Below are 57,671 nucleotides of genomic sequence, written 5' to 3'. Positions count from 1 at the left end.
ACACCCGAACGCCGGAACAAAGTCCAACTGGTCGATGGGTCCAAGTTGTTCCGGAAAATGCGCAAGGGCCTGGGCTCCAAACGCAACGAACTCGGCCCCCAGGACATCGAGACCATCGTGAAGCTCTACGGCAACTTCGAGGAAACCGACCAGTCAAAGATCTTCAACACCACGGACTTCTTCTACCGCACGATCACCATCGAACGCCCCCTGCAGCTGAACTTCAACACCACCAGCGATCGCATTGACGCAGCAGTGTCGGTGAAGGCCTTCAGCAAACTCACCACCGAGAACCTGGCCGGCTTGCGGGCTGCTCTGGAACCCATGAATACAAACATGGTGTGGAAGAACCGCGAAGAATTCACCAAGGCCCTAAAAAACCAGCTCAAGGCCAGCAGCGCAGAGTTGAGTCCACCACAGTTGAAGGCACTCATCGCGGGCCTGTCCGAACGCGATGAAACAGCCGAAGTGTGCACTGGGCCCAAGGGCAAGATCGAAGCAGACGCTGAGCTCCGCGATACCGAAAACGTTCCTTGGAACGAAGACATCCACGCCTACGTCGAACGCGAAGTAAAACCCTTCGTCCCTAATGCATGGATCGACGAAACCAAGACCAAAGACGGCTGCGAAATCCCTTTCACCCGCCACTTCTACCAATACATCCCACCTAGACCACTCGAAGACATCGACGCCGACCTCGACACCCTGCTCGGTCGCATCCGTGTACGCCTCGAACAGGTCAAATCATGAGCCTGAAGCCCTACCCTGAGTACATAAACAGCGGGACTGAGTGGCTGGGTGAAATTCCAGCAACTTGGTCGGTGTCTCCCGTAAAACACCTCGCCCACCTGCTAGCTGGCGGGACCCCCGAATCAGACAATCTGCGCTACTGGACGAACGACGGTGGCATTAATTGGGTGGCAATTGGAGACATGAGCTCCCGTGATCTGGTGCATTCGACCGCCCGCCAAATTACCCAGGAGGGTCAAAGAACCAAGTCGTTGCCTGTTGCCCCTCCAAGCACGGTTCTTTTTGCGATGTACGCCAGCGTGGGAGAAGTCTCTATTTTGGGTATCCATGCCGCTTGGAACCAAGCTCTCCTCGGATTTCGGGTCAATAGTTCTAGAGCCAATTCAAAATTCCTCTTTTATGCACTCAAGGCAGTCTCCAAATGGTTGCCCGTCTTCTACCGCAGGAATACACAAAACAACTTGAACGCAGAGCAGGTTGGCAACCTCAGGCTGCCTCTTCCGCCACTGCCGGAACAATCGATGATCATCGACTATCTTGATCGTGAGACGGCTGAGATTGATGCGTTCATCGCGGACCAGGAACAACTCATCTCTCTCTTGTCCGAGCGCCGTACAGCAACCATTACGCACGCAGTCACCAAAGGCCTCAACCCCAACACGCGGATGAAGGACAGTGGTGCCAGCTGGCTGGGAGAGCTGCCTAGCCACTGGTCGATTACGAAGATTAAATATCTTGGCGACATAAAATACGGGCTCGGTGAACCACCTGTCTACTGTGAGGAAGGTGTTCCTCTCATCCGTGCAACCAATGTTTCGGCCGGTACAATAACTCCGCAAAAACTGGTATATGTCAATCCTGAGGACATTCCTGCCAGCAAAATCTTTTGGCTTAGAAATGGGGACATCATCGTTGTCCGAAGCGGGGCCCTTACGGGTGATTCAGCGATCATTCCTCTGCAATACGAGGGGAGTATCGCCGGATTCGACATGGTGTTCCGCGCCAATAAGACCACGGACCCCAACTTTGTTCAGTACACCTTGTTGGCACCCTACGTAAAGTCAGCCCAAATTGATCAAATCCGGATCCGTGCCGCGCAGCCCCATCTTAATTCCGAAGAACTCGGCGATTGCTTGATCACGACACCCCCATATGCAGAACAGAATGCGATTTCCGACTATCTCGAGAGAGAGACTGGGGAAATCGATGCGGCCATGGCTGAAGCTCGTGAAGCGATTGCGTTGTCGAAGGAACGTCGCGCAGCGATGATCAGTGCCGCGGTGACAGGAAAGATTGATGTCCGCGGCATGGGACCCTCGGCGAATGTTGGGGAGGCTGTTTCTGTTGGCGTTGCATAACGAGATCGAATTCGAAAAAGACATCTGCGAGTACCTACAAGCCCACGGCTGGTACTACTCCCCCACCGATGAAGGCTACGACCGCGAACGTGCCCTATTCCCCGACGATGTTTTCGGTTGGCTGCAGGACACGGCCCCGGATGAGCTGGCGAAGATCGTCAAACCCGATCTGAATCCCACCATGCAGGCTAAGGCCGAGCTGCGTGTGCTGGACCGCCTGGCCAAGACCATGGGAACCGACCCGACCAATGCCGGCGGCACCCTGAACGCGATCAAGAAACCCATCGGTGTGGGTCCGGCGTCGTTGCGGATGTTTCAACCCAAACCAGCCGACGGCCTGAACCCCACCACCGTGGATCGCTACGGGTTGAACCGGTTGCGGGTGGTCCGCCAAGTCCACTACTCCAAGACCTCCAATAAGTCCCTGGATCTGGTCCTGTTCCTCAATGGCATCCCCGTGGCCACAGTGGAGTTGAAGACGGACCTGACCCAGGACGCCGAAGCCGCGCTGAAGCAATATAAGCAGGACCGCAACCCCAAGGGCGAGCCCCTGCTGTCCTTCGGCCGTGGGGCGTTGGTGCATTTCGTGGTGTCCAACCAACAAGTGCATATGACCACCAAACTCGAAGGCCCCTCCACCCGGTTCCTGCCCTTCAACGCAGGCAAAAACAACGGGGCCGGCAACGCACCCCGTGAAGGGACATCGCCCACCGCCTACTTCTGGGAAGACCTCCTGGAACCCGACGCCTGGCTGACCGTGCTGGGGAAGTTCGTCCACTACCGCTTCGAAGACGACACCCACCCCATCACCGGGAAGAAGACCCGCAAGGCCTCCCTGAGGTTCCCGCGCTACCACCAGTGGCGTGCCGTCAACGCCCTCACCGACGCCGCCCTGGCCGAAGGGCCGGGGCATAACTATCTGATCCAGCATTCGGCCGGGTCCGGGAAAACCGACTCCATCGCTTGGACCGCCTACCGGCTCTCATCCCTGCACCGGGGTGATGGGTCGAAGGTCTTCGACGGGGTCATCGTCATCAGCGACCGCACCGTGTTGGACGGACAACTACAAAAAGCCGTCGAACAACTCGAAACCGTGGCCGGAGTCTTCGCCCCCATCACCCGCGGCACGGAAGGCGCCAAATCCACCCAACTGGCCGAAGCGTTGCTCAAGGGCCGGCAGATCATTGGGGTGACCCTGCAGACCTTCCCCCACGCCATGGACCAGATCCGCAAGAACAAGGGCTTGGCAGGACGTAATTACGCGATCATTGCCGATGAGGCCCACTCTTCCCAGTCCGGGGATGCGGCCAAATCACTGAAGAACGTCCTCACCGTCGCCGGGCTGGAGGAAGGCGAGGACGTCAGCGCCGAAGACGTGCTGACCGCGGAAATGGCCGCCCGGGCCGGGGCCACCATGAACCTGTCCTTCTTCGCGTTCACCGCCACCCCGAAAGCCAAGACCATTGAACTCTTCGGCCGGCGGGATGAGAACGGGGACATGGAGGTCTTCGACCTCTACTCGATGAAGCAGGCCATCGAAGAGGGCTTTATCTTGGACGTGCTGCAGAACTACACCACGTACCAGATGGCCGCCAAGATCGCCCACGCCGACGAACAGGCCTCCGAGGTCGAGGTGGACCGCGATCAGGGCGCGAAGCAGCTGATGCAGTGGGTGCGATTGCACCCGCATAACATCGCCCAGAAGGTCGCGATCATCGTGGAGCACTTCCGCCAGAACGTCGCCCACCACCTGGCGAACCGGGCCAAGGCCATGGTCGTGACCTCCTCCCGCAAGGAAGCAGTCCGCTATAAGCTCGCGATCGATAAATACCTGCAGGAGAAGGGCTATCAAAGCCAGGTCGCTGCCCTGGTCGCGTTCTCCGGGGACGTCGACGACCCCGAATCCGGTGTTGGCCCGTTCAACGAATACACCATGAACCCGGGGTTGAAGGGCCGCGCGTTCACCAAGGCGTTCGGCAGCGAGGACTACCAGATCATGTTGGTGGCCAATAAGTTCCAGACCGGGTTCGACCAGCCACTGCTGGTGGGCATGTATGTGGATAAGAAGCTCTCCGGCATCGCCGCGGTCCAGACCCTCTCCCGGCTCAACCGGGTGATCCCGGGTAAGGACAAGACCTACGTCCTGGACTTCGTCAACGAACCAGCCACCATTCTGGAGGCCTTCGAGACGTATTACGAGGACGCGTCCATCGAGACGGAGTCGGATCCGGACATCATCCACGACATGATCATGAAGATGGATGCGATGAGCATCTACAACGACAAGGACGTGGACCTGGTCGCCCAGAAGTGGGTGGCCCAACGCAACCATAACGGTCTCTACTCCCACCTGCAGCCGGCCATCGATGAGTTCAAATACCGCCACAAACAAGCTACCCAGAACGCCGACACCCTAGACCTGGATCGGTTGGAGGAGTTCCGCAACACCGCCGGGGCATTCAATAAGTCCTACGACTTCTTCTCCCAGATCATCGACTACGAAAACACCCGTATCGAGAAGCTCGCGATCTACCTCAAGCTCCTGGCCAAGGCCCTGCACTCCACCACGACTAGTGATGCGTTAGACCTCAGCGACGTGGTGTTGACCCACTACGCGCTGAAGAAGCAGGAAGCAGCGGATCTGAAACTCGTTGACGGGGAAGGCAAGGGCCTGACGGGGCTCACTGCTGCCGGTTCCGGTGTGGCGCGGGAGAAGAAGTTGGGGACGTTCGATGATCTGATCGAGCAGATCAATAAGATTTTCGAAGGCACCGGCATCAGTGATGAGGACCAGATCAGCGCGGTCGAATCCGTGATGCGTCACGCCGAGGCCAACGAACAACTCCAGCGCGAAGCCATCGCCAATGGCCCCTTGGACTTCAGCTCCTCCCCCAGCCTGCCAGAGGCCATCGACGAAATCATCTACACCGCCGGGGAAGGTCACCAAAAGGCGATCAACGCTCTGCTGGAGATGCAGGGGCCCGGGAAGCTTGTCGATATTCTTCTGGCGGCGGGCTTACAGGAGCGAGCTAGGAACCGAGCTCAGCAGGATGCCCAGGTCTTCGAATAGGCGATTTGGAGAATACTAGGTTTAAGAACCTAGGCCGCACGACTGTTTACCACGTTCCAACAGCTCCAGAACCGAGGCACCACATGGACAGCAATAAGGCCGCTCGTTATCGGGCAGCTTCCAATAAGAAAACGGAAGCGTATCCCTTTCGGTATAACTCTGAGCAACGAGATCTCCTACACTTCGCGTCTCAAGTCTCCGGGCAATCCATGCAAAGCATCATCGAAGAATATCTTTGGGAGGCACTCGAAGAACGCTACGGTCACTCTGTTCCGGTGAAGTCGGCTACGAGGGACTAGAGGACGAGCGACAGCTGGGGCCTTCATACTCGTACCTGGCTCCGGATATCTCTTGAACCCGCACAAGGCTCGCCTTCCCGTTGGGGCACTAGTATCGGCACATGGGGTATATAGCAATTGGATCGGCCGCCGCGACTGTCGCAAGTGGCGCGATTGGCTTCAGAAAGGGCCGCTCGGCTGCCGATAAAATTCTAGATTGGGCGAACACTGTTCGCGCAGAGGACACTAGGCGATTGTTGAACGGGGAACTCATTCCCCCGCTTGCGATGCTGCCAGAACCGCGACCCCGCAAATTAAAGTCCATCTGGCTTTGCTACCTCGGGGGGATAGCCTTAGGCGGCTTCATCGGGTGGCTACTCACGTTCGTGGTGTGCCAGTTCGTAATCGCCCTGACAGGCCAAGAAGTCGGTCTCGCCGAGAGGTTGATCTCGTCACTCATCATTGCGGCCGGCGGAGGTCTAGTTGGGCTAGTCCCGGGCACAATCCTAGGGTCAGCATTCTGGCTATTGGAAGTCCGGAATCGCTTCCGCCAGTTTGACGCAGAGACTCGCCATGCCCTCGGTGTTGAACGCGAAAACCTTCGTCAGGGGCTGCAAGCGGGCACATTAACAGTGCCTGCCGCACTCGAACAGCTGGGGCCCATTATCTAGCGCCCGCCGGTAGCGCCTCCCATAGCATGAAACGTTGCCAGACTGTAGATACCTTCGAATTTTTGCCCAGCTCCGTGTTCTCATTTAGGGCTACTGCCTATGCTGCTTTCTGCCCGCTGGACGTCTCTGTCCGCGATGGCCATCCTAGTGGTTGGGTTCCTTCGGACCGTCGCACACGCGATAGTCGGGAATGGAATGAAGCCCTGAAAGTACCGGGCCAGCGAACGACGCCATCAGGAACCATCGATCTGGACTATCCGCGATCCTTCGTTCCTGAACCCCGTCGGCAACGAATCCACCGGCGGTGTTCGATGCCTCGCGCGACCAGACAGGATACCTGGAAACCAGCTCCTAGTTCCTCCAGCTTTCCGACCGGGGTGTCTTCCTTGATGAGGAGGCTCGAAAACCCAGGATTGGGTCACCAAGTCGACCCATGATTCCGAGACCGGAGTTGGACACCCACAGTTCGGCGGCTGCCATCTTGTCGGGAAGCCTGATCGAGTCGAGATCACTGCCTAGACGAGGGGCGATGAAGGTGTTGAAGTTGGCACGAGTGGATGCCGTTGAGAACTCCTTGCGGTCCTTCGGCTTGGTCTGGAGAATTCGTTATTCCATTGGTGGCGGTCCACTCATACGGTCATCATCGAATCTGCGGTTAATGTCCCTGAAATCTTCATGTCCGGAGGCCTTGTAGGACCGTGCGGTGGGAGCGACGAGTGGGGTGAGCTTCATCTGGGAAAGACGCTTCACCGTGGGGGAGGTCTTACGCTCCAGCTCTTGATCGAGAGTGACCTTTAGCCTAGCGGCGAGAATTTCTCGGCGAATGGTGTCAAATACCTCGTCGTTACGCGGTATTTTGGGCACAGCGCGTCCTTGAGTCCCTTTGCTTGCGCTAGATTCCAGCAGGCCCGCCAAGACGTCATACGTTAGTTTTTGCGACTGTTTCTTGAGCTTCTCAAGAGACTCAATTGTTGCTTGGTCATAGCTGAGTAGCGACTTTATCTCCTCTGTGGTGAGATCTTTCTGCCTACGAGCTCCCTCAATAAGTTGCTCAATGCCTTCGTCTTCCATTTCGGTGGAAGTTGCCTTGAAGACTGTATAAAGCAACTCTTTGTCGTGAGGACCCGCTAGCTCACTCCGAGCAAGAAGATCGAGCATCCCGGCCCCGTAACCGTACATTGCAGTATTTTCTGATGCAGCGGCTTCAAGGGCCCATTGAGTACGGCGCCACCATTCGGATCTGGAATCTGCTTCTGACTTTTGAGTTAGATTCGACTCATGCGACGAAATTTGGGCCTCTAGTGCCGCCCGCTGTTGCTTCAAGTTCCTATACCCGATCACTGCAGCCACAAAAGCCGCGGTCAGGGCAACGAGAGGTGTAATTGCCGCGAGTTCAGCCCATGCAGACGGTTCGGTGGGCGCCATGTTGTTTAGAGCCTCAATAACCCTGTCGGCTATGTCCTGTATCTGCTTTTCATTCACCGTTTTGACTCTACTCTTTCATACAGCCAGCAAAGCCTGGCTATGCGTACTAGATGTCTTCTGCATCTGGCCGTGCATCGTCGTAGCTGTGAACCCGAGCCGCCGACAATTGACGTAAACCTGCGCATTGGCGAGTAACCCGAGTAGGCCCGTATCGCCCCTTTGCGGTCGTCGAGTATTTTAGACAGTTTCATAGTGTTTTTTTTACGCGGCCAGGGGTTCCTGAACACGACTCTGATGGCTGGACAGGGCCTTGCTGGTGGGATACCTCCGGCCCGGCGATTCGGTCTTCTGCGGTTGTACCAGGGATCGATGTAGTCCACGATCGCGCGCCAGGCAGCGATGCGGGTGGCGAAGCGTTCGTGGTGGTCGAATGTTAATACGGCGCTTCGGATAGCGCATGTGTAACGAAGCGGTAGCAGGTGCGCGGGCATCGGGTAGTGCTGTGGCGAAGGTTTCCGGCATAGACGCCTCCACCCGGCAGTCACCCTTGGCCGTGGCCGAATGTCGAAGGACCCCGCTCATGAACTGCTACCGCCAGATGCTTGCCGTGCTTTCGCAAAGGCGCCCCCAACCGGCAGAATGAAACGATGGCCGCTTGTTCGCGCCGAGGTCGTCAAGGCCTGGCGCATGCTCTTCGACAAGCATCGGTGCACGCGGGAGCAGAGCGAATTGCTCACCGTGAGAGACCTCGACTTCCCTTTTATCGATGGCAAGAAAATGCTATCCGATACCCGTGCCGGCGCTACCGGACGTCTACACAAGCGCTATCTGAAGCGCCATCTTAACAGTAGAACTCGGTCTTCAAACGCGAGAAGAAGTTCTCTGTCACGAAATTATCCCAGCACACCCCCACGGCACCCAGGGACTGGGCGATTCCGTTACCCGAACACCATGTCTGAAACTTCTCGGACGTATATTGAGCCCCTCTGACGCTGGGAAAAATGGTCCCCAGGCCGGCGAACTGGCCGTTGTTCCGCGCCATCCTCAGCGCCGAGGTGCACAGGCTCGCCCGCATGTGATCGGCCATCGACCAGCCGATCGCCATGCCCGTGCAGAGATAGATCACAATAGCCAGGAGTAGCCATCCCTCACCAGTTCGCAGATAGATGATGTCCCCGACCAGCCGGGTGCCGGGGGGGCTCTACCGGGAAATCTTTGCCTCCGTTCTCATCGAGCATGAGGTTCCCGATGTGGGAGGTCTTGGCCTGCGGATCCTGCACGGTTGCGGCCTTCCAGGCCTCCGTACGCACCGCACGCAGGCCATTGGCCCGCATGTTCCGCCCCGACGGTCGGGGCCGAGACCTTGGTCCCGGCGGCGTTGAGCATCAAGGTCAGTTGATCTCGTCCGGCGCACTGTTTTTCCTTGCTGAACAGCGTGGTCACTGCCTCGGTAAGCTGCTCGGGACGGATAGCCCGCGTCGTCGGGCCCGCAGGGCGGCGCCAACGGTAGAACGATGCCCTGGAGACCTTCAGCGCCCGGCATAGCCAGTCGATGGAGTGGTTGGCCTTCTCTGCTTCGATGTACTCGTAGAAGTCCTCTACTTCTGCTTCGCGGCAAAGAAGGCGCTGACTTTTCCCAGGAACTTGACCTCGGCCTTCAGCTTCGCATTCTCTGCCAGTGCTTTCTCGTGTTCGCCCCAAAGCACCGGGCTTCTGGCTACTGGCTTCTGGCTTGGGCGGTGTAGGTCGTCCCGGGTTTGACAAGCTGTATCGGCGCACCCAGTTGCCCAGGGTGCTTGGCTTCACCCCGGTTTCGCTGGCAACTTGGTTCACCAAGCGATCCGATCCCAGGACGAGACGGACAGATTCTTCACGGAACGCTGGATCGTAATTCTTCTTGCTGCTGACGGGCATCTGAAACGAGGGATCCAATCAAGCTGCCTCACAAAACCATACGGCCGCACAATGCCTAAGAACGAGCAATTGGGCATGCCTTACGGCCGAGTCAGTGAGCCCAAACACAGTTAGGGTCCCGGAAAAGCGGTGCTGAAGACCAAATTCAAGGCTCATTGAGACGAAGGGTGCCTCAGTCGAAGTGAGCAACAGCCGGCAATATGTGCTTTAGTCGAGTGGGATGGACACGATCGCGTCTATGAGTGGCAGAGGTCGAGTCGACCTACTACTTCCACTTAAGGTCTATGAAGTCTGCGCTAAAATATGGGGTTCCCGGTTTGTGTCCAACTGGCCGTCCCCTTGGGGCTGTCAGAGCGCGCACCTCGAGAAGTAGGGCGACGACCGCGCGCTGCTTCTCCACATTGGCGTCAAGAAAACGTCGCGCCGGGTCCGAAGCAGTGGCGAACTCTTGCAACACGCTAGTTCGTCCCAAGCGTTCCAGTTCGAATTCGTCACCGGCGATGTCGTGCTCAAGTTTCATTGTCGCCAGTCGCGTCTGCTGTCCCGTCAACAGCCCTTCGGCATAGTCCGTACCCAGCTGCGCCGTCCGCGTCCGCAGCATCCGAAGATTGGCTTTGAGTACCTCGACGCGTTCGGCGTCGATTGCTGCGACCGGCAGAAGACCCCGGAGATCGGGCTTCGAGAGACGCAGGGCAATAACCTCCCGGACGAAGGCGTCCATACCCGCTTGGTCGCGGTGAATATGTTTGCCGGAGCTACACCGATAGACCGTGCGTCTAGGTCTGCCCACTCCCCCAGTGCTAGCGGGTCGCAGGACTCGCCCACAGACCCCGCAGCGGTACAGGTGTGATCCCAACCAGCGGACGGCCGATGAAGTCTGTGTGCGCCGCGATGGATCTTCGAGGATGCCACGCACGGTACGCCAGACGTCTTCCGTGAGAATCGGCGCCCATTCCGCTTCGACGGTCCCAGCCGGGTCCGCAAATCCCGCGTTCCGGGGGCGTATAAGAATACGCCGCAGGGCAATCTGGTGCATCAGTTGGGGCTTCTTCGCAGACGAGGTCGTAAATCCGGATTCTGCAAGCTCCCGGGCCAAGCTGTTCAGGCTCCGTCCCTCGATCACCTGACGTGCGGCCCAACGGATAGCCTCTGCCTCCCTCTCTTCGATGGTAAAACCATCCACTTTGTATCCGAACGGACGCGGGCCACCCAACCATTTGCCGGCGGCTCGTGCTTCCTTTTTGGCACGCTGAACTCGCTCGGCTATCCGCTCCGCTTCCGCCGCATCCCAAGCGGCGTAGGTCCTGGCGATTGCTCGACCATCAGCCGTCGTGAAGTTCGCATCGCCAGAATTGACTGTTCGAACCTGGACTGGGTGTTTGGATTCGGTTAGTCGAATAAGTTCCTCCCATTCCGCTGGACGACGAGTGAGACGACTGTTCGTGTAGGCCAGGATCGCCCCGAATTGACCGTTTCCCGCGGCATCAAGCATGGCACGGTACTGGGGTCTCTTTTTTCGGCTGTGCTTGCTGGCTCCAAAGTCGTTGTCCTTGTAAACAGCCACCACCTCGTAGCCGTATCGTTCTGCCAAGGCTCGACAGTCGGCTTCCTGACGCTCGACACCGGCTTCTTGGCCGGCTTTGTCTCTGGAAATCCTGACGTAGATCGCGGCTTGTTCTCCCATAAACGTCATACTATATGTAATGCCAGATCGAAGGAGGATCCCCGTTTGGGCAGCGAAGCCGGAGTGAGGTTCACGGTGATGCGTCGCGGACACAGCGGCACTCCCGAATTGCGGGCCGCAGAGCGGATCCGGTCACGGGCTTCGATCAAGGAGGCATCGGGCAGCCCCAACAGCACGAAGGCGGGCAGCCCTCCGCCCAGATCGGCCTCGACGTCGATGATGTGACCGTTCAAACCGACCAGGGACACCCCGGCGGCCCTGCCCAGGCTCATGGGGTGACTTCCTTGAAATAGGCGACCCGGTGGTGTTGCCCCGGGACCGCGATAATGGCGATGACATCGACTCGGCGCCGCCGTCGGGGTTGGCCCGCCGCACGACACCACGCGCTAGCCAATCGATGCAGCCGTCGCAGCTTCACCGCATCCACCGCCTCGGCCGGATGACCGAAGCCGAGCCCCGAACGGGTTTTCACTTCCACGGCCACCAGGGTGCCGGCGTCGTCCGCGACGATGTCTATTTCGCCGATCGGGCACCGCCAATTCATGGCCACCACGTGGATGCCTCGCCCCATCAGGTATTGAGCGGCCAACACTTCCCCGCGTTGACCCAGCTCCTGGTTATGTCCCATGACCCACCTCCGCCTCTACTCTGGGCGGCAGGTGTGTTGGGTCGACCTGACGGGTCGGCAGCTGTGGACGCGGGGTTCAGGGCAGTACCTGTGGAGGACTCACACGAAGCTGAGGGAACGGGCGAAAACAACGAACATGATTCCGCGGCGAGGCTTGTCAAGTCACCGGTGGGCCCGGGCGGGCGTTCCCCTCGGTTGCCGCCTGAAATGCCGGTTGTGGTCATAAACCTGCGACATCAAGTCATTTTACAAAGCCAATGGATTTGCCGCCAAAAATCTGTGTATTATCCGTTGGACGGGCATCGACGCCCGCGGCGTCCTGGGGGGAACAAAAATGCTGGTGACTTGTGGTTGGCGAGAGATCTCGCTTCCGGGGCACGCGCGCCGCATCGGTCCTCCCGGTGACGCGCCCAGTCTCGCACCCATCCCGCACGATACGTATCGCACGTCGGTCAGGTGTCCCCTGAAAGGACTCTCATGAGCCAAACTCCCAACTTCGCGCCCTATCCGCCAGCCAATGGTTATGGTTACGGCCAACCTCAGCAGAGCTCGAAATCCTTCCTTGCCACCTGGCTGCTCTCGCTTCTGCTGGGGATGTTCGGTGTGGATAGGTTCTATCTGGGCAAAGTCGGGACAGGGATTCTCAAGCTGATCACCTTTGGTGGTCTGGGTGTCTGGGCTCTGGTCGATCTCATCCTCGTACTGGCGAATAGAACCCGCGATAAGCGCGGTCTCCCGTTGGAAGGCTACGACCAGCACAAGAAGGTGGCACTGATCGTTACCCTCGCCCTCTTCGCTCTGAGTATCATCATCAACGTGGCCGGTGGCGGCACCGCTTCCGTGCCCGGCCCAGCCGATTCGGCGCCGAATGCTTCGGCACAAGCCGTAGCTCAGGCGGCCGACGATGAGGCGGCCCAGGAGAAGGCCGACGTTGAGGCATCCCAGAAGGCGAAGGACGAGGCAGCTCGGGAAAAGGCTGACGCCGAAGCGTCTGCGAAGGCGGAGGCTGATGCAGCGCAGGAGAAGGCAGCCGCGGAAAAGGCCGAGGCCACGGCTTCGAAGAAGGCCAAGGCTGAAGCTGCCGAAAAGAAGGCAGATGCCTCCAAGAAGGCCAAGGCAGAAGCAGCCGCGCAAAAGAAAGCCGAAGCTGCGGCTGGCACGACCAGCCAGCAGAACGCTCAGCGGGCCGCTGAAAGCTACCTCGATTACACGGCCTTCTCCCAACCAGGGCTGATCGAACAATTGGTCTTCGAAAAGTATTCGAAAGCCGATGCCACCTGGGCCGTGAACCGGCTGACCGTTGATTGGAACGAACAGGCTGCCCAAGCAGCAGAGAATTACCTCGATTACACGGCGTTCTCCCGTTCCGGGCTGATCGAGCAACTGGTCTTCGAGGGATACACCCCGGCGCAGGCCAAATATGGAGTCAGCAAGACCGGCCTCTAGCTCAGAGCTCCCGCCCGAGCCTGCCTCGAACCTCAGGTCGTGTCACTAGGCGGCAATGAGCCGCCAGAGGGACGTGATTTCGGCAGATCGTGCCTCATGGAACGGGTCCTCGCGGTCCAGGGCGCGGCGATGGCTGGGTTTCACGTCGCTGCGCCCGGCAACCTGCAGCCCGGCGGCGGCGATCCAGCCCAGGAGCTCGTCCCGGCTACGCAGCCCCAGATGCTCTGCAAGATCCGAGATCACCAACCAGCCTTCACCTCCGGGTTCCAGATGCTCCGGCAGTCCGGTCAGGAAGGCACGGAGCATCCGGGACTTGGGGTCGTAGACGGCCTGATCGAGCAGGGTGTTCGCACTACCGGGAAGCCACGGCGGATTACAGACCACCAGGCCGGCACGCCGGCCGGTGGGGAACAAATCGGTCTGCTCCAACTCGACGGTCTCGCCTACTCCCAGCCGGTCTAGGTTCTCCCGGGCGCAGGCAATGGCCCGGGCGGAAAGGTCGGTGGCAACGATCCGTTTCATGCCTCGTCGGGCGAGGATCGCTGCGATCACTCCGGTTCCCGTGCCGATGTCGAAGGCCGTGTCGGTCTCGGGCAAGGTTTCGCCGGCGACCAAGTCCAGGTATTCCCCGCGGATCGGGGCGAAGGTGCCGTAATGCGGGTGGATGGGAGCGTCCAGCGCGGGGACGTGGACTCCCCGCGCCCTCCACTGTTCGGCTCCCAGCACCCCCAGCAGGTCCTGCAGGGGGATGACGGAGGCTTCGGTGATGGGGCCGTGGGCGTGGGTCCAGGCCGTGGCGATCTCGGGGCCGCGGCGCAGGTCCACCGACGGTCCGGGGGCCAGCGGGACCAGGACCGAGGCCAACATCCGCGAACGTCGGGAGCGGGCCTGACGGTGCCGGTAGAACTCGGCTCCGACATCTGGCTCGCGTTCTGCCTGGGTGCCGGTCGCACGTTTTGCGGGGCGGGGGCCGGGGATCCGCCGTCCGAGGGCGCTGAGCAGTTGACGGGCGTTATGGTAATCCCCGGTCCAGAGCATCGCGGTGCCCCGGTGGGCCATCCGGTAGGCGTCTTCGGCCGTCAACGTATCGTCGACGACCCGGATCTGTAGGGGGGCGGGGCCGCTACCGAACCAACGGGCGGTGCCCTGTGTTCCGCCGTCGTCCCAGCTGAGCAGTGGTGGTTCCGGGAGAACGAGTTCGAGCGGGCCTGAGACGTCCCGGACGGGGGTGGGTTGGTCTTTCATGGCGGCGGCCTAGCTGCCCAGGCCGGCATCCTTGGTGGTCAGTTCCCCGGTTTCGGCGAGTTCTTCGACGTTGACGTCCTTGAAGGTAATGACCCTGACGTTTTTCACGAATCGGGCCGAACGGTAGACGTCCCAGACCCAAGCGTCCTTGAGGGTGACGTCGAAATAGACTTCGCCGTCGGCCGAGCGGATCTGGAGGTCGACCTCGTTGGCAAGGTAGAACCGTCGTTCGGTTTCCACGACATAGGTGAACAGGTTCACCACATCGCGGTATTCGCGGTAGAGCTGCAGCTCCATATCCGTCTCATAGTTCTCGAGATCGTCGGCGCTCATGGTTCCTCCCTGGGTCTAACGGGTTGCCGCCGGCGCCGTCAGCCGCCAGCTGCAGCGGTGGTAGTCGGTGGCACCGTGTTCGACGATGGCCTGGCGGTGGGCTGCCGTTCCGTAGCCCTTATTGATCGCCCACCCATAGTGGGGCTCCAGTTCATCATAGGTGGCCATGAGGGTGTCGCGTTCCACTTTGGCCAAGACCGAGGCTGCGGCCACCGAAAGGCAGAGCAGGTCCCCCTTGATCTGGGTGCTCACCCGGGCGTCGGAAGCGTCGAAGGGGTACGACGGCGCTGTGGCACCGGTGCCCTGGCCCAGCAGTGCAGGTTGTCCGGGGGCCGTCAACCAGTCGTGGCTGCCATCGAGCAACACGGCGTGGGGCCGCGCCGATTCGGCGAGGTTCGCCCAGGCCCGGTTTCCGGCGAGGCGCAGGGCGCCGACGATGCCCAGCTCGTCGATTTCGGTCGCTGCCGCATGGCCCACACCCCAGCCGGCGGCCCATTCCCGGATCACCGGGACGAGGGCTTCGCGAGTGGCGACCTTGAGAAGTTTGGAGTCCCTGACGTCCTCGAGCAGTCCGGCGGTCGCCGGGTCGATGACGACCATGCCCACGCTGACGGGACCTGCCAGGGCTCCGCGGCCGACCTCGTCGCAACCGCCGATGAGTTGGTTTCCTCCGCCGCCCAGGGCAGTAGCCAGGGCGAGTTCGGTGTCCAGGGTCGGGGCGGGGGTCCGGTGGGCCATGGGTTAGTGGCCTGATTCGTTGGGGACGTCGGCGAAGACTTCGTGGTGTCCGTCGATGGTTCCGAAGCGGTCCAGGGGCCAGGCACGCAGGACCGCCTTGCCTTCGATGGAGTCCGTATCGATGAATCCGTCCTGGATATCCGGGTGGAAGCGTGAATCGGCGGAGGCGTTGCGGTGGTCCCCCATGACCCAGGCCTTGCCTGCGGGCACGGTGACCTTGAAGGACTCCTCCGAGGGGGCTGCTCCGGGGTAAATATAGGGCTCCGTGATGGGCTCCCCGTTGACGATCAGGCGCCCGTCCTCGGAGCAGCATTCCACGGTGTCCCCCGGCATGCCGATGAGGCGTTTAACCAGATGCTGGTCTGCGGTGTTGGGGAGCAGGCCGACGAAGGTCATCGCCTCGGTCACCGGGTTGGTGGGGGTCGGCGGGGTCTCGCCCAGCCAGCCTAGATCGTCGTTGAAGACGACGACGTCGCCGCGGTGCAGGTCGAAGGGGCCGGGGATCAGCAGGTTCACGAAGATCCTGTCGTTGATCTCCAGGGTCTGCTCCATGGAGCCCGAGGGGATGTAGAAGGCGCGGAAGAAAAAGGTTTTGATGACGAAGGAGAGCACCAGCGCAATGCCGACCACGATGAGGAATTCGCGGACCCACCCCCAGACGGGGTTCCGGGGGTGCCTGACGGGCGCACCGCCGTCGTCCCCGGCCGGTCCTACCGCCTGCTGCTCATTCACGTGGTGCCTTTCCCTCGATATGCCGCGCCGCGCCCATGGGCCAGATCACCCGCTCCACCCGTCCGATGACTCGTTCCTCGGGGATCATTCCTCCCCCGGGTGCCCCCAGCAGGGAGCGGGAATCGGCCGAAACCGAACGGTGGTCGCCCATGACCCAGATCCTGCTTTCGGGGACGACGGCGGTGAACTCCTGTTCGCTGGCTGCGTCCCCGGCGAAAAGGTAGGGCTCGTGGAGCGGTTCCCCGTTGAGCAGTAGCCGTCCGTCCTTGTCACAACAGCTTAGGGTGTCTCCGCCGACGGCGATGACACGTTTGACGAAGGCCGTGTCGTCCCCCGAGACACGCAGCGCCCGCAGCACATCATCCAGCGGGCTGGCCCGTTGGTAGGGCAGCAGGGATCCGCGGCCATCGAAGACCAGGACGTCCCCGCGTTGCGGCGGATCCTGGTGGTAGGCGGTCCGGTTCACCAGCAGTCCCTCGCCGGGTTCCAAGGTGGTTTCCATGGAGTCGGAGCCAATGTAGTAGAAGTCCACCAGCGTGGCCCGCACGATGATCGCTGCGACGGCGGCGACCATCAGTGCGCCCACGACAAGGCGCCAGCCCCGAAAACGGGACCGGCGCCTGCTCCGCCCGCTCGGCGAAGCGTGCGGGACGGATGATGTCTTCACGATCATGGACGGGACGAATTCGTCCCGACGCACGGCTCTACTTGGAGCCGAACTCGCGCTTTTCCTTGATGCGTGCAGCCTTGCCGTGACGATCGCGCATGTAGTACAGCTTCGCGCGACGCACGTCACCGCGGGAGACGACCTCGATCTTTTCGACGATCGGCGAGTGCACCGGGAAGGTACGCTCCACGCCGACGCCGAAGGTCACCTTGCGCACGGTGAACGTCTCGCCCACACCGTGGCCCTGGCGGCCCAAGACGTAGCCCTGGAAGACCTGAACACGAGTGTTCTTGCCTTCAACGATGTTCACGTGCACCTTGAGGGTGTCACCGGTCCGGAAGTCCGGAATGTCGTTACGCAGCGAGGCTGCGTTAACTGAGTCGAGAATATGCATCTGGTGCTTCTCCTTGGGCGGATGCCACAGGTCACCCACCTTCGACACGTTCTCACGGCCGCGATACGAGGAAAGCGGAAACCGTGGAAACGGAGTGTGGTGAACCGACCAACACGTCTGTGTTCGTCGGCGCTCTGACTGTTGGCGCACTCCCCCTGTGGCAGGAGCGCACCCAGTAGACGCAAGGTCCCATTTTGCCATACGCATCCCCGCGGTGGTTAATCCCGTGCCGGCCCGGAGCGTGCTGTCGGGGATCCTGGCCTGGTTAGTCCGCGGGGCGAGCCACGACGCAGCCGTCTTCGATCATGAAGCCCGCATGCCACAGGGTGTCGCGGTCGCGCCGGTTCAGGGAATCGGGGTCCAGCGCCCGGATCAGGTCGGGGCGGCGTTCGGCGGTGAGTTCGAGCTGCCAGGCCCGGCGGGTCCGGGCAATGAGAGCGTGGTTGCCGTTGAGGAGTACCTCGGGGACGTCGCGGCCCTCCCAGCTGGACGGTTTGGTGTAGACGGGGTATTCGAGCAACCCGTCGGAGTGGGATTCCTCGACCAAGGATTCGGGGTTGCCCACGACTCCGGGGACCAGGCGGCCAATCGCCTCCACCATGGCCAGCACGGCAACTTCTCCCCCGTTCAGGACATAGTCGCCGAGGCTGACGGGGCGGACCTCGTAGTGTTCGGCGGCGAATTCATAGACCCGCTCGTCGATGCCTTCGTAACGTCCGCAGGCAAAGACCAGATGTTCGCGTTCGGACAGTTCCCGGGCCATGGCCTGGGTGAAGACCTCTCCAGCGGGTGAGGGGATCAGCAAGAGGGGCCGGGAAGAATCGGCGTGCTGTGCTCCTGACTCGGCTCCGGCGATCGAGGAAAGCGCTTCGGCCCAGGGGCCGGGTTTCATCACCATGCCGGCTCCCCCGCCGTAGGGGGTGTCGTCGACGGTGCGGTGACGGTCGTGGGTATGGTCGCGCAGATCGTGGATCCGCACGTCGAGTAGGGCCTCCCGCCGGGCCTTGCCGATCAGCGAGATATCCAGTGCCTGCAGGTATTCGGGAAAGATGCTGACGACGTCGATGCGCATGCCCTAGGCCTGGCCCTCCTCGGCGCCCTGCGCCCGATTGAGCGTGAAGAGCCCGTCCGGCGGGGTGAGCCGGATAAAGCCGGCCTCGGGGTCGACCTCGGGGACGATGGCTTCAACGAAGGGGACGAGGACTTCGGCGCCTTCGGTGTCTTCGATGACCAGGAGGTCCTGGGCGTCGTTGGTGCGTAGTCCGGTCACCGTGCCGACGGCTTCCTCGCCGATGCGGGCCGTGAGGCCGACCAGCTCATGCTCATACCAGGCGTCCTCATCGTCTTCTTCAAGGTCCGCTGTTTCGAGGAACAGCAGGGATCCGCGCATGGTCTCTGCGGTGTTGCGGTCGGGGATCTCCTCGAAGGCAACCAGCAGGATTTCCTTATTCCAGCGCGCCCCCTCCACGGTCAGGTACTTGGCCGGGGAGGATTCGACGTCGAAGACGGTTCCCGGTTCGAAGCGTGCGTCGGGGTCGTCGGTCATGAGCTGGACGGTGACCTCCCCCCGGATTCCGTGAGGCTTGCCGATGCGTGCGACCTGGAGGCGCATGGTGACTCCTTGAGACGGGAACGTCTGCAACGTTCCGACGATGTGTTTAAAGCGCGCGGCCCCGCACCGGTGTACGGTGCGGGGCCGGCGGGGTGAAACTCTGCGACCGGGCCTAGCGGCGTCGGTCGGTGTCGACCACGTCGACGCGGACCGGTTCGCCGTCCGACAGGGCCGCTACCACGGTGCGCAATGCGCGGGCGGTACGTCCCTGACGGCCAATGACCCGCCCGAGGTCGTCGGGGTGGACCCGGACCTCGAGCGTGTCGCCTCGGCGGTTGGCCTTCTGCTCCACGGCGACGTCCTCCGGGGAGTCGACGATGCCGCGGACCAAGTGATCGAGAGCTTCAACGAGCATTTCTACTCAGCCTCGGTGGCTTCTGCCTTCTCGGCCTCGGCTTCCGCGGCGGGTGCTTCTTCTGTCTTATCGGCCTTCTTGGTGATGGCCTCGGGCAGGATGACCGAAGACTTCTCGGGAGCGACGTACGCTTCCTTGGCGGTCTTGGTCTTCAAGGTGCCTTCCTGGCCCTCGATGCCCTTATGCTTCTGCCAATCACCGGTGATCTTCAGCAGTGCGGCAACCTGCTCGGTCGGCTGGGCGCCGACGGAGAGCCAGTAGCCAACACGCTCGGAGTTGACCTCGATGAACGAGGGCTCCTCGGTGGGCTGGTATTTGCCGACCTCTTCGATGGCATAACCGTCGCGCTTGGCGCGGGAGTCCATGATGACGATGCGGTAGGACGGTGCGCCCTTTTTGCCGAGGCGCTTGAGTCGAATCTTAACGGCCACTGTAGTGGTCACTCCTGTATCTAATACTGGGCGATCCCGCGTTTCTGCACCCGTGGGGCGGGCCATACTGCGAAGGGTCTGAGGACAAGATGCACACGCGGAGAGAGGGGCCACGTCGATCGAGTACCTTGCCATTATGCCAGAACGCGGCGCGCGACGCGACCCATCGTTCAGACGGGCGAGCCGTAGCCGCACGGCGGGTTGGTGGAAGCGGGTGCTGGCAGGTCAGCGCATGGAGCGGTCGGCGGATTCCTGCTCCCTGCGAGTCCCGTGGCGCACTGATAGTCGCAGCCAGTTGATCCCGATAAGGGCAATGATCACCATTCCTCCGATATACATCAGCAATGAGATGAAGGCGACCTCGGGAGCCACCGATGGGGGCAGATGACCGTAGGTGAGCTCAAATCTGACGGTTCCGGTGAAGAGAACGGCGAGGAAGGAACTCAGCGGTCCGATCAGGTCCCAAAGGGAATGAAGTGCCGAGACGCCGACGAAGGTCAGGATCAGTCTCAAGACGGGCCGGCCGGGCCGCCTCAGGGAAAAGAGTGCGGCACCGAGGATGGCCGTCCACAGGATGTGCCCCACGGGAGAGAGGGCTGCCCGCAGGACCTCCGTCTCCAGAAGAGAGGTGAGGTTGATGGTGTTTTGGCCCAATGCTGCGTTGAAGGCGTATCCCGCGGACTCGAAGGCCGCGAAGCCTGCCCCAACCACCGCACCCAGCGATGCTCCCAAACCCGCCGTGCGCCGGGTGATCCCGCGAGCGGCAATGGCCAAGATCAGGAGCTTGACGAACTCTTCAATGAACCCCACCAGGGCGAACTGGAGGGCTGATTTACCGAGGTCTACCTCGAGGAGGGAAGCCCCCAAGACACCGAAGACCCCGCCGATGAAGAAGGCCGAGAATAAGCGGACCGGCGATAAAACGCCTTCCTGTCGGGCTCCCACGAACAGGACCACCACGAAGGGGACCAAGAAACTCCCCAACAGGATCAGCGTGGGGATCAGATTGGTGTTCTCTGTGCGGGCGGTGACGACGATGGTGAGGATCCACAAGACGACTCCGCCCAGAAGCACCTTCCACCAATACCCGTGTAGGCCCGGGCTCGAATCCCGTGAGGCTTCGACCACCGTTACGCCCCCCATCTTGCCGACCAAGCCGGGTGTTAGAGCCGCTCACGACTCGTGAAGATCCACCGGGACCGGAGAAACGAAGCCTACCTCCAGCACGATGGGCCAACAACAGTCCGTCGCCAGAGGCGATCTCCCACCCACAGCGGGCACGGGCCCACGCTGCAATGTATCAATGGCACCCAACGCCCAACCACATCGGTAGATGCCGAGATCTTCCACAGCGACGCTGATGATCCCCTCTGCACGTTCGGCGCTTTCCACGACGGGCGGCGAGCAGCCCGCAGCAGCTTTGCATGATTTCATGTGACGGAGACGTGAACGAAAGGACCCATCATGCGAACAGTTCAACTACCTAACGGGACGACCATGCCCGCGATGGGCCAAGGCACCTGGTTCCTCGGCGACGATCCCCAGCGTCGGGCGCAGGAGATCGCTGCGCTGCGTGCCGGCGTTGAATGCGGCCTGACCCTGATCGACACCGCTGAAATGTATGGAGGCGGTCGCTCGGAGGACCTCGTCGGTGAGGCCATCTCCGGCTGTCGCGACGACGTGTTTCTGGTCAGCAAGGTCCTCCCCGGATCCAACCGCGCGGAAACCATCGAAGCCTGCGAGAAGAGCCTGGAACGCCTGGGCACCGACCATCTGGATCTGTACCTGCTCCACGGGGTCGGACCCGCACCGTTTGAGGAGACGCTCGAGGGCTTCGAGCATCTCGTCGCTGCGGGCAAAATCGACCAGTTCGGTGTCAGCAACCTGGACCTCGAGGAAATGCAGTACTTCCACTCGTTGCCCGGCGGCGGTCACACCCAGGTCCAGCAGCTGCTCTACAACCTCAACCAGCGAGGGATCGAATGGGACCTCCTGCCGTGGTTGCAGCGGAAGGGTCTGGGCATGATGGCCTATTCCCCGTTCGACCGGGGCGATCTGGCCCATCACGCGGGGCTCACCGACTTCGCTCGTGAACGTGGTGCCACCGCAGGCCAGGTCGCACTGGCCTGGCTTTTGGCGCAAGACCAGGTCATTCCCATCCCCAAGACCTCCCAGGTGGAGCGGGTCACCGAGAATGCCGGCGCCCTCGAACTAGAACTCACGACGGCGGACTTGACGGCACTCGATGACCTCTTTGCTCCGCCGAACGGGCCCGAGTCGCTACAGATCTATTAGTGACGGCTCAACAATGTCCTGGCCAGTGACCAGCCGGCGCTCAATGATGCGTCGCCGATATAAGCCTTGGAGATGGCGACGGAAATGGCTGGCAGGGCGGCTGCGTCGGGGTAAACCATGTATTGGGGGACGAACTGTGGCTGAAATTTTTTCTTGAAGGACATCAGCGATTGGAATCCATAGACCGGCTCCAAGGTGGCTGCCAGCCAACCCAGGACCCGCTCCATGGGCGGCACTCCGGTGTCATCTCCGGTCAGCGACACCATGCCTTGAGGATTGTCCGCGGAGACTAACGGCGCCCCGGACAGGCTGGCGAAGGAATAGCCCTGCGCTTGGAGCGTCAGTGCCGCGGTGCCAATCAGGAACTCCACGACCGGCCTGAATCCTCCCTGTCTCCGACGCATGAAATCAAGCGTCCACCCTGTCACTTGCCCGCCATGCCGGACCGGCAGCCACGAGGTGGCCCCTTGCAGTACACCCGCGTCGTCAACGGCCAGCAACAGCCTCACCTCGGGATCGACCAGCTCAGCCACCCCGCCCAGGGTGAAACCGAGCTCGGGCATGCCCCGGTCGGCAACCCACTCCTCGGAGATGGCGCGTAGTTGTTCGCGCATGTTCAGGGTCAACAGCGAGTATTTGCTCCACACCGCCTCGACACCCGACTTCTCTGCCCGGTTCAGTGCCGTGCGCACATCCTGAAACTTCTTCCCGGTGAACGCCATGGAACCGAGTGGGAGCACCGTTTCGGTGGCGACGCGAACCCTGCTGAACGTCTCCGGCGGCAACGCGTCAGCGACTTCGCTCGTCACGGAGTAGAAGCACGGGATCCATGCGTGGCTCATGCAATACTCGGCGAATCCGCGAACCACCGCAGCAACATCCTGGGGCGCTGCGATGGGGTTGCTCGTAGTCAAAGCGACTCCGGCGATCACCCGGTAGGCGATGAACGAGCGACCATCTGGTGCGAACCAGTAGCTGTTTCCCTCCCATGTACTCATCCACGAGAAGGTCCCTCCCGTCCCCTCGCGCACCAGGGCCCGGGCGCGGGTCCTATCTGCCGTCGATTCGTAGTCCCCTGCCGCGATGAAGGATGCGAGCAGCCAGAAGCAGACGGCAGTCCAAAAGAGGATCCCCAACCCCTCGAACAGGATGGTCGTGGCCGCGGTGATCGGCACAAACTCCGGGCTGATATGAAGGGCATAGACCAAGGGAACGAAACGTTCGGGCAGGTTCTCTGCCAGTTCCCCGAGATCCGGGACCGGGCGGAACCCCTCGCGCAACCAGAACCCCACCCCAAGGTAGAGAGCCGACAGGAAAACCCCGAGCAGCAGGACCTTGCGCAGCAGTCGAGGGTTCACTCGGGGCGGCGCACTGAGGCGGAACAGTCGCTGGGTGGCCAGCAAGAGGAGAAAGACGGCCAGCGGGGCCAGGAAGGGCAGGATGATGGCCTTGGCTTGCCCGTAGTCGGTGAAGTCATATTCGCCCAACCCCTCCAACAAGCCAGCGTCCGGGACCCTGGCCTGAAGCACGACGCCGGCCAGGAAGATCAGGGTCAACCCGGCCATGGCCCCCTGGACCACGACTGCCGCCCACCAGGCGAGGCGGCGCCCCCGCCGCAGACCGTCAGCCATAACCACCAGAAGAATGGAAGGAAGGACTGCGGAGAACATGGCGCCGAGGCCGGCTCGTTGTTGAAGCTGTGCTGCGGCGCATTCGTTGATGTGTTCCGGACTCGAGCACAACTCGGCGAGTGACTGGGGATCGACCGGCACAATGTTGGTTCCCAGATAGCGCAGAACGGCCAGCGGCCCCACCGCCCCGGGTGAAAGGGCCGCCACCACGGGCCCCAGCGCCGCAGCGCAGATGACGACTGCCACGAGGACGCGGCCCTCATGACGTGTAGCCCTGATTCGTGGTCTGCCCGGCCGTTGACCGATCAGCAGCGGACCGAGCAACAGTCCTATCAGGACCGCCCCCAAACGCATGAAATCCGGCAGCGTCCCGGCATACAGTGCGGTCACCAGTACAACGGCTAGCAACCCGGTGCGCAGCCGTCTGCGCCACATCACCCGTAGCCCCGCGGTCGCTGCCATCGCCGTGCCGCAAGCAATGACCGTCACCCCCACCAGGAGGCCCGGCTCAGCTCTATGGACCGCTGCGCCCGGTTGGATCAAGGCCACGAACAGTGCCCCAGCCGCCAACGCCGCAGACTGGGTAAACAGGAAGGCGACGAGAAATCTCAGGCTACCCATCCTGGTCTCCACCCACAGGCCCACCACCGTCAGGGCGATCCCGCCCAAGATGAACGCCGTCAGATGGCTGGTGCTGGGCAGGTAGGCGTCCCACGCCGCGGGCACAGGCGACAGAACGGTTGGATCCGGCATACGAGAGCCTGCCGGGTCGAGGCGAATCAGCCCGTGCCGACCGTCCTGGTGGTGTCCCCTGCTAGCGAGGCCGGCGGCGACATAAGCACAGAGCAGGACGAGGGTGACCGGCAGCCGCAGGAGCTTTCCCTGAATGCCGGCGCTCCAGGCATCAACCGAGTTTCTCTCTCCCAGGCTCATTTAGCGCACCATGCCCCAGTGAGGCGCCAGAAAATCCAGGCCCGCGGTAAGCCCCGCCCTGGCGGCCGCCCACGAGTGGCCCGCTCCGGGGACCCGGAGTTCCTTCACCTGCATACCTGCGGCACGGGCAGCGGTGACCACCACCTCCATATCGGGACCATATTGATGATCGCTGGCCCCCACCGAAAAGAAAGCGTGGGTTGAGGGAAAACGTTGGTGGTGCAGGAGCGTGAGTGGCAGGCGGGACTCGAAGGCAGCCGTGTTTCCGCCAAAGGATTTGTCGATGGTCTCGGTTCGGCTGACCGACAGGGCCGGCTCCTGCTGACCGGAGAGATCAATGATGTTCGGGTAGAGCTGCGGATGCAGGGTGCCCATTTGCAGCGCGCAGGTACCTCCGAAGGAAAACCCGCCAAAGGCCCAACCCGGGCTGGGTCTTTGCACGTTGAGCGTCTTGGCGATCCAGGCCGGCACGTCGGCCGAGAGGTAGGTGTCCGCCTGGGCGATGTCTGAATCCATGCACATTGAATTTCCGCTAGCGCTTCCATTGGGATCCGCGACAACGACCACGGGTGCCATGCCGTGGTGCGCAGCGGCAAAGGAGTCCATGATCCCTGGCAGATGCCCCGCGTCGAGCCAACGTTGCGGTCCGCCGGGCTGCCCGGCGACCAACACCAAGACGGGTAGCTGCCTCGGTCCCGACGGTTCGTAGGCGGGCGGCAGGTAGATGATGGCATCGCGCGCCGTGAACTTCGAAACGGTCCCCGGGATCGATGCCTGACTGACGGTACCGTGCATTGGAATCTTCTGGCTGCCGGTCCCGGATCCGCCGCGCATGAGGTTCGGTGGCAGGGCTTGCACCGCCACTTGATCGCCCAACAGGCTTCTCACATTCACGTATTGCCCGAAATAGGCGTTCAGTTGCAATCCGGCGAGGAGAACGACGGCGATGGCCGCCAGTGTGGCCAGGAGCTTCCAGGTCCAGGGAGACTTTGACGCCGAATACACGCCCAACAGGATTCCGAACAGAGCCAAGCCCGCCCAGGCGATGACGACCAGTGGGAGCGGATCGGCGATGACGAAACAGACGTACACGAGCAGAAGATAGATCACCCAGGTGACCAGAGCCGCGGCCAAGACAAGCAAGGGGTAGGCGAGCCACCATCGACGGCGTTGACGCGGTAGCACCAGGAAGATGAGGCCGATAATACCCACTACCCAAACCAGTGGGGGTAGCCAGCCGCCGACGAGGCTGATCGATTCCACAGCATCCATAGGTTCCGGCCCGCCAGTGCTGTGCCGGCCCGTGCCGGACCCACTAGGCCCCTCCGATGTGGACTCTACGCCTGGAACGCCATACTTGACTCGATGGACAGGCGATTATTTATCGTCGGGGCTGCGACACGCAGCCTGCGCTCATCCTCGCGTTGGGCGCAACCCAGGTACCGGCGCGGTCGTCGGTAGTTCGGGCATGAGACCGCGGGGAGGCTGCCGGTTACCCGGTACATGGCGAGGGGTCATGTCCCTGCCGTGCTCGAGTTCGGTCACTCCCCCGAGCTCCAGTGCGCGGACGCCGGCTGCGGCGCGTTCCGCGTCCCCGGGTGGCAACAGGACCGGAAGTTGATCCAGCGGGCAGAATCTAACCTGGAGCAGCCCGCCGTCGGCGGTGAAGCGTTCCACATCGGTGACCCAGGTGCCCCCGTCGTACACGAAGAACTCTTGGCCCGTGTCATTTCCTCCGGCCGAGTGCGCTCCTCCGGTAGCGGGGCGGAAATCATGGACCAGCATCCGGCCCATCGAGGGTTCCAAAGCCATCCGGGCCAGGATCGAGGCGGCAGCCCCGCGCGGTGTCGCCCCTGACCTGACCTGGGCGGTCGGTAGCACCCAGTCCGGCTCCGAGTCCTCGCCGTAACGGGATTCGTTGACTCCCACAGCGTCCTTGACGGTCAGGACGGCCCCATCGGAGCGCCGTACCAGGGTCGAAGCGTAGGCCTGGTGCTTCCACCGGGCGCCAAGGAATCCGTCAAGTCCCTGCACAACAGTCATCAGCCGCTACCGCCGCCGACCTATTTGCCCAGGAACTTATCAAAGCCCTTGGGCAAGTTCAGGTCCGAGGGCTTGAAGTCCTGCCCGCCCTGTTGCCCGAAGGAGGCACCCGTCGGGGCCGAGGGAGCAGCCGACTTGCGGTTCTTGGAATCCAATTCCGCCTGAGCAGCCTTGGCCGGGTTTCCGAACTTCTGCTTCTTCTTGCCAGCGCCTTTACCCTTTTTGGCGCCGCCCCGACCACCGCCACCGGGCATGCCCGGCATCCCACCGCCAGCGGCCATGCGCTTCATCATCTTTTGTGCTTCACCAAAGCGCTCGAGCATCTGGTTGACCTCGGAAACGCTCACGCCTGAACCCTTGGCGATACGGGCTCGACGAGAACCATTGATGATCTTCGGCGCCACGCGTTCGTGCTGGGTCATCGAGCGGACGATGGCTTCGATCCTGTCGATCTGACGCTCATCGAATTGCTCGAGCTGCTGTTTGGAGATGGCGGCTCCGGGCATCATGGAGAGCATTTTCTTCATGGAGCCCATTTTTTTGATTTGCTGCATCTGCGACAGGAAGTCGTCCAGGGTGAAGTCCTCACGGTCGGCGAACTTCTGCGCCATCCGTTCGGCTTCGCCCTTGTCCCAGTTCTGCTCAGCCTGTTCGATGAGCGTCATCATGTCGCCCATGTCCAGGATGCGGCTGGCCATCCGGTCCGGGTGGAAGACCTCAAAGTCGCTCAGGTTCTCGCCGGTCGATGCGAACATGATCGGCTTGCCGGTCACCGAGGCAACGGACAGCGCGGCGCCACCGCGCGCGTCGCCATCGAGCTTGGAGAGCACCACACCGGTAACTCCGACACCCTCGTTGAAGGCCTGGGCCGTGTTGACAGCGTCCTGGCCGATCATCGCGTCGATGACGAACAGGACCTCATGCGGATTCACTGCCGAGCGGATGTCGGCAGCCTGCTGCATCAGCTCCTCATCGACACCCAGACGGCCGGCGGTGTCAACAATCACCACATCGTGCTGCTTCTGCCGGCCTTCGGAGACGCCGTTGCGGGCGACGACGACCGGGTCGCCGGTGGCCTCCTCAAATTCCGAGGAGACGCCTGGGTGTGGGGCATAGACCGGGACACCCGCGCGTTCACCGTTGACCTGGAGCTGCTTGACGGCATTGGGCCGCTGCAGGTCACAAGCCACCAGCAGCGGGGTATGTCCCTGGGCCTTGAGGTATTTGGCCAGTTTGCCCGCCAGCGTGGTCTTACCCGCGCCCTGGAGGCCCGCCAGCATGATGACCGTCGGTGGAACCTTGGCCAGGTTTAGCCTGCGGGTCTCCCCACCGAGGATGCCTACCAGTTCCTCGTTGACGATCTTGATGATTTGCTGGCCCGGGTTCAGCGCACCGCTGACTTCGGCGCCCAGTGCACGTTCCTTGACCTGTGCGGTGAAGGCACGCACCACCGGAACGGCGACATCGGCGTCGAGTAGGGCGCGCCGGATCTCCCGGACGGTCCCGTCGACATCGGCTTCGGAAAGGCGTCCCTTGCCGCGCAGGCCCTTGAAGGTCGCTGTCAGCCGGTCGGAGAGAGAATTGAACACGTGAGCTGAACTACTTTCGTGTGGGTGGCTGCGGGAAACCCCGCTGGACTCGACTACCAAGGTTACCAAGGTCCAACGTGCCCGACGGTATCGGCCAGCAGGGGCAGACACAGTGGGCGCAATGGTGGCAAGCTAGGCAGGTGAGTGAAGCGAAGAAATCCCATGTCAAGACGTTACTCATCCTCGGCGCCTCAGGGGACCTGACCGGAAGATTGCTGCTGCCAGGTCTGGCTGCCCTCATCTCCAAGGGAGATCAGCCTGACTTGATCCTCGCCGGGGCCGGCTCCCCGGATTTCACCCCCAAAGATTGGTCCAACCGCGTCACCGAGGCCTTCGCCAACGCACGGACGAAGGCTTCCGGAGACGGTGCCGCACATTTGGACCGCATTGCCCGGCAGACGACGTACACGGCCCTCGACGTCACCGCACCGGGCGAACTCGGCAAACTACTGGCCACGTGCGAGGGCCCGATCGCCCTGTATTTCGCGCTTCCCCCGACGGTCAGCCAGAAAGCCTGCGAAGTCCTGACACCGGAAGAAGTCCCCGAGGGTACCTCGCTGGTCATGGAGAAGCCCTTCGGTTCCAGCGCCGAATCAGCCCACGCCCTGACCAAGACACTCACCCGCCTGGTGCCCGAGGAATCCATCCAGCGTGTGGACCACTTCCGGGGCAAGGCCACGGTCTTCAACATCCTGGGCCTACGCTTCGCCAACCGCTTCCTAGAACCACTGTTCAGCAGCGAACACGTGGCGAAGATGGAGATCTTCTACGACGAAGACCTGGCCCTGGAGTCCAGGGCAGGATACTACGACCATGCCGGTGCCCTACGGGACATGATCCAGTCACACCTCTTGCAGATCTTGGCCCTGCTGACCCTCAACGCCCCCGCCACTTTGGGCGAACGGGATCTACGCGACCACATCGGTTCGGTCCTTCGGGCGACGAAGGTCCCCACCGACTACACCAAAAGCACCCGGCGTGCCCGCTACACCGCTGGGACGAGCCGCGGACACCATGTGCCTGATTACACCTCCGAAGACGGTGTGGATCGGACCAACAACACCGAAACCCTGGCGGAGATCGAAGTCGAGATCAACAACTCCCGCTGGTCTGGCGTACCGTTCATCCTGCGTTCGGGAAAGGCTCTGGCGCAGCCCCGCAAAGAGGCCGTCATCACCTTCAAGCCGGTCGCCCACCTACCGCAGGGCTTCACCGGCAACGACTCCCCCACCCGCCTGCGCATCGGTTTCGGCCCGGACATCCTTCAACTCGAGCTAGACGTCAATGGCCCCGGGGACATGTACAACCTGGACCGTGTCGGTCTTTCAGCCCAGCTCAACACCCCCGACCTGCTGCCCTACGGTGAAGTTTTGGCGGGCGTACTGGCCGGGGACCCGACGCTGTCGGTTCGTGATGACACCGCCGAACAATGCTGGCGGATCATCGAGCCGGTATTGGCCGCCTGGTCGAACGACGAGGTCCCGATGGAGGAATACCCCGCCGGCTCCAACGGACCCACCCACTGGATGACTTCCCAAGAAGTCGAGCTGGAGAGCGAACCGATGAAAGGCCTCCTTCCGGGCACCGAACTCTCACCACAGGACGCTCCTCCAGCAGCCGGCTGACCCCTCCGTACCCGCTGCTAAGCTGGCCTCAGGTGGACGAAACGGTCCTGCCATCCGGCACGTCCTCTGCAACAGCGACCGTGATCTTCGAAGGTGTGCTTGGAGCACACCGGAGGTGGTGAACGAACACATGGCAACCAAACCAGTAGTCGTCGGCATCGATGGCTCCAACGACTCCAAGGCAGCCCTTCAGTGGGCCGTGGAGTATGGGAAGCGCTTCGACCTTCCGGTCTACGCTGTGGCGGTCTGGGAACTTCCGTTGGCCTTCGGGAATATGGCCACCTACCCAGAGACCGGCGCACAAGTTGAGGAACGCACCAGCAAGGTCCTCAACGAAGCAGTTCAAGAAGCCGTCGGCGCAGATTCCGGAGTGCTTCAACGCACCGAACGTGGGCACCCCGCCAAAACTCTGGTGGAAATCTCGGAGTCCGCCGAGCTCTTGGTCTTGGGCACCAGGGGTCGCGGTGCTTTCCGGGGCATGCTGTTGGGCTCCGTCAGTCAGCACTGCGCGTCTCATTCAAAATGCCCCTTCGTCGTCATTCGGCATCCGGAGAGCGACGTCGAAGCGAAGTAATTGATGTTCGAGTCGCCGCAGGGTCGAAGGACCCTCCGGCGACCCCAGTCTGGCCCCGGATCAGGGCTCTGCCGCCTTGATATGCTGGCTCTTGAGTGGACGAGGCGGTCCTGCCAGAAGGCACGTCCACCAGAACCGTGGCCGCAGTCTTCAAGGGTGTGCTCAGTGCACACCGGAGGTGGTGAACGAAATCATGGCAACCAAACCAGTTGTGGTCGGAGTCGATGGGTCCGATGATTCCAAGGCAGCCCTGAAATGGGCCGTGGAATACGGGCAGCGGTACGAAGCTCCTGTAGAGGCACTGGCCGTTTGGGATATCCCGACGAGCTACGGATACTTGGCCGCGTATGCAGAGTCCGGGGAGAAAATCGAGGCGCGGGCACGTGAACTTCTCGAAGAAACCGTCGCCGAAGCCGTTGGAGCAGACTCCACCGTTATTCGGCGGACCGAGCGTGGCCATCCTTCCTCAACGCTGGTCGAAGCGTCGAAAGACGCACAGCTACTGGTCTTGGGCACCCGAGGCCATGGAGCCTTTGCAGGCATGCTGCTGGGCTCCGTAAGCCAGCACTGTGTGGCACATTCGAAATCCCCTTTCGTCGTCGTTCCCAGCGAAAAGGAAGATAAGAAAAAGCGCAAATAGCCGTGCGGCCTGGAGTAGATCGCCGGCGGCCTACTCCAGGCTCAATGCCCTTATTTTATCGCGGTGAACATTCGTCGCGGCGCGTGGTGGAGAAGCAAACGCCGGGCCCGTCATGAAGATGCTGTTTGCAGCTTCGAATTCTTATTGGTTGCCTGTTGAGTTGACGGTTTGAAAAAGTACCCGCTGATAGTGCGCATCACGGCATTGGTGCGTGGACCCGAAGTCAATAACACCGTGGCCGCGGTCAGGGTCAACACAAAAGCAAGTGCAACGACGTTATTCCGTGCCAACACTGCGGGCAGGTACAGTTCGGCGCCCAGCACGATGAACCCGTGCAACAAGAAGACTGGCAACGTGTGACGGCCCACCATGGCCAATCCCGGGGACTCACGCTGCGGTACGAGCATCAGGAACGCCATGATTCCCAGGGATGCTGCGAGAAGAAGTACGGTCCTGATGACCAAGCCTTCTGCTGGATTCACCTCCAAGCTTTCGGCGCTCAAGCTGCCGTAAAACCATTCATGCTTAAGGTGTGCAAAATACAAGACCATCAGGGCTGACGCGGCACCAGCGACTGTTACGCCCTTGAGCACCTTCGTGGAGCTCATGCACCAATCGAGTATCCGTTTGCCGTACGCGTATCCAACAGCATAGAACGGCAGGAAGACCAAAGCTCGCCCCAATGACAAGGGGTAGCCAATCCACGGGACAGCAGTGACTGCGATGGCTAAAGCGGTAGAGACCGCAACGGAAGCCCTGGGAAATTTATCGATGATGGGCGTGAGTAACAACCACCAGATCATCGCCACCAGAAACCAGAGCATCCAAAAAGGAGTATCCCATTCAAACTCTGCGCCCGGTTTAAGGACGCGGGTCGCTCCGAAATATAGGAATTGGAAGAGGACTAACAACACCAGAAGCGGGCCCACTCTCCGGACCAAATTTTTTGGAGTTCCAGTGATCCCAGTGAGGAACGCGAAAGCTGGCATATGAAATGCGTATATGAGCGTCAAAGGGAGACGCACCGTAGTTGCCGACCAAACATTCGTTCCCTCAAGCAAATGTCCGAGGACCACCAGCCCAATCAGGAGCCCTTTGGCAATGTCGAGACGCTGGTCGCGCCGCTTCACCTCAACTGCTTTCATCACACTACGGTAACAATTGGTTGTGTCTGAGGCTAGCAACCAAAAACATCGAAGACTTTCTTCGACGACGTGGCTGGGTCCCCGATAGCAGTCCAGTGCCTATGCGATAGCTAGCTGGATCTCTGCGACCCATGAATCCCACCGGCTGTTCGACGTCTTGCCATCCAGAGATCCGTGGGGCCGTTCCTGATTTTAGATGCTCCGGTACTCCTCGGCGAGATACTTCGCGTCGGCCATCGTGTCGATGATTTCTCCTGCCAGTTGTTCCCGTCTGAATTGGGCGTTGAAGGATTCGATGAACGCGTTCTGCCACGGCGATCCAGGGTCGATAAAAGCGGTCTTCGCCCCCGTCGTGGCGCACCAACTGATCAGTGCCTCGGCGGTGAACTCGGGGCCGTTGTCGCACCGCACGTTGGCCGGCTCGATACCGGTCTCGGCGATGATACCTTCCAGCACCGCGACGACGTCGGGTGTAGCGAAGGAGCGGCGTGGCACGATCGCCAGCGCCTTACGCGTGTACTCGTCGAGACGAAAGAAAAACCGGACGTGACGCCCGCAGGAAGTCACGTCGGACTGGAAGTCGAAGCTGAGAACGTGCATTCCGTACAGGGCCGACAGACGCTTCTCCTCACCGGCACCGGGGCCCGTACGGCGTTTCTTGCGCCGCTTGGGTTTGCAAGTCATCCCCTCATCGCGCCAGAGCCTGCGCACGCGCTTGCGGTTCAACGTCATGTCCTGCCACCGGGATTGTCCCAGCAGGTGCCAGCGGGCCTTGAGCCATCCCCAGGCCGGATACTTGGACGCGATAGAGCGTAGATCAGCGCAAAGTTGATGTTCCTCCGCGCTGCTGCCCGGTTTGGTTTTGCGCAGCGCAGAGCGGTTTTGCCCCAATACCGTGCATGCGAATCTTTCGGATGCCCCGAACTTCTCCTGGGCCATGCGCACGGCACGGCGACGAGGTCCGGGGCTTAGAATCTTCCCTTGGCGACCTCGCCCAGGATGTCGTTGGCCAGAACCTGATCGGCCAGCAGCTTCTTCAGCCGGGCGTTTTCCTTCTCAAGTTCCTTCAGCCGCCTAGATGACTCGGCGTTCTTCTCACCGCCGTATTGATTTAGCCACCGGTACCAAGTCGCTTCGGTGACCTCGAGTTCTTTCAGGAACTCGATGAGTGGGCGATATTCGTTGAGCATCCTCTGTCCCTGTCGGACCTTGGCGATGACCTGGTCCGGGGTATGTCTGCGTGCTATGACTCGTGGATTTCCTCCTGCATCCACTATCGGATGCGAAACTCACATAGTCACTGGACTTCTACGGTGGGGCCCAGCCAGACGAACTTCTGACGCACCAACTGGCTCTAAGCCGTGCCCTGCACATATCTGTCCAAAGGCCACTCGAGAACAATAAGAATTTCGCCTATGCGATATTCCGTCGCTGTATAGGCGTGGTCCAGCCGACGCTTCAGTGACGGTCTATTGCTCGACGTCGTGAGTTTTCCTCAGCCCAGTCTTCCTGAGCAAGAAGCGAAGGTTTATTTATCGAGATCCATCCCCAAGCGGAATCGTTCGGGGGATTAATTCGGTTTAGACACGTTGACCACAATCATGGGATGCGAGACCCTATCGAAGAATTCTCAGGAACTCGCTGGGATACTTCCCAGAATAAAACCACACTGAATACCTCTGCAACGCCGAACCGGCAATGGGTCTACTCTTGGTCCGAATCCAAGTAGTCTGTGACTCTCAACGAGCGGAAATGGGCACGAGGCACATGGCCATCGAGGATGCGATCTGCCAACAGGTCTAAAGAGGTATCTACATCTTCGAAAAGATACTGGGGCTCATATTCCCACCATTTACTCTCAAGAAGTTTCTCACCAATGTCCGGATGAATTCGCATGCGGATTACCTTCGCTGGATTCCCACCAACAATTGAATATGGCGGAACGTCTTTTGTGACAGTGGAATTTGCGGCGATCATCGAGCCGGTACCAACAGTGATGCCCATGTTTATGGTAACCCCAGTACCGATCCACACGTCGTGTCCTATGGTTGGGTACGGCTTCTCTCCGGTCACGTCAAAATCCGCCGCATACTCCAAAAGACTCTGAGTCTGAGAGCCCTTGTACAGCATATTCCGTGAGCGGAAGCTGATGGCTGAGGTGGTTAACAGATTTAATGGATGCACGGAATCCGTGAAACGAAGTCCTGTGGAGAAAGAGCAGTACCTGCCGACATTAACCCCATCGGGCAACGCTGACATCGAGTAGCTGAACGCGCCGATAGAAGCGAACCCAGGACGCCTGCGCCCTCCCGGCATGCCTTTATAGGCCCCCCCATATAGGCCACTATTCTGTTCTATCCTCACGTCGTGTGACAGTTTAATCGGAGTGCCCGCCTTTAACCAGCCGTATGCTTCTGCGGTTGGTGGCGGACAGTTGTACTTGAGTAGGACGGTATCTCTATGCAGGGCTTCGAAAAGCCTCCAGCCAGCAATCACTGTTACTCCAATCGGTCGTTCCCCCCGATGGTGTCCGGCGCTTGATATTCTAACTGGTCTACTACCCATCTTCTGCGAGACTCATTTTTAATCGAGTAGTGCGTCGACAAAGCCCTCTGCGTCGAAAGGTGCCAGATCGTCAGGTCCCTCGCCCAATCCGATCAGCTTTACCGGCACACCGAGTTGGCGCTGGATAGCGACAACGATGCCACCTTTTGCCGTTCCGTCGAGTTTGGTCAGAACAATTCCGGTGACGTTAACAACTTCGGAGAACACCTTCGCCTGGTTCAGGCCATTCTGGCCAGTGGTGGCGTCGATGACGAGCAGAACCTCATTGACGGCAGCCTGCTTTTCAACGACTCGCTTAATTTTGCCCAGTTCGTCCATCAGCCCGACCTTGTTCTGCAGGCGGCCGGCGGTGTCGATCATGACAACGTCAACTTCCTGATCGATACCAGCCTTCACGGCTTCGAAAGCCACGGACGCGGGGTCTGCACCGTCAACATCGGAACGGACGGTAGGGACACCTACTCGGGCCCCCCACGTTGCCAATTGTTCGGCAGCTGCTGCACGGAACGTGTCAGCAGCCCCGAGGAGCACGTCTTTGTCCTCGGCAACGAGGACGCGGGCAATCTTGCCGATGGTGGTCGTTTTTCCGACGCCGTTGACGCCGACGACCATGACGATCGACGGGCCGGTGGGCTGCCGATCGGAAACGATGGAGCGGTCCATGCTCGGATCAACCAGTTTGATGAGTTCAGTACGAAGCATCGACCTGACCTGGACAGGGTCACGGTGGCCTTCGACCTTCACCCGTTCACGAAGTGCTTCAACCAGTTCCTGGGTGGGTTCACTGCCGAGGTCTGCCAGCAGCAGCGTTTCCTCGATCTCGTCCCAAACGTCTTCGTCAATGTTGTCCTGTGACAACAGGGACAATAGGCCTTTTCCCAAAGCGTTGTTTGACTTGACCAGACGCGCCCGGAGGCGCGCCAGCCGACCGAGAACTGGCGCCGGGACATCAACGGCAATCTCTTGTTTTCCTATTGAATCTTCGGGGGCCGGTGCAGTGCCCGGGCCGCCCACACTTTCGACGTCCTGCTCAAGAGCTTTACCCGGATGGGTCAGCGTGTCGGTTCCATCACTGCTGGCATTCCCGGGGGCCGGATCATTCGCGTCCCGGGGTCCGTCGTAGGTACCGGGGGGCGTCTTGCGTCCCCGGAGGAAGAAGGCAGTTCCCAAGCCCACGACAAGGACTACAACGATGACGATGGCAATAATCAGGAGGGTTTCTGTAGACACGGGACTAGCTTCTCACAGACTAGGCTGTTGGCTTGATGAGCACACCCATACGTCCTCCGAAACAACCGACGATCCCCCGCGAAATTAAGGTCCTAATTGCTGCGGCTTTCGTGATCGCGTTGGGCTTCGGCCTGATCGCACCGATTCTGCCCCAATTTGCCAAGAGCTTCGACGTCGGGATCGCCCAAGCCGGTTTCATCGTCAGTGTTTTCGCACTCACCCGTTTAGCCTTTGCCCCGGTCAGTGGTCGATTGACGTCGGCTCTCAGTGAGCCCCCGGTGTATGTCGGCGGCGTGCTCATCGTTGCGGTATCGACCATCCTCTGTGGTTTTGCGCAGGACTACACCCAATTGCTGGTCTTCAGGGCAGCTGGTGGTCTGGGTTCGACCATGTTCACTGTTTCCGCTATGTCGCTCATCGCCCGGCTAGCGCCCACCGAGATACGAGGTCGAATCTCGGGCTACTACGCCGGATCATTCCTGATCGGTAACATCGTGGGTCCTGTGCTCGGCGGTTTCCTAGCCGTCTTCGGTTACCGCTTGCCGTTCTTTATCTACGGCGGAGCACTGATCATCGCAGCAGCTATCGTGTACCTGTCTCTTTTGGGAGTGCGATCGGGCGCGAAACGTGGGCCCCGCGACGAACGCCCAGCGATGTCATTCGCCGCTGCCTTGAAGAGTCCAACTTATCGGGCTGCCTTGTTTTCGGGCTTCGCGAATGGATGGTCCAATTTCGGCGTACGGGTAGCCTTGGTACCCCTGTTTGCCGCGCAGGTCTTTGACGATGGGGCAGCACTAGCAGGTCTGTCGTTGGGAATATTCGCCATTGGAAACGGTGCTGCGCTCACCTTTGCCGGACGAATCACCGATAAATATGGGCGGCGCATGCCGGTTTTGGTCGGACTGACGGTGGGGTCAGTCGCCATGGCCGGGATTGGGCTGACCGACAACGCGGTACTGTTTATCGCGCTCTCGATCATTGCCGGCGCCGGTATCGGATTTATGAACCCCGCGCAGCAAGCTGCCGTAGCCGACGTCATCGGCCGCGATCACAATGGCGGCAAAGTCATGGCCGGCTTCCAGATGGCCAGCGATTCCGGCGCCATTTTAGGCCCCGTAGTTGCGGGGCTCATCGCGGACCAGATGGGCTTCGGGTGGGCATTCGTCGTAACCGGAATCATCGGCGTGGCCGGTGCAGCTGCATGGATTCGCGTAAATGAAAGGCGGTCTACAACCGTTGGCTAATGACCTTCGTGACCCCATCGCCGCGCATGGAGACGCCATACAGGGCGTCAGCGATCTCCATCGTGCGCTTTTGATGCGTGATGATGATCAGCTGACTAACTTCTTGGAGCTCGCGGAAAATCACCAGTAGTCGCCCCAAGTTCGTATCGTCCAGGGCAGCCTCGACCTCATCCATCACGTAGAACGGCGATGGGCGGGCTTTGAAGATCGCTACCAGGAGCGCAACGGCAGTCAATGATCGCTCTCCACCAGAAAGTAGTGAGAGACGCTTGATCTTCTTGCCGGCTGGACGGGCTTGCACTTCGATCCCCGTATTGAGCATGTCGTCTGGGTCGGTCAACACCAGTTTTCCCTCACCGCCCGGGAACAGTGTGGCAAAGACTTGTTCAAACTGTTCGGCCGTATCGTCGAAGGCCTCCGTGAAGACGCGTTCAACTCGTTCATCCACGTCGCGAATGATGTCCAGAAGGTCTTTGCGACTGGATTTCAGATCCTCAAGTTGCTCCGCCAGGAACCTGTGGCGTTCCTCAAGTGCCGCAAACTCTTCTAAGGCCAAGGGGTTGACCTTGCCCAAGGACGCTAGATCCTTTTCTGCCTTCCGTAAACGTTTTTCCTGCTCGTGACGGTCGAAGGGTCGTCCCACCGGCTCCGGGTTTCCGTCCATGTCCACGTCTTGACGCAAAGCCGCCCACTTATCACTCTCCTGGTCAGGTTGTGGGACCGGTAGGTCGGGACCATAGTTTTCGATGAGATGCTCAGGCGTCATCCCCAACTCTGCGAGGGCCCGGGCTTCAAGGCTTTCAATGCGCAGGTGTTGTTGGGCACGCGCCAACTCATCACGATGCACGGAATCAGTGAGCCCGGCCAACTCACTACCTAGTTCATTTGATCGGGTTCTGGTTTGCCCCAGCTCGACATTTATTTGGTCGCGATGCTTCGTTAGCCGTGCGTGTTCGTCCGCAGCTTCCTGCAATGAGCATTCAAGGTGTTCTTGCACCAACAAGATCGCCTGTCCGACGGCTTGAGCACGTTTGGCTTGACGACGTCGTAGCGCGGCTCTCCGCTCAGCCTGTTCACGGTTACGGCGTTCCCCCGCGGCGGATTTCACGAGTGATTCAATGCGGCTCGACAAGCTCTTGACCTGCTCTTCACTGCCCCGCAGAGCCAACCGTGCGTCAAGCTCTCGCTCACGGGCCTTGGCGGCCTCTGCATCTAGCCTCGCGCGCGTTGAGCTGTCTGGTTCTTCATCAGCTGGGGCCTCCCGGGTAGCAGCCAGGCGCTCCTCAAGTGCAGCCAGGGTTTTCTTGGCTTCGGCTACCGACTCCGTGGCAACGCTGATCCGGTCTCTTGATCTTTCGACCTCTGCGGCAGCTTCTCGGGCTGTGGCTCCGAGAGTTGCCAGCTGTTCAGCAACGCCGGTAATGCGGGCATCTGATTGGTACAACTTTTCAAGTGCCGTATCGACAGCCCCGGCAGCCTCGCTGCGTGTAGTTTCCAGCGCTGAGCGTTGGAAACGAAGCTGTTCGTAGCATGCGGTGACGTCATGGAGTTCGACGTTGGTGGCATCAATGGCCGCTTGTTGCTCCACAAGTGATGAACCGGTGCCAGATCCTCCGGCAAGGCTATTCGTCGAATGGACCACGCCATCGCGAGTGACCACAGTAAATTGGGGTGCTGCGGTCAGGAGTTCAACAGCGCCTTTCCTATTTTCAGCGACCATGACGTTGCGCAGAAGATGCCGGACAGCTTCGGCGAGGCCGTCGGGGGATGCTTCCTTGACATCCACGAGGCCCGAAGCCCACAAGCCGCCAGCGGGCAGTAGATTCCTCTTCGCGTGCGTTTCCGTCCGCTGGTCCGCGAGAAGAGCATCTGACTCGGCTGCCTGCGGAAAGATCAGGTGGACACGGCCTGATTCCTGTTCGACGACTGTGTCCAAAACATGCTGAGCTTCGTCGGCGCTACAGGCACTTAGCGCCTCGGCGTAGGTACCTAGCGCAGCGGCAATCGCCCCGTCGTATCCGGGTTCGACATGGAGCTCTGCACTAATACGCCCCCTAATGCCCTGATGCCCTGCTGCAAGAATCTCCTCGGAGGCATCCTTGCGGCTCATCGCAGAGTGCAGTGCGTCAAGACGAGCTTGAAGAGCGGCCCGTTCACGTTCTGCTTTTTGCTCCCGAGAAACTAACTGCTCCAACTCTCGATCGCAGGACGCCAAACGTTCCTCGGCCAATTCGTGCGAAGCGTCCAGGTCCTCTTCCGTGTCCTCAACACCGCTAGCCTGCTGTTCCAGTTCGGTATATTTCATCTGTGCCTCAGAACCGCGTACACGTGCGAGTTCGGCCGATGCCCGCAGTCTGCCCAGCTCACCCTCGAGTGATTCGACGCGGCTGCGTGCCGAGGCGACCTTTCCGGCCAAGGTAGCCAGTCCCTCGCGACGGTCAGCTATGGCACGCATCAATTCGGTCATTCGGCGGCCTTCCTCGGCCGCGGCCTGTTCCGATTCCTTCCGATCAGCAATCGCGGAATCGAGTACATTTGATGACTTATCGCGTTCGTTCTCAAGCTCTTCCAGATCAACGCGTAAACGCTGTGCTTGGCTTTCTAACCGGTCCGGTTCCCGCGACGGATCGTGCACGACGCGACTCTGCTCAGCCAAGCCGCGTTCGCGTTCTATCGCCAAGGCGTCCAGAGATCTGTACCGTTCTTTCATGGTGTTCAACCCGTGCCATGTCTCTCTAGTGGAGTTGAGGGCAGGAATAATGCTCGCGGCAGCAGATTCCAGCTCCTCGAGCCGGGCGCCGACTCGGGTAACCTCCACGTCGACTTCGTCCCGTCGCACAAGAATTCGTCGTTCGTCTTCGACCTCGCGATGGAGGGCTTCTTGGAGGGTCACCAACTCGTCGGCCAAGAGCCGAGAACGCGCATCGCGCACCTCAAATTGGACCGACTGTGCCCGACGTGCAACGTCAGCCTGTTTACCCAACGGTGTCAGCTGGCGCCGAACCTCTCCTGTGAGGTCCTGAAGGCGCGAGAGGTTGGTGGCCATTGACTCGAGTTTGCGTACGGTCTTTTCCCGACGTCTGCGGTGCTTCAGCACCCCAGCGGCTTCCTCAATAAAACCTCGGCGTTCATCAGATGTGGCATGAAGGATACGGTCCAGCTGCCCTTGCCCGACGATGACGTGCATCTCCCGGCCCATTCCGGTGTCGGAAAGCAATTCTTGGATATCGAGCAAGCGGCAGGACTGACCATTGATGGCATATTCAGAGCCGCCAGCCCGGAACAGGGTCCGGGTGATCGTCACTTCTGAATATTCGATGGGCAGGGCACCATCTGCATTATCGATAGTTAGCGAGACCTGAGCCCGCCCTAACGCCGGACGGCCAGAGGTTCCGGCGAAGATGACATCTTCCATCTTGCCGCCACGGAGTGTCTTAGCTCCCTGCTCCCCCATCACCCACGACAAGGCGTCGACGACGTTGGATTTCCCAGAACCATTCGGGCCAACCACGGCAGTGACGCCGGGTTCGAACTCAAAAGTCGTCGCTGAGGCGAACGACTTGAATCCACGAACGGTCAGGGTCTTGAGATGCACGGAGGTCTTTCGGACGGCGGGGCAAAGGTCTTCCTCCCTCCAATCTACTGTGTCTGGACTCCCGCGGCGGGTTTGCCACTCGAGGGGAGAAAAGTCACAGGCGGCGTTCATACCGCATGGCGAATGTGCGGGAACCACTTCGCAGAGTGCATAGTTAACGGTTGGAGAGTCTTCGCATCATAGGGATGCGTCGGCGGCAGATGAATCCTATATGGACGAAGGCTGGATATTGAGCGGCAATGCAACGTTTCGACACACCAACTCGGCGGTTATTGCCGTTACGAGTGTGGAGGCTCCCGTCGTCGTCACCTCGAGCGAATTCGATAAGCGACTAGAGCCGAGCCTCAAGCGACTGCGTCTGTCCAAGAAGCTCCTCGAACGGGTAGCCGGTGTCAGCGAACGACGCTGGTGGCCGGAAGGAACAGGATTCGACGACGCGGCTATCGAAGCCGGATCCAAGGCGTTAGCCGAAGCCGGAGTTGAAGCCGGCGAGATCGGCCTGCTCATCAATACCTCGGTCACCCGCAGGAATCTTGAGCCCTCCGTAGCCGTCAAAGTCCACAATGGGCTCGGTCTACCGTCCTCAGCCATGAACTTCGACCTAGCCAACGCTTGCCTCGGATTCGTCAACGGCATGACGCTGGCCGCGAATATGATCGATTCCGGGCAGATTAAGTACGCACTGATCGTCGCTGGTGAAGATTCCCAGATTGCCCAGGAACCAACCTTCGATCGATTGAACCGCGAAGATTCCACACGTGAGGACTACCTCCGCGAATTCGCAACCCTGACCTTGGGCTCTGGTGCTGCAGCCGCGGTCATCGGCCGCGCCGACGAACACCCAGGCTCACACCGCATCCTCGGAGGCGTCTCACGCGCCGGAAGCGAACATCACGAACTGTGCGTTGGCGGCCCACAGGGGATGTACACCGACACGAAAGGCCTGCTCGACAACGGTCTGAAACTCGTCGTCGACGCCTGGGACGAAGCCCATCAGGACGGTTGGAACTGGGGGTCCATGGACCGTTATGTCACACACCAAGTGTCCAATTCGTATACCAATGCCATTATCAAGGCCGTGAACCTCGTTCGGGACCGGGTGCCGATCACGTTCCCGAAATGGGGAAACGTCGGTCCTGCTTCGCTTCCCATGACGCTGGCCCAAGAGGCGAACACGCTCAACCCAGGAGACAGAGTGCTTTGCATGGGTGTCGGTTCCGGTCTGAACACGGCAATGCTGGAGCTGGCGTGGTAGCAAGGAGCTGGCCCGGGGTCCGCCCGGAATTCTCCCGATACCTTACCGTCCCCTCAACAGCCAGCTGTGATCCCGCCGGGTCCTCCCACCAATGGCATTTATTGGACAACCTGCCAGCGCTCGAAGCTCGGGAGGCAGCACCAGCAGGAACCATTCTGGCCGTACACGGAAATCCCACATGGTCCTACCTCTGGCGCAGCGTCCTTGAAGCCGGCGCCGAGGCCGAAACCCCATGGCGCGTAGTAGCCGTCGATCAGCTCGATATGGGTTATTCCGACCGGACTGGCACATTTCGCCGACTAGCGGATCGAGTCACCGACCTCGGGGACGTGACCGACGCACTGGGAATTGAAGGCCCCGTGGTGACTCTCGGCCACGACTGGGGAGGGCTCATCTCCCTGGGATGGGCGACACGGCATCGCGAACAGCTGGCAGGCATCGTCTTGACGAACACCGCAGTTCACCCCGCAGGTTTCTCCCTACCACCTGCCCTCAGTCTTGCACTGCACCCTGCGGTCCATGGTTGGGGCACGCGCGCCACCCCGACGTTCCTCAAGGTCACCCACGCGCTGGCACACCCGAGGCTTACTTCCGATGTTGAATCCGCCTTCATGTCACCGTACCGCTCAACACCAGCGCGTGCGGGTGTAGCCAACTTCGTCGCTGACATTCCGGCGACGCCGGAGCACCCCAGTTGGCACGCTTTGGAGCAGATTTCCGCGGACATCCAGACGCTCAATGTCCCGGCTCTCATGATGTGGGGGCCGCGCGATCCTATTTTCTCCGACCGCTATCTGCGCGACCTGATGGACCGTTTACCTCAAGCAGATGTGCACCGTTTCGAAGGTGCCGGTCACCTCCTTCCCGAAGATCGGGATATCGCCTCTCCCCTATTGGCTTGGCTCACCTCCACGGTGTGCAAAAGGCCGGGAACAAAGTCTTCGCTCCAGGACGACGCTCCGTCACGTGCCAATGCCGGATCCCAACACGGTTTACCGCCTCTCGACGTGAATACCGAATTCCGGAGCATGCTTGCCGAACTGGATGCCCGCCGTAATGACCACACCGATGCCGTCGTTGACATGGGCCCCACTCTCGGTGGGGTCCGAAGTTCCACTTCCCTGTCGTGGGCATCACTGGCCCGACGCGTCGATGCCGTTGCCCACGGCCTCTCCGAATTAGGTGTTCGCCGTGGCAATCGGGTGAACCTGCTGGTCCCACCAGGTGCCGAGCTCACCTCCCTGATCTACGCTTGCCTCCGACTGGGTGCCGTCATTGTCGTGGCCGATGCCGGGCTGGGGACAAAGGGTCTCGGCCGGGCCATCCGTGGCGCGGGCCCCAGTTTCCTCATTGGCATCGAACGTGCCCTGATGGCAGCCAGAGTACTGAATTGGCCCGGCCAACGGATTTCCGCCGGAGACCTGTCCCCCGCCAAACGCCGGCTCCTAGGCGTTATCGCCACCGTTGGCGATCTAGAAAAATCAGGACTGCTCAGCATCTCGGCTAGCGGCCCACCGTTCCCCGCGGCAGATCCCGACGCCGACGCCGCGATTTTATTCACCTCTGGTTCTACTGGTCCGGCGAAGGGCGTCGTCTATACGCATCGGCGGCTCGCCGCCATGCGAGATACCTTGCAGGCAACCTACGGATTGAAGTCTGGCGATGCGCTCGTGGCCGGGTTTGCCCCTTTCGCACTCCTGGGTCCGGCTCTCGGGGCTGTCTCCGTCACGCCCGACATGGACGTCACCTCGCCCCGAACCTTGACTGCCTCCGCGCTGGCCAATGCCGCGTCGGCCATCAACGCGACCATCGTTTTTGCCTCCCCAGCAGCCTTGGTCAATGTGGTGGACTCATCAGCCGCTCTCGACTCCGTCCAACGATCTGCCCTTGAACGTGTTGAACTCCTCCTCTCAGCCGGTGCACCTCTGGGAACCACCTTGTTACAGGTCGTCCAGGAATTAGCTCCCCAGGCAGAGGTTCACACGCCCTACGGGATGACTGAAGCATTGCCAATTACCGACATCAGTCTTCAAGGAATTCTCGCGGCCGGTACGGGAGATGGCGTGTGTGTCGGTCGCCCGGTGGCCGGAGCCCGAGTATCCATCGCTGCCTTGGATGACCAGGGCCAGGTGTCAGACAAACTGCGAGCCAACCCCGACCAGGTCGGAGAAATTGTTGTCTCAGCACCCCACGTCAAGGACCGCTATGACCGGTTGTGGATCACCCAACAAGCCAGCGCTATTCACCCCGGCTGGCACCACACAGGGGACGTCGGCCACCTCGACTCCGCGGGGCGTCTATGGGTCCAGGGTCGGCTGGGACATATCCTCACCACTCCTTCGGGGCTGATGACACCCGTTGCCGCAGAATTGGCTGCAGAGACCGTGTCGGGCGTTCGTCGTGCCGCTGTTGTCGGTGTCGGACCTGCCGGCACGCAAGCAGTGGTCGTCATCGTGGAAACAGAGGAACGGGCTCGTCGTTCAGGGCTGGCAGCCCAGGCGTTGACGCAGGATGTCCGTTCGTCAATAATTCAAGCCACTTCCATGTCTGTCGCTGCAGTATTGGTCATCCCCGATTTGCCCACCGACATCCGACACAATTCAAAGATCGACCGTTCCGCGCTTTCACAGTGGGCTACTGGTCTACTGTCTGGGAAAAAGGCAACCCTGCAATGAGTACTGCCAATCACGACAAGCTCGTCCTGGTGACCGGGGCGAGTGGCATGCTGGGACGGGCTGTGGCCGAAGAACTGCTGGCCCGCGGTTACCGTGTCAGGACCTTTCAACGCGGTCCCGCATCACTGCCCGGCGTCGAACAATGTCGGGGCTCTATCACCGATCCCCACGCCGTTGCCGCCGCTGTCGAAGGCGTTTCCGCTGTCGTACATTTGGCTGCGAAGGTCTCTTTCACCGGTGAGTGGGAGGAATTCGTAGCAACGAACATTGAAGGGACCAGAAATCTCTTGGACGCCGCCCGTACGGCCGGCGTGGAAAACTTCGTCTACGTTTCATCGCCCTCCGTGGCTCACCTAGGATCATCGATCGTCGGAGGGGCTGCCGGCGCTCCTGAACCTGCCGCTGCGCGGGGCTACTATGCTCGTTCCAAGGCCAGTGCAGAACTCTTGGCGCTGGAAGCCAACGGACCGTCATTTCGTGTGACCGCTCTGCGCCCACACGTCGTCTGGGGCCCGGGCGACACACAACTCGTGGAACGGGTCGTCGATAGAGCGCGTTCAGGCCGGCTGCCCTTGCTGGATGGCGGCCTGGCTCTGATCGATACTACGTATGTCGACAATGCGGCTTCCGCGATTGTTCAAGGGCTGGAACGGATCAGCGTTGCCCATGGTCTCTCCTTGGTCATCACCAATGGAGAGCCGCGTCCAGTCGGTGAGCTCATTGCCGGAATCTGTGCCGCCGGCGGCGTGCCCGCACCAAAGTTCAGTGTCCCCGGATCCTTGGCCCGCAGCGCAGGCAAAGTGATAGAGAGGCTTTGGACAGGAGCGCTGCGTCGCGGTTGGGTCTCCGATGAGCCACCGATGACGGAATTCCTCGCCGAGCAATTGTCAACCGCGCACTGGTTCGACCAACGCACCACGCATGAAGTCCTCGCATGGAAGCCCCTGCTTTCCATTGACGATGGGCTGTCCCGCCTCGCTGCCCACTATGGTGGTACTGCGCCGCGCACCGCGGAATAGACTGCCTCGCCACCCGCAACCGATGAGGAGTACCGTCTCATGACCGCCTTGGACCTACTCGACACATGGCCTGTCCCCCACGCCGCAGCAGCCGTGCTGGACACCCTAGGCAACACCCTGGACAGCAGGGGGGATCCCCAGCGCATTTTTCCGCTTGCTTCGGTCACCAAATTGCTCTCAGCCTTCGCATTCCTAGTCGCTCTGGAAGAAGAGGCACTTTCGCTCGATCAGTCAGCAGGTCCGGAAGGTTCAACGGTTCATCACCTGCTGGCGCACACCGGCGGTTATGATTTTTCCTCTGATGCTGTTCGTGCCGAACCGGGTACACGCCGGATCTATTCGAATACGGGCTTCGATGTCCTGGGAAAGACCCTTGAATCGGAGACTGGCATCCCCTTTGCCATCTATCTCTCCGAAGCTGTGCTGCAGCCCTTGGGCATGACCGGAACGGCGCTCGAAGGTTCTCCCGCCGCCGATGCCGTCTCATCTCTCCACGATTTGTCGCTCTTCGCAGCAGAGCTCCAGCATCCTACTCTCCTCGCTGGCGCGACCATGGAACGAGCAACCACCGTGCAATTTCCTGATGTTGACGGTATTCTTCCCGGATACGGCCGACAGAAGCCCAATGACTGGGGCTTGGGTTTTGAAATCAAGGACCACAAGTCACCCCATTGGACTGGGACTCAGAACTCAGCTCAGACTTTCGGCCATTTCGGACAGTCAGGGACCTTCCTTTGGGTTGACCCGTCAGCTGGCTTAGCATGCGTTGCCTTGACCGACCGAGACTTTGGCCCATGGGCGATTGATGCGTGGACGCCGTTCAACGATGCGGTAGTCTCCGACTTCTCCGCCTAGAAACGCGCGTTGCCCGGAACTCGCTGGCAGACGGGGCACCAGTAGGACGAACGCCCCATGAACGCATCCCGACGAACCAGCGAAGTCCGTCCCCCGGCTGCGCAGCGGTGGCACGGTTGTCCGCCGCGTCCGTACGCGTTCAATGACCGAGAGAAATAGCCGGACGCACCGTTCACGTTGACGTAAAGCTGGTCGAAACTAGTTCCACCGGCAGCAAGCGCTCGGTCCATGATGGTCGATAACGCTACAAATAGCCTGAAGGTATCTGGGCGCCGCAGGGTGTCGGTGGGACGAGCGTAGTGCATCTGGGCTTCCCACAGCGCCTCGTCCGCATAGATATTGCCCACCCCGGATACCAGCCCCTGGTCCAGAATCGCGCGTTTGATACTCGTCCTACGCGCCCGCAGCCGGCGATGGAAACTTTCTATGTCGAAATTGAGATCCAAGACATCGCGGGCGATATGCGAGGCAGCTTGGGGAATGGTTGCAGCTTGGGAACCTTGTCCCCCCGGGGCTCCGTCGATGGTCGGCACCAGGGGTGAGACGAACATGCCCCCGAAGATCCGCTGATCGACGAAACGCAATTGTCCCGGCTTCGCGGCGGAAGCCGATAGATCGAAGGTGATCTTAAGGTGTTTTTCGTCGGGCGCCGTGGAGTCCTCAACCAGCAGCTGGCCGCTCATTCCTAGGTGAGCGACAAGAGCTGCCCCTCGTGGTACACCGTCGAGCGGCATCCAGAGAAACTTTCCACGTCGCACAATGTCGGTGATCGTTGCGCCGTGCAGTGTGGCAATGAAGTCAGCGGGGCCGTCCTGATGTCGGCGGAGGGAGCGCGGGTCGTATACACCGACTTCGTCGATCCGCCGGCCAGCGACCCAGGATTCGAGACCGCGTCTCACGACTTCTACTTCCGGAAGTTCCGGCATCTACTCGTGGGCCGTCGTCTTTTCCGGCCCCACAGCAGGCTTCGCGGAGACCAGCGTCCGATAGGAGATAGCAGCCGCCTCCTGTTCGGCCTCCTTTTTGGAGGGGCCGGTGCCCGTTCCATAATCCGTCTTGCCAATGCGTAGCGTTGCCTCGAACACCCGCGCGTGGTCGGGGCCGGTACCGGTGATGAAGTAGTCAATAGGGCCAAGTTTGCGCGCTGCCGCGATTTCCTGGATCGCTGTCTTCCAATCGGTGCCCGCACCGAGGTGTTCAACGTCCGATAGCAGCGGGGCAACCAGCCGCATCACCAGGGCCTGGGCCGAGTCGGGGCCATCACTGAGGTACGTGGCACCGATCAACGCCTCCATGGTGTCAGCAAGGATCGAGGACTTGTCCGCGCCATGGGTCAGTACCTCACCCTGACCGAGGAGAATATGCTGTCCAACTTCAATGCTGCGCGCTATCCCGGCGAGTGCTCGGGTGCTAACAACGGAGGCACGTCGCTTCGCGAGATCACCCTCCGGCAGGTCCGGGTAGGTCCGGTAGAGGTGGTCTGTCACGGCATAGCCGAGCACCGAATCGCCGAGGAACTCGAGGCGTTCGTTGGTCGGAAGGCCGCCATGCTCATAAGCATAGGAGCGATGTGTGAGCGCAAGACGAAGCGTCTCGGGGTCGATGGTGACCCCGAGACGCTTCAGAAGCTCTTCTGTTGAAGGCATCAGACGTTATTAGGCGTCTGCTACCTTGCGCCCCTTGTATTCAAGGAACAACTCGGTGCCGGCAGAGTCGGTCACGACCTTCGCCTGGTGCGGCAGGCTGTAGGTTACGCGGCCGTTCTCCATGGTCTTGACCAGGTTCGGCGCAGTTGCCTTCCACTGGGACCGACGGGCCCGGGTATTCGAGCGGGACATCTTCCGCTTGGGAACAGCCACGGCTAACTCTCTTCTCTCTCGACTGAATCTGTACTCTGTACCGCATCTTCTGCGGTGGTGCCAGCCAGCTCGGTGAGAGCTGCCCAGCGGGGATCTAGAATCTCGTGGTGGTGCCCTGGCTCGTCCGCGAGGCGAATCCCGCATTCTGCGCAGAGGCCTTCGCAGCCCTCCCGGCACACCGGTTGGAACGGCAGCGCGGTCACCGCTGCATCCCTCAGTACCGGCTCCAGATCGATGAAGTCATCCACGATCTGTCGCTGGTCCATGTCCTCCTCATCGGGCAACTCAGTGCCTTCATGGAAGAACAACTCCTGAATGTCGGACTCGAGGTCGTACTCGATAGGCTCCAGGCAACGGCCGCATTCACCGGACACTTCCGAGAACGCTGTACCGGAAACCAAGATTCCCTCGTGTACGGCCTCGAATCGAAGATCCAGATCGATATCCGACCCCTCTTCGATTCCGATCAGTGCCGCCCCCATTTCAGGCGGAGCGGGCACGGTCCGTTCAAGAGTCTTCATGGTACCCGGGTATCCCCCGAATTCCTTGGCCGAAAAGACCAACGGCGAGCTGCGATCGATTCCGCGTGACGACGGACGATCTGAACGCTTATCGCTAATGAGAACTCCTGTAGAACAAAGACCGACATTACATCTTAGCCTGTCGGGGAGCTCTTGCCCAAACCCGAGGCAACCACGCGCGCGCCCGCTACATTTGTAGGACTCCGATAAACGGGGTTTGGTCGCCAGGTTCGGTATGACTGTCCTGCCCTGTCACTCATGATCCGGGGGGGTGTTGTCGCCGAACCTGAAGGCACGCGTTGACCGCTGATAGGGACATGGCCTGGCGAGTTAGACACCGTGGTCTATTCGTTACGTGGGTGTGGCATCGAGTGTCGTGACTAGCGGCCAACCGCACGGTGCAAAAGGAGCGCCACCATGAACAACGAAATCTCCGTGTTCTGCGGACTCGACGTCGGTAAATCGGGTCACCACGCAACAGCCCTGGACCGGGACGGTGGCCGGCTCTTCGACCACCCGCTGCCCCAGGACGAGGCGAAGCTACGAGAGGTCTTCACCAGGTTCCAGACCCACGGGAAAGTGCTGGTCATCGTGGACCAACCCAACACCATCGGCGCCCTGCCCATCGCGGTAGCCCGCGACGCGGGCTGCGAAGTCGCCTACCTTCCCGGGCTGGCGATGCGAAAAGCAGCAGACCTATACCCAGGCATGGCCAAAACAGATGCCCGGGACGCGTTCATCATCGCCGACACCGCCCGCTCAATGCCCCATACGCTCCGTCAGGTGGACCGGGACAGCGAGGTCCTCTCAGCGTTGAAGGTCCTGGCCGGTTTTGATGCCGACCTGACTCATGAATGCACCCGGGCCATCAACCGGCTGCGGGGCCTGCTGCTGCAGATCTTCCCCGCCCTGGAGCGGGTCTTCCCCGAAACGAGGATCACCCGCCCCCTCGTGCTGGAGCTCTTCATCCACTACGGCGGACCCACCGGGCTACGCGCCGCGGGCAAGGGCAACGTGTTGCGATTCGCCCGGAACCATTCCCGCAAGGATCCTTCCATACTCATCGGAGAGATCTTCACCGCCCTGTCAGAGCAGACGGTGACCGTGGCCGGCACGGCCGCGGTCGAAATCATCATCCCGAGGGTGGCAGCCCAGATCAAGGAACTCAAAGCCCAACGAGCGATCCTGGCCACCGAAGTGGAGAAGCTGGTCGATGACTTCCCTCTTTCCACGGTCTTGATCTCCATGCCAGGAGTCGGCATCAAGACCGCTGCAGCCGTGCTCCTGGCCATTGGAGACGGCCATGGATTCAAGGACGCAGCCCATCTGGCGGCCTACGCGGGGATCGCTCCGACATCAAGATACTCAGGCACCTCGATCCATGGTGAACACCCATCCCGGTCCGGGAACAAGGCATTGAAGAACGCCCTGTTCCGATCGGCTTGGGTCGCCAGCTGCCACGATCCGATCTCCATGGCCTACTACCAGCGAAAACGAGCCGAGGGAAAGAGACACAATGCATCAGTCATGTGTCTGGCAAGACTCCGCTGCGACGTGCTCGACTGAATGATCAAGAACGGGACTCTCTATCAAGCCAAGACCCCGATAGCGACGTGCCCAAAAGCATAGGCCCCAATTACCCAGAGTGCCTGGGTTCACGCCAATTTGCTCGGCGAACCGCTTGATTGGGCAGTTCGGCCCGAGCACGAGAAGGACGGCCTTTCAACGAAAGGCCAGTTCGTATTTCTTCCTACCCCTATCAGTCAGCAGCAACAAAGTCCCGTATTCGAGCAGTTCTCCACCTCGACAAGACCGTACCCATGACCCATGCGCAAAGAAATCCAACCGCCGAATCGATTCGCCACACTCAACAGCGACGAGTGCTAAGATCTACTGGCTATTGGGTCGCGCAGTCTTAGGGGCGCCCCATCGTCGCGCCGAAACACGAGGAGTCATCGAAGGTTTCCGGTGTCATGAAGTCAATTGAGAAACGTTGGCGATCAAACTGAGAGATATCATTTTATGAAGCACAAGGTGGGAAAGTTAGCTCAAACGACCCGAAAGGCCATCGTCTGGAGCCTCGGCGGGTTCCTTCCCCAGGCACTGTCACGTCGCACGACCCTCATTGCTGCAAGCATCGCCGGTTTTCTACTCGTTGCTTTCCCAGCCAATATTGGGGCCTTAGTCGTGGGTGCACTTCTAGCTGCTGCTGTGTGCCTATCCGAAGCAGTCCTTGCGCTGACATCGACTCCCCAGTCCGTTGCCCGACATTCGACGATCAGCATCCCCTATATGGCCCTACTCGCTCTCGGAGTCGGCGCAGTTTATGCCGCTCACTCCACATATCTCCCATCAGTAATGTGGATCTCATTGTTCCTCTTGACGATTTCTACTTGGCTGGCAAGCGCGATCCCGGTCTTCTCCTCCACGAAGCCACTCGTGGCCACGAACTTCAACTTTAATCCACGCATCACCAAGCTTTCAGGAGTTCAGGTCAAGGGTTTCTTCCGACTCGCATGGGCCGCCTTCGCCGTAATCGCAATCTTCGCCTTTCTCTCTGTCAAAGCAACACCGTGGGTTTCACTTGCACTATCTTTGCTAGCGTTCTCAGTCGCTGCGTGGAGCATGGTGAATGCTTGGATCTACGCTGATCGAGCAAGGTGGCGAACTTTACGGGAGCTACGGAGATTGCGTCCGAAAGCGGTAATTCCATATGGAGGAACTGCCACCTACCAAGCTGAAATGTGGTACCCATATATCGACCGGCTGGGCGAGCCTTACTTCATTGTCTCCCTAACCGAAAAAACCATGAACCGATTGGCCGCGAACACAAATAGGCCAATCGTGGTACCGGATGAACAAACTGCCGCGGACGTCCGTAATTTAGTACCTGATTCAGTCAGCATTGCCTATTACCCACATAACGCGGCCAAGAACTCCCTGTTCAGAGCTGACAAGCGGTACACCCACGTATTTGTTCATCACGGCGACGGCGACAAAGCACCCAGCTTCAACCCCAACAGCGCAAAGTACGACTTCTTATTTGTTGCGGGGCAGGGAGCCATCGACCGATACGCTCGGAATGGTGTTAAAATAATCCAATCTAAATTTAAGGTCATCGGACGGCCACCGACGGAAGCAATCGAGGTCGACAGAACTCCAATTGCCGAAAAGACTCGGCCAACAGTCCTCTATGCCCCCACTTGGTACGGAAAGAATAAAGCTGAAAACTACTCTTCCCTCACTTTCGGGCCAGACATAGTCGAGGCATTGATCAAACGAGACGTCAATGTCATCTTCCGTCCCCACCCTGCGAGTCGAAGTAATAAGGAGTTCGCCAAGCTCATCAAGACGATTCAAGCAATGCTCGAACGTGATTCAGAGCACTCGAATCGCCGACATAGGTGGGGTGCTCCAGCTGAATCGGACGCGACCGTAAGCGATGTGACAAACGCCTCGGATGCAATGATTGCAGATGTATCGGGAATTGTGACTGACTATCTCCAATCGGGGAAGCCGTACGCCATGGCAACAACACGCTTCACACCAGACGAATTCAATGAAAAATTTCCTACGTCACGGTCGGGCTACGTTGTTACCCCGTCAAATGGAGATCTGACGGTTGCCCTTGACAGGATGCTTGGAGACGATCCTCTCGCGGCATACCGGTGGGAACAACGAACTTATTACCTCGGCGGATTCAACGGTCGACAGGCGGTCGAAAACTTCCTCAACGAGTCCAGAACAATTATGAGTTCAAAGTAATGACGACCCAACACTGAAGTCGCTAGCGACCACTTCGGTAAATTTTACCTCCGGCCTTGACAGTCGCCTTTCCAAGGCCTTCGTGCACATCGAACGCAGGCCACTGGGCAGCATGATCGCCCCGACGGCCTAGCCAAAGATCGTGATGCCGGTGGTGCGGAACATCAGGGTCATTTGGTCACGTCCAGCGCGCACATTCTCCTTGCTGAGCAGCGGGACGGGACTGCTGCAAGTCGAGGTGACAGTTTGACCTGACCTACGGCCTGGTTTCCACTCTCGATCGCTAGCTTCCGGTGGTTGCGAGTGCCTGCGGGGTGCGGGCGAGATCGTAGTCGTTCGGTGTCGCGTACTCGAGCGAGGAGTGCCGACGTCGGCGGTTGTAGAAGACCTCGATGTACTCGAAGATCGCGTTCGCGAGCTCGATCCGCGTCTTCCACTTCTTCCGGTTCAGCAGCTCGATCTGCATGCTCGACCAGAACGACTCCACCATCGCATTGTCCAGGCCATCGCCGACGCTCCCGAACGAGGGCAGCAGGCCCGCGGAGCGGATCTTCTGGGTGAAGACCCAAGATGTGAACTGGACTCCGTGATCCGCATGAACAATCCCTCCAGGACCTGGCTGCCGTGCTCGGATGGCCATGTCCAGGGCGTTGACGACCAGGGTGGAGTCCTGCTTGGAGTCGATGGCCCAGCCGATGATCTTGCGGCTGCAAGCATCTAGGACCGCGGCGCAGTAGACCTTGCCTTCGCGGGTGGGGTGCTCGGTGATGTCGGTGACCCACAGTTCGTTCAGAGCGAGGCGATGGAACTTCCGGTTCACCAGATCATCGGCTGTGGCGACACCCTTGAGACGCTTGATCCGCGCCGGCCCAGGGAGTCCTCCGATCCCCGCGCGGGTCATGAGAACCCAGACGAGTCGGCTCGAGCAGGGGATGTTCATGCCGATGGTGAGCTCTGCGTGGATCCGGCGGTAGCCGTAGGTGCCACGAGAGGCGATGTGGATCTCGCGGATCAGTCCAGTCAGCCAGCGTCGACGGAGCTCGGTGGCGCTGGTGGGACGCTGCCGGTAGCGGTAGTAGCCCTGCCGAGAGACGCCCAGCAGGCGGCAGCAGGTGTGCACGGGTGCCCCGGCGTCGACGAGTCGGTCGATCACCGGGTGCGCCCTTTTGGGTCCACTCCTCCCTCCTCGTCGAGCCACGTCGCAGCGCGGCGGAGGATCGCGATCTCCTGCTCGAGCTGCCGAACGCGACCGCGAGCCGCGCGGAGCTCGGCAGACTCACGACTGCTGAGTCCAGACCGGCGGCCGAGGTCGATGTCATCCTGTCGAAGCCAGGTGTGGAGGGTGACCTCGTGGATACCGAGGTCCTGCGCGGTCTGCTTGACCTGTCGGCCTTCGCGGACTAGAGCAATGGCACGGGAACGGAACTCTGGAGGGTACGGGCGGGGCATACGGTGAGCCTTCCATGAAGACCATCGACTAGCGACATCAACTGGAAACCGAACCATAGGTCAGGTCAAAGTGTCACCTTCCTTTGCATCAGTCCCCACCTGGCGTGCCGCTGCTGGAACCAGAAGACCTCAATAGTCGCCCCAGTACCATCCCTCCAGAATCAGCCGTACCAACAACTTGGACTACCCGTAGCAACTCGGGCTACTCGCCAAAACCCTCTCCAAATCCCGGATTTTCAAACCTCACACTAAGGAGAAATATGTTTCTCAAATACGAGATTCATCACGGCAACGTTTGACATTGCTCCCCACCTTCAACGATATGAGGCGACGAAGCATAAAAAACTCGACAAGAAGCTTAAACTAAACCCAGACGGGGGCCTCGGCAGACATTGTTGGGTTAACCTCGCCTACACCAGCAAGATAGGCTCCTCTGGTCATACAGCTCAAAATCAAGGATGTGCGATCATTAATCTCGTTATACGGACGCTGAAGCGGTTTAAGCGTGGAAATCTCAAGCCTGCCAAAAATCGCCACTCGTCGGCAAACCAGATCACAAAAAATGAGAACCTGCACGTATACAATGCCATGTCAAATATCCCTTTAGAGTTTGGCGGGATGGTTAATTCAATGTTGCGCAGAATTAACGGGTTCGTACAATATGGTCATCATCCGTCTATGACGATTTTAACAATTAACGAGAATTTCGATGCGGAAGCTACTCGACAACGCCTCGTTGAGCAAAATAAGCTCGAAGAAAGCGTCAAGATTCGAAATGCGTGGACTGACCTGCGGGCCATGTCAGACGGTGACTTGCGTCGATTTGTGGATAGTTGTGCGGAAAACACCAATGTCACATTAAGGGACGACAACTCGAAATATTCCGAGTCGCGAGAAACATTAACAGCCACCGCTCCAGGCACGAACAGCGATTTACGCAAGCGGTTTTATCGCGACGATGGAAGCTTACTCGGAGTGCAGATTTCCACCGAGACTGCAGACGCATCTATAGTCCTGTGCTCCACCGCTCAAACACCTCTTGCTGAATTCAAGACTATAGAAGAACTGTATGTTTGCTGGATTAAAAATGTAATAGAAAAAGATAAGTCACTACTTATTGTCGACGATAAAATGATGAGTGAATTCCTTTGTGAGATCGTCGAGCGCGACTTTAAAATGGTTCTGTTTATGCATGGATCGCACCTACGGAGACCGTACGACGGTCCTTATGGCGAGTCGCTCGCAAAACGCACGAACACGATGCGGAACATCGAACGATTCGATTTTATCGCGACTCAGACTCGTCAGCAGGCAGCTGCCATGGCAGCAAAAGGAATAGCGCCAGAAAAGCTGAGGCATCTTCCAAGCGAGCTATCATTTTCTCCGAATCTCGCCTCTGCCCACGCCTGGCGTGATGAGTTGTCTGGGGTCATAATAGCGAGACTTTCAAAATTGAAACGCGTCAACCACGCAATATCAGCAATCGCTGAGGCTAACGAGCTCGGCGCAAAGACACGTCTAACGGTATTTGGTAAAGGACCAGAGCTTGAAAGTCTACGAAATTACAGTCGTAAACTTGAAGTTGAAGAGTCCATAAAATTCGCCGGCCATGTCGCTGATCTTCCATCACGGCTTGAAAAGAGTTCCTTCTCCCTACTCACGAGCATGAGTGAGGGCCTCGGTCTTGCGGTCATTGAATCAATGGCCGTTGGGTGCGTCCCGATCACTTACGACATTAATTACGGTCCTCGGGACATCATTGAAGACGGAGTCGACGGCTTCGTGGTTCCGTTCGGGGATACGAATGCTCTGGCAGCTAGCATTGTGAACTTTTTGAGCCTGAATGCAGATGAAAAACTTAAAATGCGGGTTGCTGCAATTGAAAAGGCAGCGTCGTATTTACCTCGCGCCAGCTACGCCCGGTGGTTGACCGCGATTGGCGAATTAACGACAGCTAAGGATCCGCTTCCTCTCCAGGGCAAGCCGACAGTCAAGATTGACGATATCGAAATCAGCGAGGCAAGTAACTCGGTTTGTCTAAATATTAAATTTGCAGATGGTGAATACACCGATGCTCGCCGCCTCCAAATGTTGCTTGCAAGTCGGAAAACTAATACGTTCCTTCAGTCTGTCGGCATCAAAGGATCCGATGATAAATCCTTTAATTTTCCTATTCCATATGACTATTTTTCTCAATCTAAAGGACAGACATTTAACGTCTTTGTCCGCTTTGACGGTGAGACTTGGAACTCCAAACGTCGGCTGGTGCTACCTGAGTCATTTGAGATGACTGATTCAAAAGATTTGTTATGGTATAGGACGAAATATGGAAATTTTAGCGTGAAGATCGCATCGACAAATTAGAAGTTCTCAATCTGCTAAAGACCGGTCACTAGTGGTCTAATGGAGTTGTCGGGTAAGTGCGTCATGACGAACCAAGCGTTTGACGTCTTCCGTGTTCGACTTTTGAGAACTCAACGAGGTCGATACCGATATTCGCCGTTGCTTTGGCGAAATTGGCACCGTGTTGGTGCCACAACGGAACTAGGCACCAGCCATGGAAGTTGTCATCAGAGTCATAACGGGATGCCGTGCCTATGGACTTATTGCGTGCTCGCCGTACCGCAAACCGTCCTTGTCACAATTTTCGCGGTCGTCATTACGGGCTCTTCGGATTGAAGTGTGTTGATTGAAAAGTAAGCCAGTGGGTGTGACAAATGACAGGGAAGAAGGATCGGGGCCCCTAATCGGAAGTGACTAAACAAGCAACCAACAGAAACTCCGACCATCCCCGATCCTACAGATTAGGTCCTCGTTAGCAGTCCACTGGCTATGCCATAGCTAGTTGGTTCTCTGCAATCCCGCGATCCCAGTGTCTGAACGGCGTCATTCCGCCAAGGGATCCATGAGGACCTTCATGATTGTAGATATCTTTCCACTTGTCGGCCAAGTACTTTGCCTCGGCCATCGTCTCCTTGATTTCTCCGGTCAGTTGTTCCCTTCTGAACGGCACCTTGAATGATTCAGCGAAACCGTTCTGCCACGGCGATCCGGGATCAATAGACGCAGCATTGACCCCGGCGGTGTCGCCCCAGTCGATCAGCGCAGCAGCTGTAAATTCCGGCCCGTTGTCGGACCGTACGTAAGCTGAATATTCGCCTCTGTGGGCTCAACCTGTGGTGCGGGTCAGCACCTTGTCCCGGGATTACGATTGGCGCAGTTGAGCACCAGTATCGGCATGGACGAACAGCACCTCATTAGACTCCTTTCACCACGTTTGCGAGTAGCGCTGGACGGTAGCGTGAGTCTGGACAGACAAAGCCTTGAGATTCACCGTCCACGAAGTGATGAGGTTCCACACCACCTACCCGGGCTAGATGTACTGATCAGGGACGTTAGTTAAACGATTGATGGGTGGCTGGTTCCCGATAGC

The 57,671-nt window shown here is 59.8% G+C and carries 44 protein-coding genes and 4 pseudogenes (1 of these 48 running past the window's edge); 16 read left to right on the top strand and 32 right to left on the bottom strand.

Annotated elements, in window-relative coordinates; genetic code table 11:
• The 3 genes in view from FM101_RS05065 to FM101_RS05055 are tightly spaced (each overlapping or abutting the next) and all read left to right on the top strand, a layout consistent with a single transcriptional unit that may run on beyond the window.
• Positions 1–750 carry the final stretch of a type I restriction-modification system subunit M gene (locus FM101_RS05065; RefSeq protein WP_179204243.1) on the top strand. Its footprint begins 1,212 nt before the window's first position, so only the last 750 of its 1,962 coding nucleotides appear in the window; the start codon falls outside the window, past its left edge; it ends in the stop codon at positions 748–750.
• Positions 747–2,108 (top strand): restriction endonuclease subunit S, encoded by a 1,362-nt coding sequence (locus FM101_RS05060; RefSeq protein ID WP_086996399.1) that lies wholly within the window; start codon positions 747–749, stop codon positions 2,106–2,108. The genes FM101_RS05065 and FM101_RS05060 overlap by 4 nt, the downstream gene beginning before the upstream one ends.
• The gene (locus tag FM101_RS05055) at positions 2,074–5,178 is read left to right on the top strand and encodes a type I restriction endonuclease subunit R (protein ID WP_179204242.1); all 3,105 of its coding nucleotides are present in this window, start codon (positions 2,074–2,076) and stop codon (positions 5,176–5,178) included. Before FM101_RS05060 ends, FM101_RS05055 begins: the two co-directional genes overlap by 35 nt.
• A gap of 1,555 nt (positions 5,179–6,733) precedes the next feature.
• Here the strand turns inward: FM101_RS05055 and FM101_RS05045 are convergent.
• The 6 genes and pseudogenes from FM101_RS05045 to FM101_RS05020 all read right to left on the bottom strand — a co-directional run bounded on the left by FM101_RS05045 (position 6,734) and on the right by FM101_RS05020 (position 11,778).
• Positions 6,734–7,609: a hypothetical protein gene (locus FM101_RS05045; RefSeq protein ID WP_143269218.1), complete on the bottom strand. Its 876-nt coding sequence runs from the start codon at positions 7,607–7,609 to the stop codon at positions 6,734–6,736.
• Between the two features lie 784 nt (positions 7,610–8,393).
• On the bottom strand, positions 8,394–8,735 hold the full coding sequence (locus tag FM101_RS16185) for a DDE-type integrase/transposase/recombinase (protein WP_086996391.1): 342 nt from the start codon (positions 8,733–8,735) through the stop codon (positions 8,394–8,396).
• 542 nt (positions 8,736–9,277) lie between these two features.
• A pseudogene (locus FM101_RS16180) lies at positions 9,278–9,466 on the bottom strand (transposase); the annotation flags it as partial.
• A gap of 265 nt (positions 9,467–9,731) precedes the next feature.
• Complete coding sequence (locus FM101_RS05030; protein ID WP_179204241.1) at positions 9,732–11,150, bottom strand: recombinase family protein; 1,419 nt, start codon at positions 11,148–11,150, stop codon at positions 9,732–9,734.
• 17 nt (positions 11,151–11,167) lie between these two features.
• A pseudogene (locus FM101_RS05025) lies at positions 11,168–11,422 on the bottom strand (magnesium chelatase domain-containing protein); the annotation flags it as partial.
• Positions 11,419–11,778 carry a YraN family protein gene (locus FM101_RS05020; RefSeq protein WP_086996381.1) on the bottom strand — a complete coding sequence of 120 codons (360 nt, stop codon included), beginning with the start codon at positions 11,776–11,778 and terminating at the stop codon, positions 11,419–11,421. The gene FM101_RS05020 and the pseudogene FM101_RS05025, both read right to left, overlap by 4 nt.
• Before the next feature lie 477 nt (positions 11,779–12,255).
• On the opposite strand from FM101_RS05020, the gene FM101_RS05015 reads away from it, so the two are divergent.
• The gene (locus FM101_RS05015; RefSeq protein WP_086996378.1) at positions 12,256–13,224 is read left to right on the top strand and encodes an Ltp family lipoprotein; all 969 of its coding nucleotides are present in this window, start codon (positions 12,256–12,258) and stop codon (positions 13,222–13,224) included.
• 45 nt (positions 13,225–13,269) lie between these two features.
• Here FM101_RS05015 and FM101_RS05010 read toward each other — a convergent pair whose 3' ends face one another.
• From FM101_RS05010 to FM101_RS04960, 11 genes are all read right to left on the bottom strand, one after another.
• Positions 13,270–14,469, bottom strand: coding sequence for a methyltransferase (locus FM101_RS05010; RefSeq protein ID WP_086996375.1), 1,200 nt, complete (start codon positions 14,467–14,469; stop codon positions 13,270–13,272).
• A 9-nt stretch (positions 14,470–14,478) separates the two neighbouring features.
• Complete coding sequence (locus FM101_RS05005) at positions 14,479–14,802, bottom strand: DUF2469 domain-containing protein (RefSeq protein WP_086996372.1); 324 nt, start codon at positions 14,800–14,802, stop codon at positions 14,479–14,481.
• A 15-nt stretch (positions 14,803–14,817) separates the two neighbouring features.
• Positions 14,818–15,540 (bottom strand): ribonuclease HII, encoded by a 723-nt coding sequence (locus FM101_RS05000; RefSeq protein ID WP_086996369.1) that lies wholly within the window; start codon positions 15,538–15,540, stop codon positions 14,818–14,820.
• Between the two features lie 3 nt (positions 15,541–15,543).
• A complete protein-coding gene (gene lepB / locus FM101_RS04995) occupies positions 15,544–16,272 on the bottom strand; it encodes a signal peptidase I (protein ID WP_086996366.1) in 729 nt (242 codons plus the stop codon).
• Positions 16,265–16,858 carry a signal peptidase I gene (gene lepB / locus FM101_RS04990; RefSeq protein WP_245806620.1) on the bottom strand — a complete coding sequence of 198 codons (594 nt, stop codon included), beginning with the start codon at positions 16,856–16,858 and terminating at the stop codon, positions 16,265–16,267. The genes lepB (FM101_RS04995) and lepB (FM101_RS04990) overlap by 8 nt, the downstream gene beginning before the upstream one ends.
• Before the next feature lie 118 nt (positions 16,859–16,976).
• Positions 16,977–17,333, bottom strand: a complete 357-nt coding sequence (gene rplS / locus FM101_RS04985) for a 50S ribosomal protein L19 (RefSeq protein WP_086996363.1) — start codon at positions 17,331–17,333, stop codon at positions 16,977–16,979.
• A 265-nt stretch (positions 17,334–17,598) separates the two neighbouring features.
• Positions 17,599–18,405 (bottom strand): tRNA (guanosine(37)-N1)-methyltransferase TrmD, encoded by an 807-nt coding sequence (trmD, locus tag FM101_RS04980; RefSeq protein ID WP_086996360.1) that lies wholly within the window; start codon positions 18,403–18,405, stop codon positions 17,599–17,601.
• A gap of 3 nt (positions 18,406–18,408) precedes the next feature.
• Positions 18,409–18,945 (bottom strand): ribosome maturation factor RimM, encoded by a 537-nt coding sequence (gene rimM / locus FM101_RS04975; protein ID WP_086996357.1) that lies wholly within the window; start codon positions 18,943–18,945, stop codon positions 18,409–18,411.
• Positions 18,946–19,057: 112 nt separating this feature from the next.
• Positions 19,058–19,300, bottom strand: a complete 243-nt coding sequence (locus FM101_RS04970; protein ID WP_086996354.1) for an RNA-binding protein — start codon at positions 19,298–19,300, stop codon at positions 19,058–19,060.
• A 2-nt stretch (positions 19,301–19,302) separates the two neighbouring features.
• Positions 19,303–19,731 carry a 30S ribosomal protein S16 gene (rpsP, locus tag FM101_RS04965; RefSeq protein ID WP_086996351.1) on the bottom strand — a complete coding sequence of 143 codons (429 nt, stop codon included), beginning with the start codon at positions 19,729–19,731 and terminating at the stop codon, positions 19,303–19,305.
• 225 nt (positions 19,732–19,956) lie between these two features.
• Positions 19,957–20,874 carry a PrsW family glutamic-type intramembrane protease gene (locus FM101_RS04960; RefSeq protein WP_086996431.1) on the bottom strand — a complete coding sequence of 306 codons (918 nt, stop codon included), beginning with the start codon at positions 20,872–20,874 and terminating at the stop codon, positions 19,957–19,959.
• A 321-nt stretch (positions 20,875–21,195) separates the two neighbouring features.
• Here FM101_RS04960 and FM101_RS04955 point away from each other — a divergent pair, with 321 nt between their 5' ends.
• Positions 21,196–22,026 carry an aldo/keto reductase gene (locus FM101_RS04955; protein ID WP_086996348.1) on the top strand — a complete coding sequence of 277 codons (831 nt, stop codon included), beginning with the start codon at positions 21,196–21,198 and terminating at the stop codon, positions 22,024–22,026.
• On the opposite strand, the gene FM101_RS04950 is transcribed toward FM101_RS04955, so the two are convergent.
• The 4 genes from FM101_RS04950 to ffh all read right to left on the bottom strand — a co-directional run bounded on the left by FM101_RS04950 (position 22,023) and on the right by ffh (position 28,222).
• On the bottom strand, positions 22,023–24,590 hold the full coding sequence (locus FM101_RS04950; RefSeq protein ID WP_086996345.1) for a bifunctional lysylphosphatidylglycerol flippase/synthetase MprF: 2,568 nt from the start codon (positions 24,588–24,590) through the stop codon (positions 22,023–22,025). The genes FM101_RS04955 and FM101_RS04950 overlap by 4 nt on opposite strands.
• Complete coding sequence (locus tag FM101_RS04945) at positions 24,591–25,853, bottom strand: alpha/beta hydrolase (protein ID WP_179204240.1); 1,263 nt, start codon at positions 25,851–25,853, stop codon at positions 24,591–24,593.
• A 150-nt stretch (positions 25,854–26,003) separates the two neighbouring features.
• Positions 26,004–26,633, bottom strand: a complete 630-nt coding sequence (locus tag FM101_RS04940; protein ID WP_143269216.1) for a hypothetical protein — start codon at positions 26,631–26,633, stop codon at positions 26,004–26,006.
• Positions 26,634–26,653: 20 nt separating this feature from the next.
• A complete protein-coding gene (gene ffh, locus FM101_RS04935; protein WP_086996335.1) occupies positions 26,654–28,222 on the bottom strand; it encodes a signal recognition particle protein in 1,569 nt (522 codons plus the stop codon).
• A gap of 140 nt (positions 28,223–28,362) precedes the next feature.
• On the opposite strand from ffh, the gene FM101_RS04930 reads away from it, so the two are divergent.
• The 3 genes from FM101_RS04930 to FM101_RS04920 all read left to right on the top strand — a co-directional run bounded on the left by FM101_RS04930 (position 28,363) and on the right by FM101_RS04920 (position 31,061).
• Entirely contained in the window at positions 28,363–29,847 is a 1,485-nt protein-coding gene (locus FM101_RS04930; RefSeq protein WP_086996332.1) for a glucose-6-phosphate dehydrogenase, read from the top strand.
• A 130-nt stretch (positions 29,848–29,977) separates the two neighbouring features.
• Positions 29,978–30,421: a universal stress protein gene (locus tag FM101_RS04925; protein WP_218778260.1), complete on the top strand. Its 444-nt coding sequence runs from the start codon at positions 29,978–29,980 to the stop codon at positions 30,419–30,421.
• 193 nt (positions 30,422–30,614) lie between these two features.
• The gene (locus tag FM101_RS04920; protein WP_086996425.1) at positions 30,615–31,061 is read left to right on the top strand and encodes a universal stress protein; all 447 of its coding nucleotides are present in this window, start codon (positions 30,615–30,617) and stop codon (positions 31,059–31,061) included.
• 110 nt (positions 31,062–31,171) lie between these two features.
• Here FM101_RS04920 and FM101_RS04915 read toward each other — a convergent pair whose 3' ends face one another.
• From FM101_RS04915 to ftsY, 4 genes and pseudogenes are all read right to left on the bottom strand, one after another.
• Positions 31,172–32,206, bottom strand: a complete 1,035-nt coding sequence (locus tag FM101_RS04915) for an acyltransferase family protein (protein WP_086996328.1) — start codon at positions 32,204–32,206, stop codon at positions 31,172–31,174.
• A gap of 99 nt (positions 32,207–32,305) precedes the next feature.
• Positions 32,306–33,453, bottom strand: a pseudogene (locus FM101_RS04910) (IS3 family transposase).
• A gap of 457 nt (positions 33,454–33,910) precedes the next feature.
• On the bottom strand, positions 33,911–34,570 hold the full coding sequence (locus FM101_RS04905) for a CatB-related O-acetyltransferase (RefSeq protein ID WP_179204239.1): 660 nt from the start codon (positions 34,568–34,570) through the stop codon (positions 33,911–33,913).
• 219 nt (positions 34,571–34,789) lie between these two features.
• A complete protein-coding gene (gene ftsY, locus FM101_RS04900; RefSeq protein WP_143269214.1) occupies positions 34,790–36,001 on the bottom strand; it encodes a signal recognition particle-docking protein FtsY in 1,212 nt (403 codons plus the stop codon).
• A 35-nt stretch (positions 36,002–36,036) separates the two neighbouring features.
• Here ftsY and FM101_RS04895 point away from each other — a divergent pair, with 35 nt between their 5' ends.
• Entirely contained in the window at positions 36,037–37,245 is a 1,209-nt protein-coding gene (locus FM101_RS04895; protein WP_086996323.1) for an MFS transporter, read from the top strand.
• Here the strand turns inward: FM101_RS04895 and smc are convergent.
• Entirely contained in the window at positions 37,229–40,840 is a 3,612-nt protein-coding gene (gene smc, locus FM101_RS04890; RefSeq protein ID WP_179204238.1) for a chromosome segregation protein SMC, read from the bottom strand. The genes FM101_RS04895 and smc overlap by 17 nt on opposite strands.
• Positions 40,841–41,069: 229 nt before the next feature.
• Here smc and FM101_RS04885 point away from each other — a divergent pair, with 229 nt between their 5' ends.
• Genes FM101_RS04885 through FM101_RS04870 form a run of 4 tightly spaced genes read left to right on the top strand, consistent with a single transcriptional unit; the run spans position 41,070 to position 46,644 of the window.
• Positions 41,070–42,095: a 3-oxoacyl-ACP synthase III gene (locus FM101_RS04885; RefSeq protein WP_179204237.1), complete on the top strand. Its 1,026-nt coding sequence runs from the start codon at positions 41,070–41,072 to the stop codon at positions 42,093–42,095.
• Entirely contained in the window at positions 42,089–44,770 is a 2,682-nt protein-coding gene (locus FM101_RS04880; RefSeq protein ID WP_086996313.1) for an alpha/beta fold hydrolase, read from the top strand. The genes FM101_RS04885 and FM101_RS04880 overlap by 7 nt, the downstream gene beginning before the upstream one ends.
• Positions 44,767–45,789, top strand: coding sequence for an NAD-dependent epimerase/dehydratase family protein (locus FM101_RS04875; RefSeq protein WP_086996310.1), 1,023 nt, complete (start codon positions 44,767–44,769; stop codon positions 45,787–45,789). The genes FM101_RS04880 and FM101_RS04875 overlap by 4 nt, the downstream gene beginning before the upstream one ends.
• Before the next feature lie 39 nt (positions 45,790–45,828).
• Positions 45,829–46,644 carry a serine hydrolase domain-containing protein gene (locus FM101_RS04870; RefSeq protein WP_086996307.1) on the top strand — a complete coding sequence of 272 codons (816 nt, stop codon included), beginning with the start codon at positions 45,829–45,831 and terminating at the stop codon, positions 46,642–46,644.
• On the opposite strand, the gene mutM is transcribed toward FM101_RS04870, so the two are convergent.
• From mutM to FM101_RS04850, 4 genes are read right to left on the bottom strand one after another with little or no spacing between them, the layout of a single operon-like run.
• Positions 46,641–47,570: a bifunctional DNA-formamidopyrimidine glycosylase/DNA-(apurinic or apyrimidinic site) lyase gene (mutM, locus tag FM101_RS04865; protein ID WP_086996304.1), complete on the bottom strand. Its 930-nt coding sequence runs from the start codon at positions 47,568–47,570 to the stop codon at positions 46,641–46,643. The two genes, FM101_RS04870 and mutM, sit on opposite strands and share 4 nt — an antisense overlap.
• The gene (gene rnc / locus FM101_RS04860) at positions 47,571–48,290 is read right to left on the bottom strand and encodes a ribonuclease III (protein ID WP_086996301.1); all 720 of its coding nucleotides are present in this window, start codon (positions 48,288–48,290) and stop codon (positions 47,571–47,573) included.
• Between the two features lie 9 nt (positions 48,291–48,299).
• Positions 48,300–48,503, bottom strand: coding sequence for a 50S ribosomal protein L32 (gene rpmF, locus FM101_RS04855; RefSeq protein ID WP_086996298.1), 204 nt, complete (start codon positions 48,501–48,503; stop codon positions 48,300–48,302).
• 2 nt (positions 48,504–48,505) lie between these two features.
• Positions 48,506–49,024 carry a YceD family protein gene (locus tag FM101_RS04850; RefSeq protein WP_179204236.1) on the bottom strand — a complete coding sequence of 173 codons (519 nt, stop codon included), beginning with the start codon at positions 49,022–49,024 and terminating at the stop codon, positions 48,506–48,508.
• Between the two features lie 417 nt (positions 49,025–49,441).
• Between FM101_RS04850 and FM101_RS04845 the strand changes: the two genes are divergently transcribed.
• Both FM101_RS04845 and FM101_RS04840 read left to right on the top strand, forming a co-directional pair.
• On the top strand, positions 49,442–50,590 hold the full coding sequence (locus FM101_RS04845) for an IS110 family transposase (protein WP_086996292.1): 1,149 nt from the start codon (positions 49,442–49,444) through the stop codon (positions 50,588–50,590).
• Positions 50,591–51,046: 456 nt separating this feature from the next.
• Entirely contained in the window at positions 51,047–52,789 is a 1,743-nt protein-coding gene (locus FM101_RS04840; protein WP_086996289.1) for a CDP-glycerol glycerophosphotransferase family protein, read from the top strand.
• Positions 52,790–53,072: 283 nt separating this feature from the next.
• On the opposite strand, the gene FM101_RS04835 is transcribed toward FM101_RS04840, so the two are convergent.
• A protein-coding gene (locus FM101_RS04835) for an IS3 family transposase (protein ID WP_086996286.1) occupies positions 53,073–54,238 on the bottom strand; the annotation gives its coding sequence in 2 pieces (ribosomal slippage) (positions 53,073–53,962 and positions 53,962–54,238; 1,167 coding nt in all).
• Between the two features lie 678 nt (positions 54,239–54,916).
• On the opposite strand from FM101_RS04835, the gene FM101_RS04830 reads away from it, so the two are divergent.
• A complete protein-coding gene (locus tag FM101_RS04830; protein ID WP_179204235.1) occupies positions 54,917–56,602 on the top strand; it encodes a glycosyltransferase in 1,686 nt (561 codons plus the stop codon).
• Between the two features lie 466 nt (positions 56,603–57,068).
• On the opposite strand, the pseudogene FM101_RS04825 reads toward FM101_RS04830, so the two are convergent.
• Positions 57,069–57,380, bottom strand: a pseudogene (locus FM101_RS04825) (integrase core domain-containing protein); the annotation flags it as partial.
• Positions 57,381–57,671 lie beyond the last annotated feature (291 nt).

The sequence above is a fragment of the Arthrobacter rhombi genome (genome assembly GCF_900163545.1).
GTDB classification, from domain to species: Bacteria; Actinomycetota; Actinomycetes; order Actinomycetales; family Micrococcaceae; genus Arthrobacter_H; species Arthrobacter_H rhombi_A.
Note: the sequence above shows the minus strand (reverse complement) of the source record. Positions and strands in the feature narration are given on the sequence as shown.

Coding starts and splice junctions, on each gene's coding strand:
- FM101_RS05060 (WP_086996399.1), top strand. CDS start 747: ATGAGCCTGAAGCCCTACCCTGAGTACATAAACAGCGGGACTGAGTGG.
- FM101_RS05055 (WP_179204242.1), top strand. CDS start 2,074: ATGTTGGGGAGGCTGTTTCTGTTGGCGTTGCATAACGAGATCGAATTC.
- FM101_RS05030 (WP_179204241.1), bottom strand. CDS start 11,150: ATGGGAGAACAAGCCGCGATCTACGTCAGGATTTCCAGAGACAAAGCC.
- FM101_RS05020 (WP_086996381.1), bottom strand. CDS start 11,778: ATGGGACATAACCAGGAGCTGGGTCAACGCGGGGAAGTGTTGGCCGCT.
- FM101_RS05015 (WP_086996378.1), top strand. CDS start 12,256: ATGAGCCAAACTCCCAACTTCGCGCCCTATCCGCCAGCCAATGGTTAT.
- FM101_RS05010 (WP_086996375.1), bottom strand. CDS start 14,469: ATGAAAGACCAACCCACCCCCGTCCGGGACGTCTCAGGCCCGCTCGAA.
- FM101_RS05005 (WP_086996372.1), bottom strand. CDS start 14,802: ATGAGCGCCGACGATCTCGAGAACTATGAGACGGATATGGAGCTGCAG.
- FM101_RS05000 (WP_086996369.1), bottom strand. CDS start 15,540: ATGGCCCACCGGACCCCCGCCCCGACCCTGGACACCGAACTCGCCCTG.
- rplS (WP_086996363.1), bottom strand. CDS start 17,333: ATGCATATTCTCGACTCAGTTAACGCAGCCTCGCTGCGTAACGACATT.
- trmD (WP_086996360.1), bottom strand. CDS start 18,405: ATGCGCATCGACGTCGTCAGCATCTTTCCCGAATACCTGCAGGCACTG.
- rimM (WP_086996357.1), bottom strand. CDS start 18,945: ATGCGCCTCCAGGTCGCACGCATCGGCAAGCCTCACGGAATCCGGGGG.
- FM101_RS04970 (WP_086996354.1), bottom strand. CDS start 19,300: ATGCTCGTTGAAGCTCTCGATCACTTGGTCCGCGGCATCGTCGACTCC.
- FM101_RS04960 (WP_086996431.1), bottom strand. CDS start 20,874: ATGGGGGGCGTAACGGTGGTCGAAGCCTCACGGGATTCGAGCCCGGGC.
- FM101_RS04955 (WP_086996348.1), top strand. CDS start 21,196: ATGCGAACAGTTCAACTACCTAACGGGACGACCATGCCCGCGATGGGC.
- FM101_RS04950 (WP_086996345.1), bottom strand. CDS start 24,590: ATGAGCCTGGGAGAGAGAAACTCGGTTGATGCCTGGAGCGCCGGCATT.
- FM101_RS04940 (WP_143269216.1), bottom strand. CDS start 26,633: ATGACTGTTGTGCAGGGACTTGACGGATTCCTTGGCGCCCGGTGGAAG.
- FM101_RS04925 (WP_218778260.1), top strand. CDS start 29,978: ATGGCAACCAAACCAGTAGTCGTCGGCATCGATGGCTCCAACGACTCC.
- FM101_RS04920 (WP_086996425.1), top strand. CDS start 30,615: ATGGCAACCAAACCAGTTGTGGTCGGAGTCGATGGGTCCGATGATTCC.
- FM101_RS04915 (WP_086996328.1), bottom strand. CDS start 32,206: ATGAAAGCAGTTGAGGTGAAGCGGCGCGACCAGCGTCTCGACATTGCC.
- FM101_RS04895 (WP_086996323.1), top strand. CDS start 36,037: ATGAGCACACCCATACGTCCTCCGAAACAACCGACGATCCCCCGCGAA.
- FM101_RS04875 (WP_086996310.1), top strand. CDS start 44,767: ATGAGTACTGCCAATCACGACAAGCTCGTCCTGGTGACCGGGGCGAGT.
- FM101_RS04870 (WP_086996307.1), top strand. CDS start 45,829: ATGACCGCCTTGGACCTACTCGACACATGGCCTGTCCCCCACGCCGCA.
- mutM (WP_086996304.1), bottom strand. CDS start 47,570: ATGCCGGAACTTCCGGAAGTAGAAGTCGTGAGACGCGGTCTCGAATCC.
- rnc (WP_086996301.1), bottom strand. CDS start 48,290: ATGCCTTCAACAGAAGAGCTTCTGAAGCGTCTCGGGGTCACCATCGAC.
- FM101_RS04850 (WP_179204236.1), bottom strand. CDS start 49,024: ATGAAGACTCTTGAACGGACCGTGCCCGCTCCGCCTGAAATGGGGGCG.
- FM101_RS04845 (WP_086996292.1), top strand. CDS start 49,442: ATGAACAACGAAATCTCCGTGTTCTGCGGACTCGACGTCGGTAAATCG.
- FM101_RS04840 (WP_086996289.1), top strand. CDS start 51,047: ATGAAGCACAAGGTGGGAAAGTTAGCTCAAACGACCCGAAAGGCCATC.
- FM101_RS04830 (WP_179204235.1), top strand. CDS start 54,917: ATGACGATTTTAACAATTAACGAGAATTTCGATGCGGAAGCTACTCGA.